We start from the raw sequence: 57,671 nt of genomic DNA on the forward strand, positions 1-57,671 counted from the left end.
AAAATTCACACATTAGGGAGAACCCCCAGATTTATCTGTAGAGTCAAATCTAAAATCTAAAATCTAAAATCTAAAATTGACCAGTGCCGTTGCGATACAAGCCCCAGACAGGATTGGTGGAACTCAAAAAAATTCACACATTAGGGAGAACCCCCAGATTTATCTGTAGAGTCAAATCTAAAATCTAAAATCTAAAATCTAAAATCGACCAGCGCCGTTGCGATACAAGCCCCAGACAGGATTGGTGGAACTCACAAAAATTTAGACATTAGCAACAACCCCCCAGATTCATCTGTAGAGTCAAATCTAAAATCTAAAATCTAAAATCTAAAATCTAAAATTGATCGATCGCACCAGCACTTTCAACAGCAGAGGATAGAATCTTCTGAGGTTAGATAATTTGTGCCAGCACCAGCATAAATATAAGGAGAATAGTTTGAAATACCATTTGGCATTAGGTCGCAAAATAGACCTAGATGGAATTGACCGCGATGCACAACTCGGCAAATGCCCTCGCCACGTCCTGCGGGCCCTCAGAGAGAGCTTAAATGCCACCGTTCACGCCCCGGATGGCGAAGCGATATCGTTGAGTGACAAGCTGCGATCGAAAATTTCTTCTAAACCCGAACATTGGGCCGCCGCGCGCAAATTGTCCGAGCAAGTCAGCAGCGACGACGTGATATTTTGTAACGGCGAGGACATTGGGATTCCAATGGCGGCGGTTTGCGGTCAATTGCCCGATCGCCCGAAAATTGTTGTACATTTCCACAATATCGATCGGCTGCGCGGCCGCGTCGCCCTGAAACTATTTGGTTTGGCTGACAAAATTGACGTGTTCATGGCTTGCGCCAGCCCTCAAACTGACTTCCTCCGCAGTTATTTAGCTTTACCTGAATCCCGGATTTTAGTGCATCTAGACCAGACAGACACCCAGTTTTTCACACCCGGCCCCGTTTCTGGCGAGAAAAAGCGGCAAACGGTTGTTAGTGTCGGATTAGAAAAGCGCGACTACCGACTCTTAGCAGCAGCAACTGCTGACTTAGATGTTGACGTAAAAATTAGCGGTTTTTCTAAAGATGCCAAAGCTTTATCGCAAGCTTTCCCCGATACTATGCCAGAAAATATGTCCCGCAAGTTCTACGAATGGCCGGATTTAGTGCAGCTTTACCGCGATGCAGACGTAATAGCAGTTTGTTTGGTCGACAATAAATATGCTGCTGGAGTGCAGGGTTTGCTGGAAGCAATGGCCTGCAAGCGGCCCGTTGTCATTACTCGGACTCAAGGTATGGTCGATTATTTAGCGGCCCCGGATATTGCCAAAGTTGTAGATGTGGGAGATGCAGCAGGTTTGCGCGAGGCGATCGTCCATTTGCTAAAAAATCCTCAAGAAGCTGAATCTCAAGCGCAGCGGGGCTACGAAATGGTTGTGAACCAGCACAGCAGCGAACCTTATGTCGATGTTTTGGCCCAGAAGCTGCGATCGCTTTAAACTCGTAATATCAGCAACGGGCAGGATGCCCGTTCCACAAAACAGAAACTTGGTTGTGGAACAGGCATCTTGCCTGTTCATTAAAAACTGGTAAAACAGGCCGGAAAGCCTGTTGATTAAAAATCACGACTCGCGTCCACTCGCCCACTTATCCCGCCATTTCACAGTCCCTTCCGATACTAAAACCCAGCGGCGACAAACCAGATTTTCTCGCAGTGGCGACTGTCCTTCCCGTAGCAGCGCATACTTATAAGAAATCAACTTCCCCGCACTTTCATTAAAAGGAATTTCCCCAAACCAAGTATTAGTATTGATATACTCCAACGGGTAACCCTTACTAATATCCCAATTCCCCAATTCAGGACAATCTCCAATCACCACAATTCTTTCCCCAGGCTGAGTTTTAACGCTGTTAAGCTGCGCCCGCACAATAGTTGTCGCCTTAACTCGCTCTCCGACGCGGCTAAAAATCATTACTTCCCGCGCACCCAACTCTAAATTGTACAGCATCCCGTCTTTAACTTCAAACTTGCGGCGCGATAAAACCTCCGTATGCTCTCCATCAGGCAGCTCAGTATCAACCTCTTCAAGTGTAACAGAATTGCCGCGATTCATCGCTACAAACACCACAGAATCGCGATAGCGGCGCACGTAACAATAAACATCAGGAGTTAGATATTTTTGCCACTGACTCCCCATCGAAATAGCTGGATTCAGCCGCCGCAATCCAGACAGCAACCGCACATCTCGGTAAATCGGCGACTCAGTATCCCACTTTTCCATGATCGGGCGGTTGTAAGGGTCATTTCCCCCTTCAGTATCATCGTGCAGATACTGTTCGGTGCCGTAATAAATGCAGGGAATGCCGCGAGTCGTCATAATTAAACCTATCGCCAACCGCAGCATTTCTGGATCGGGATTCAACGACTGAAACCTCGGCATATCGTGGTTGTCAATAAAAGTAATCAACTCCGTCGCCCCGTAGTAGCGGTAATCCAGATCCAGTACATCTTGGACTAAGCTAAATCCCGCTTCAGCACCCTTTCCCAATACTTCTCGAATTGCCACGCACAGACCAAAATCTAAAATAGTCATCCCCGACTCGTTGACAAATTCCACAGAACGATCGTTTCTAGGGTCGCTGTAAATCCATTCGCCAAAAATGAAAACATCAGGTCTGTGTGTTAAAATGTCAGCATTAAATTCCTGCCAAAACCAAATAGGCATATGCTTGACTGTATCAACCCGCAAAGCATCAACACCTCTGTCTAGCCATTGTTTAATTGCTGATTTAATGTAATTGCGGTAGGCAATATTGTTTTCGTTGAAAGTTGCTAAACCGGACAGTTCGCAGTTTTGGACTTGCCATTCATCTTCCCAGTTTCTGACTTCGCCGTAGTGGTGATACCAGTTATCTTTATCGTCGTTAAAGTCAGCTATTTTTACGCCGTCGTCGTAGAGTTCCCCTTTTTTGCCACTAAAATCTGGGTTGCTGTGATTGCAGACAATATCGAGTACGAGTTTCATGTTTCGCTGGTGCAACTCGTATACTAATTTGTCAAATACGGTATCTTTGGTTTCTTGTGTTTGGTTGACAGAAGGATTGTCGCCTTTGGCAATAAAACGAGGATTTAGTCGCTTGAAATCTTTAGTCCAGTAGCCGTGAATCGCAGCTTGTTCGACAAATAATGCTTCTACTTGCTCGAACAGCGGAGTCAGCCAAACTGCGGTAACACCCATATCTTTTAAGTAGTCGAGTTTGTCGATAACTCCCTGCAAGTCGCCGCCCCAATATTTGCCCCAATCTTTGCCTTCTGGATCGTAAAGTTCTGGGTTTGGGCCTTCGTTATTTGTGGGGTCGCCGTCGTAAAAGCGATCGACTACAAGGAAATAAATTGTTTCTTGTCGGAATTCAATGTCTCTGGTGTAGAGGAATTCTAAATCGAGTTCGCTTTCTGGCTTAACTTCTTCTACCAGAGACTCAATTTTTTTGTCTGGTTCGCTAACTTCGTATTGAGAGGAAGTTTGATTGGGACTGACTGGTGTCATGAGATGTATTTTTTTATATTGTAAGATTGGTCAGTTATTCGGAGCTAGAGTCGGAGATTGCTTTCTCCTCTGACTGACTTTTACAGCATCATACGGAATTTACTCGTTTAATGGAATCTTCCTTTAGAGAGAGGGCAGACCCATCCTTAAGCATTAGGTGGATGAGTTAATATTTAGCGTAATTCTCAATCAAAGAGCCAGAGCGTCAAAAACCTGCGCTACCAGGCTCAGCCTGTTAAAGAGAAAAGGTAGAGTAATTTTGCGATCGTACTTTTTACCTTCCTTTAATTCCTCTGGCAAATTTGGGATATCTTCAACTATCAAACCGTTAGTTTGACTGATTGTTTGATTGTCGAGTATATGGAGAAGCTGCCTAGGAATTTCCAGAGCCTTTTCTCTCATTCCCCGTTCCTTTCTTGCTGTATTCATTGCTGTATTCCTTTACCCTTGCTATGCAGTAGTATATAAAATTGGTTTGTAGTGAGGACTTTAGTCTTCATAATCTGAAGGCTAAAGTCCTAACTACAAAGACTGTTTATTACGAGTAATTGAGCGGAATCATATCAGAGGTTGACATGGACATCGTACAGCCTACCGACTACTTATATTCTCTTCTGTCAAATCGACTTGTCGAATCTCTTCTAGCGTCATATCCAAGCATTGCGCGATTTGCTAATCGCTCAATCCTATTGCTTGCAAGCGAGTAATCGCCTCTATTTTAGCCTGCTGCTTTCCCCGCAAAAATTCAGGCGACTCTTGAGGTGACTCACAGATTTCACTGAGCCGAATACCAATGATGCAGATGTGACTTTGGATGGGCGCGTTACCGAACCGGAAAAACTCGTTTACGTTCTCGACAAATGGTCGATCGACTGCCTCAACAAACTTCATCAAATGTTTGACAAGTTTGGTTTAAATTTTGGTGCATTCGATACAGCAGATTGCAGGTAAATAGAGTACACTTAAAATAAGTATAGCAGTAGCAGTAATGAAACCATTACCAATCGAACTTCGAGAAAAAGTAGTCAAAGCCTACGAGCAGGGCAACACATCAATTAGAAAACTAGCTGCTAGATTTGATGTTAGTAAATCTTTTGTCGAGCGACTACTAAAACGCAAACAAATTACAGGAGATATTCAACCCCTCCGTCAAGGTGGAAGTCTCAAAAGTGAGTTGAATAGATACTCAAGCCAACTCTGTGAGCTGGTAGAAAAATATCCAGATAGCACGTTGTCAGAATATTGTGAATATTGGGGTAATATGTACGGGCAATGGGTAAGTCCTAGTACCATGTGCCGAGAATTAAAAAGGCTGGGACTAACTCAAAAAAAAAAGACACTACTCAGTAGTCAAGCGGCAACAGACCGGGTGCAAAAATTAAGAGGAGAATACTGGGAAAACGTGAAGAATATAGCTCCCGAGAACCTGGTTTTTCTTGATGAAATGGGGGTTTTACTCGGTTTGACTAGAAATTATGCTCGCTCACCTCACGGTACGAGAGTATCTGATTTAAAACCATTTTATCGGGGTGCGAAAATCACAGCAATTGGAGCTATTAGTATTAAAAAAGTGTTGGCACTAATGACGATGAATGACTCAATGGATGGCAAAGCATTTGAAGTGTTTATAGAAAAGTTTTTAGTGCCGGAACTTTGGGTAGGAGCGGTAGTAGTAATGGATAATCTGCCAGCAGATAAAATGGCTTCTATTGCACCTATGATTGAAGCAGTTGGTGCAAGTATTATTAACTTATCACCGTATTCTCCCGATTTTAATCCCATTGAATTATGGTGGTCACAACTTAAGTCTTTTCTGCGTAAGTTTTCTCCAGCTACCACAAAAATGATTGATACCTTAATTGCCGTCGCACTAGATTTAATAAATCCTCAACATTTAAAAAACTGGTTTACTAAATGCTGTTACTGTCATCTATAAACCTGCAATCTGCTGTATCATTCGCGACGAGGATGACACCCTCTACTTTATCGAACTCAATCCTAACGGACAGTGGTATTGGAGCGAAATTATCACTAAAATGCCTATGGTTCGCGCAATGGTCGAACTCATCGAAGATTTAGCACTGCAATATCAACAGGATTTAAGTGAGCAACGGCTAAAAAAACAGGATACGCAGAACCCCGACTTCTTTAAGAGCTGCGGGGATCTAAAAGAAGAACATTTTACGTTTAGCTAGAGCGACCTACGTATCCCAAAAAAGATCGATCGCCCCACATCTGCCCAAACCCTAGCTAACTACAGCCACCGCAGACTCTCGCACCTCCGAATGCTCCACCCGGAAAACATTTGCGCTCAGATTAGCAACAATTTGTTTCCCGTGCTGCGTCAGTTCCAAATAGCCGATCGCATCCTTCACGTACCGATAAACCACATTCCAATAAAACTTTGGATAACCATCCCGCAACTCCCCCGGATTCTGATAGCCCAAAACCCGATTCTGCCCAGTCTCTTCAAACTCGTAAAACAGCGCAGCAATCTTTTGCAAATATCGCGGATCGCTCAACTGACCAATTAAATCAGCAGCGCGAACTAAACCCGGATAATTCGCAGTATCTTGATAATCTTCATCCGCAGGAACCGGGAAACGAGTCAGCTCAATATTACGCTTAACCAGCTCAGCATCAATCAGTTTGTGCCCGCCAAAACGCTCGTCAATAAACATTTTTGCCCGATCGACATGATAACGAGTCAAACTCGCATCCGTCGCCCCCGGAGGTAGCTTCACTTGCAAATCCTCTATCCCCGTTGCATACAGTCTCAAATCAGTTCGATCTTGCCGACAAACCCCCTTCACATACCCGATATCGTGACACAGCAAAGCAATGTGGAAATGCAGCCAATGTTCACATAAAACACCACCCTCGCGGATGTGTTTGCCGCGCAGAATCTCCTGTCCTACCAAGGTCACTAAAATAGTGTGTTCCACATTGTGGTAAAGAGCATCGCTATTAGCAATATTTTCCAAAGCCATACTTGCTACCCAAGCAATAATCTCGGCATAGTCATATTTGAACCCGCCGTAGGTATGGCGGTAGCCTTCAATCAGCCGATTTACAAAAGCCTTAATTAGCAGTTCATTTGCGTTAAACATATTCATTTTCCTGTGCCAAAGTAGCTTGTTAAATTATTTTTATAATAATTGTTTTTTCTGTTACCGTTTGATATTATTTTGGGCTGAACCGCGACGATGGATGCCTGCTCCTATTGAGAGGCATCCAGTGCTATTATCAACGATAATGACTTAAATTAGCGATCGCACAACTAGCAGTTTCACGCACCCCGTACACAATTCACATCAATGGCGATCGAGGTATGACACCCCTCAATCAGCAGTACGGCGTTACATCTTCCCCGCATACGTCAGCTAAAAAGGAGAGCGACCGAAAACGCAACCCCACTAATTCTTCATACACAGGATTCAGCTTGCACATAGGCGGTATGTGGAAAAGATGATGTCCCAATAGCTGGATATCTCTCTCAAAAGGACACTGTGCTGGTATAAGTTGGCACAACCACCGAGCTACTTGCGGATCTCCCACTGCAATGCGATCGAGCCACTGTCGCACTGGTTGGACGAGGCGATCGCCAAAACTTAAGTGTTGGCATTGATTTTTAGGAAAAATACTTGTAGTCGAGTTCATAATTAACCTCAGTAATCATTACTAACAAAGAGTTATGAATCACCCTTCTTAATCATCAACCAAACCCGCCGTTGCTCGGGTGACGTGAATTAGTTTTATTCGTGACACTCGTTGACCCAAAATGTGATGCGAAGAATTACCATTTGTGATTTAAAATTTGCAAAAGTGTGAGACAGATCACGCCCCCTGTTCCCTACAGAATGTATATTTAGATAGATGGCAATAAAATATGACAGAATAACTTGTAACCCTCGGTCGCAGCTTCCCCCTTCCATCATCTGCGATATAGTACTCTGTCTACTTACTGATAAAGGTATCAGGCAATGATTCAAGAAAAAAATAGATGTGCCGACCTTGCTCAACGCCGACACACAGATATCATGCTGGAAAAACTTCCTCTAGAAGTTAAAGAGTGGGCCCAAAGCTTGCCTTGGAACCAGCGGCGCTATGTCTTGTCCCTCTGCTACATCTTGTGCGCATCTACTCCCGACTTGCAAGCAGAATTTTTAGATGATTACACAGCAGACGGTTTAGTCTCAAAAATGTTTGAAGATGTAGATACTCTACACCGAGTCAAAGAGTATTTAATCAGATTTAGAGTCAAAAAAGAATTAAACGAATCAGATTTAAGAAGCTACATCAAACAATTTTATATTCACTCAGCTCAACAAGCGTGCCGAAAAACTGACCAATATTTAGAATCTGCACTCCGCTTCGTCTTGAGTACAGAAGAACGCAATAATGTTTTTAACTACATTTTGGGCTTTGAATTTATTAAAATCGTGTTTCAAATGACTTGGTTGCAACACGAAAGATTAGCGAGACTGCAAAAAAATCAGTCGCAGTTTATTGAAACCTATATCAAGCCGATTCAACACGCACACAAAATTAATGCCATAATTGTACCTAAAGATGAGAGAATATTTTTTGCCAGACGCGCCTATTACGTTCAACAGCCTAACATTTCTTACAAAAAACTGATTGAGTTAGTCATGGCCACTTTTACTACAGAAATGGTTACTTACTGCGGATTTTCCATCAGCCTCCACGCTCAATCTCTGCGTTTTGACTGCGATTACATTTACGATCCAGAACCTGAAGAAGAAAGATTTCCTACTGACTTGCAATTTATTCATTGAATTTACGCAGTAAGGTGCCCAGGGATCGGTGCATCCTACGTTGCTTTTTTCTCTTTACTTTTACTTGGGCGTTACGCAAAGGATAGTTTTTTAAGCATTGGGGTTCTAGCCTGCTGGTTAAAACCTGGCTTTTAAGCCGGATTTGATATAAAAAGGATAGCTATATCAATTAAGCTTCCGCTTGCATTTCTTCAATTTCAAACCAGCTAACTATCACTCCCGCTAGCGGAATAGCCAGAAATATGCCTAAAAGTCCTGCCGATCTTGCGCCTACTAACAGTGCAAAAAACACCACTACCGGATTGAGGTTAAGCGAATTTTGCATGAGTCTCGGATGAATAAAGTTGTCTTGAATTTGCTGCAAAACAATGCAAGCTGCCAAGACTTTTAAAGCTAGCCACACATTTTGAGACAATACAATAAAACACACTAAGCTAATTCCCAGCGTGGCTCCGATCCCCGGAACTAAATCAAACAATCCGATAATAAATGCTAAAATTAAAGGAAATCTCACATCTAACAGCAGGAAAATTACAAAGCTTGCTGTTGTCAAAAATAACATTAAGAGAATTTGTGCCTGAAAAAATCCTAAAAAGTTTCGCTCTATTGTTAAACTTAAACGCCTGTGCAGGTGTCGGGGTATAAATTTGAGAACCAACAGCCAGAGCCTCTCTCCATCAAGTAACATGAAAGAAGCCACCACCATAATTAATATTAAATTCAATAAATTGGTTAAAAATACTTGTAAAAAAGCAATACTCGAAACAACTCCAGCCAAAGCTTGATTTCGCAGTTGTTCCTCAATAACTCGCAGATTAACTTGCAGGTTTCTCGCACGTAGGAATGCTTCGATGCGCTCCGACAGAGGCGCCAGAGCATTCACAAATTCAGTCATGCTGTCAATTAATTGCTGCCCTTGAGATAAAAGAGTGACGCCTACGGTGACGGTGAGACCGCCAAAAACTAAAATGGTGAGCAAGACAACGAAGGCGACAGCTAAACTTCGCGGTAAAAATCTCTGGAGAGTTCGCACCGGATAGTTGAGCAAAAAAGCCACGAGTGCAGCAATCGTGAAAACCGCGACAGCAGTTTCAAAGTAAGCTAAAAGTTGCAGTCCAGCCCAACCTGTAGCAAATAAAAGCAAAAACCGGACTAAGACTAAATTGCTTAGCATATTCCAAAAATTGGGAGGAGTTCTTTCTTGCTCTTTCACAGGGATTTTTAGGGGTTAATATTAGCTAAAAAATATTGCAGAGTGATCTTTTAGAATCGCACTAAAGATATATCTGTGGCTATCCCCCTCAAGGCAGAAAAGAGCTGTCGAATCAAGAAGGAAGACGGGAGAAGGAATAGGGAAGAGGAAAGAAGGAAGAGGGGAGAAGGAATAAGCTAGAAGAAAGGCAGTAGACAGTGGGAAGGCAGCAGGCAGAAGCTAGAAAAAAGGCTGTAGGCAGTGCTTTCTCACTTCTGTCAGAGGCAGGGGTGTGTTCTCTTCACCATAAGGGCGATCGCGAATGCCGAATAAAACACGCCCGCGATCGCACAAAAACTCTTTCTGACTCTAAAACCGCCTCGTAAACTCTTTGCGATGGCAGTATTTGTCGCGGCAGACCGATCGCAAGTAACACACAAACGCTCAAATTTGCTGGCGTCGAAAAACTCGGTTTCCGTGTCAGCCGCGAAAAATTTCAACTATGCCTCGTGGAAGATAGTATGAACAGGTCAATTTTTGGGATACTAGAAACTAGCACTCAACTTAGCTGAGGAACAAACGTGCTGCTATCAAAAGGCTTTGAAGTAGAAATGTATACCGGCACTCCCGAAGGTGAGGTGGTCGGTCTCTCCGATCGCATAGTTGCCGATCTAGAGGGATTTGTGCGGGAGCCTGATAGCCGCAATGTGGAGTACACGACCGCCCCGCTGTGCAGCTACGATCGCCTGCTGTGCGCCTTAGTCAAGCCGCGAGTCCGGCTGCGCGAGTATCTCAAACAATTGGGCGACTATACCTTGCTGCCGGGAAGTACCTTGTCTCTCGGGGGGAGCGATCGATTTTACAGATCCGATCCCAACAACCCCTACCACACCTACATCGAGCAAACCTACGGCACCAAAGTCGTCACCGCCAGCATTCACATCAACATCGGCATCTCCCAACCAGAACTGCTGATGCGCGCCATCCGCCTCGCCCGCGTCGAAGCACCGCTTTACCTTGCCATGAGCGCCTCTTCCCCCTTCCTCGACGGCGAAGTCACGGGCTATCATTCCACTCGGTGGGGTTTGTTTCCCAAAACTCCCGCCATCGTCCCCCTGTTTGAAAGTCACAGACATTACATCCAGTGGACTGAAGAACAGCTAGAACTCGGTACCATGCAAAACGTCCGCCATTTGTGGTCTGCAGTGCGCCCAAATGGCGATCGCCGACCCTACTGTCTCAACCGCCTGGAACTGAGAATTTGCGACCTCGAAGTAAATCCTCTGGCTTTGTTGGCGATCACTGCCTTACTAGAAGCTCGCATTTGGCAGATGATGGAAGACCCCAGCTTAGACCCCTTAGAACTCAGCACCTTACCCGCGGCTACCCGCAACCAAGACTTAGTTGCCCTCACAGACGCCAACGAAATTGCTGCATCCCGGCAAAGTTTGGATGCCGAACTCACCCACTGGCAAGACGGCAGAACTATTCTGGCACGAGATTGGATTGAGGAAATTTACCGAGAAGTCTGGCCGATCGCCAAAAAACGAGGCTTTAGCTGCTTTCTCTCGCCTCTCAAAAAGATTCTCCGGGAAGGTAACACCGCCCAGCAGTGGTTGAAGCTGCACGAGGGCGGTTCGGACACCCGCAGTATTATTCTGCAAGGGATTAATGGCATGGCTCACCAAGAATGGGAGCTCGAAGACAACTTGTGCGCCCAGTTAGTTGCGTGAAGTACCCGCCGTTATTATAAGGGGGGCTTTCACTAGCCCCCTGGCTATGCGTACTCAGCCAATAATACAAATAGCCGGAACCTCGCAAAAAAGTTGCAGAGCGACGCCCAAAAAGCAATCAGAATATTTAATCAATGGAGCTCGACAAAGGTTATAAATAAAAGCTATAGGTATATCTACCTTTGGATAGTTCTATAAATTTCCCACTTCCTGTATTTACTGCTTTTAATTAGCTTCATGCCCCAACTTGTCTTGATTCACCCGCAAATCCCCCCGAATACTGGCAATATCGCCCGCACTTGCGCTGCCACAGGCACGGAACTGCATTTAGTTGGCCCCCTGGGGTTTGAAATTAGCGATCGCTACCTGAAACGGGCCGGCTTAGATTACTGGCCTTACGTCAATCTCCACTGTCACGAAGACTTAGCGGCTTTTCTGGCCTGTCGGCAGCAGCGCGGGGGACGATCGATCGGATTCAGCACTGGCGGGCGATACAGTTACGCGCAATTCCAATTTCATGTCAGCGACTGGCTGATGTTTGGCTCGGAAACTGTAGGCATTCCCCAATTCGTCTTAGATGCCTGTGACGCCACAGTTTTTATTCCTATGAGCCAGCCTGGAGTCAGGAGTTTGAACCTCTCCGTCAGCGCCGCTGTAGGTTTATTTGAAGCTAAACGACAGTTGGGCGAGCTGGGATAAATCATTATCAACACATAAATATATAGATATTTAATAGCTGCCGGAGGCTGCCAAATCTCGTTTTTTATATAAGAAATTTGTATCAAAGCAGTGAAAATCTAGATAGCTGAGATTAATATATTTTATTCATTCAAAAACAGATTGTTATCAGCAACACCAAATTACTCGCAAGATCATTCAGCAACAAAAACAGAGGATTTTAGCGATTTAGGGCGTCAGCGAGCACCAGCTTGGGTCTGAACACTATATCTAGTAAATATACGGTTGTAGCCTGTCCGGAAATTAGCATAAAGTCGGATAATAGGTAAGAGTTCAGAGCCTTACCGGAACGAAGATTTTATGTATTCGTTCCAGCTATTGCAGTGTAAGGGTTTTGGGGTTAATTGCAGCAGGTTTGACCGAGAATTTCAAAATTTCTGACGGTTTGAGCTTGTCTAAATTAAAAAAGCAAGGTAATCTGGCCTAAGCATGATAGCTGTCAACAATCAGAATATTTTTGCTTGTTGATTTAAATTCAGCGTCATGCGATCCCCTTGAGTGTTTCCAAGGACAGTTAGCGCTTCTCAGTAGGAGGTCGTTTTTTTGAAACGAACATATCCCCAAATCAAGCCTGTTCAGGCTAGTGAAATCGACAAAGACGGTTCTGCGGAACCGTCCAAACAGACAACGCTCAGCACAGGCAGAGTTCGCTCTCTCGCCACGATCGGGCTGGCAATATCGGTAGGTGCTTCTGGCATTCTGCTACCGAGAAATGGAGACAGCGCTCGCGCGTCTGAACTCGCACCGACATCTGAATCCACCGCTGAAGTACAGCCAGTCTCGGCCAACGGGCCCGCTACCTCCGCACAAGTTGATGGTTCCAGGGCCGAACAGCCCGGACCGCCTTCTGACCCAGTGACGGTTAATGTGCAGCAGGGGCAAAGCCTTTGGGATCTGTCTCGGGATTATGAAGTTGAACCGTTGGCACTAGCAACTGCTAACGACATCAAACCCGATACCCTACTCCAAGTTGGTCAAGAACTGACAATTCCTATGGCTCCGGGAGCCGCGCCACAACAGAACGCCGCCGACTCCGCCGTGGCTTCGCTAGAGCGCGCAGCGGCGGTCAATCCCGAAGAAAAGTTAAATCTGGCTGGCTCCGAGCCGTTGGATAGTTCTGCCCTGACAGCGCAGCCATCAACCGCAGCGACCCCGCTGGTCACGGCGGTACCGGAACAAAGTTCGATCGACATCCCGAACGCAGACGGGGCGATCGACAGTTTGAAAAAACAGGAAAACCGCACCACAGAATCTGGTCGGGCCCTGTTAGGGTATGAAGGGGGAGCAAATTTATCTACACCTGCGGCATCTTTGCCGGAGTCAGCACCGACGCTGGCATCCCCCGGCTCTGCAACTCAGACAACTATTCCCGATCTCGGGACGACACCTGTAATTCCCAATGCCGGGGTCGGTCAAGCAACATCGCCCGATCGAGCATTCGAGTCAATTGAACAGTCTCTGGCAACACCGAGTTTGCCTTCGGCTGTGCTCGTCACCCCTGCAGGAAGTACCGCCGCGCCGGCTGGGGTACTCTACAGCGTGCGTCCGGGAGATACGCTAGATGCGATCGCCAAAGGTCACGGCGTATCACCCAAAGAGCTGATCTCTGCCAACAAGCTCGGCAACCCCAACTTGCTGAACGTCAATCAACGGCTGAAAATTCCCCAAGTTGGGTTAAATAATCCAGCGGTGCAGGCGGCAGCCTCTTATTCTGCCTCCAACTCTACATCTGTATGGTCTGCGGCTTCGGTTCCCGCATCTTTGAACCCCAGCTCGTCTACCCCGGAAATAGCCAGTGCTGGCGTTGGATCGCCCGCGTCCACAGTGCCGGTTGTCTCTCCCCTGGCGAACTTGGAAGGTCTGAACAATATTTCAGCGCCGATGGTTCCCCAAATTAATAGCATTCCGCTAACTCAAGTTTCCCAAACCATTAGCGACCCCGGGAAGCTGGATCTTCAAGGCGAACCAACCTTTACAGGTGCAGTTGATACCAGTGCCCTGCCAATGCCAGCCAGTGCAACTGCTACCGCTATCGCTACGGGAGAATACCCGCAGCCGATCGGCTTCGTGCCAAATACTAGCGCCCAGGCTTCAAATGCCTATGCAACTAGCGCTTTACCAGAGTCGAATTCGGAGGCTCTCCCTACCGCAGAAGCTCTCAACCCTTATTCCGAACGCTTGAGGGCAGAAGTTGTCAGGCTGCGAGAGGAATATCGTGCCTCGCGCAATTCGATCGGCGCCAATGCGGTGTCCCTGACTCCAACGGACGGGCCCTCGGTCAACGCGTCTGAGGATATGCCAAGTGTAAATCCATATCTCTACACCCCCGACTATACTGAGGCGGTGCAGAATGAAATCAGCAGACCGCCATCGAGAGCCTGGTCTGAGCAGGTTCAGAAGCAGCAGCAAGAGCGTTTAGACCCCGCTCGCGCAGCGGAACTGCAACCGATCAACCTGACGCCGACCTCTGCTCAGCAGCGGCCTGTGGTAGCAACTGCTCCTATGGGGGCCGACGGTTACGATCCCCTAAGCAACCCGTCTTTGGGACGCATGGTTTCTCCAGAACTGCCTCCGCTTTCGAGCCCTGAGACTTATCTGCCTAACGGCAAACAGTCGGCTAACGGGTTTATTTGGCCGTCTAAGGGCGTTCTGACTTCTGGCTACGGTTGGCGCTGGGGACGGATGCACAAGGGAATTGATATTGCAGGGCCGATCGGCACGCCAATTGTGGCAGCATCTGACGGGGTGGTTACCTATGCTCAGTGGAATGACGGCGGCTACGGGTATCTGGTGGAAATTACCCATGCAGACGGCACTGAGACTGTCTATGCGCACAACAGCCGGATTTTGGTGCAAAAGGGTCAGAAAGTCGCTCAAGGGGAACAGATTTCCGAAATGGGCAGCACGGGCTTTAGTACCGGGCCGCACTTGCACTTTGAAGTCCATCCCGCCGGACAGGGTGCTATCAATCCAATGGCTTTTCTGCCCGACGATGCGTCCAGCGCTTCTCGGTAACGACTGGTCGGAAGTTATGGGTTTTGAATGATTACCAAAACTCATAACTTTTACTAGAAGTTATTAGAAATAGTGTTGTTTTAAAAGAAGACATAGTTCGCCTTAGCGTGCTACGATAGTAAATCGTGAACTAGATTTGGCTCAGTGGCGCAGTGGTTAGCGCAGGGGACTCATAAGCCCAAGGTCGCAGGTTCAAATCCCGCCTGAGCCATTATTTTATCAAAAAAACCGCGCTCTCAAAATTGAGAGCGTGTTTTTTTGATTTCTCTACAACATACTTGTAGTCGTTATGAGTATGATATATTTGTAACAGTTCGTAAAAAAGGAAACAAAATCTATGACCAGTGAATGCCTCCGGGTTGGTCAAGCTGCACCCGATTTCGCAGCAACAGCCGTAGTGGATCAGGAGTTCAAGACAGTTAAGCTGTCAGACTATAAAGGCAAAAAGTATGTAGTCCTGTTCTTCTACCCCTTGGACTTCACCTTTGTGTGCCCGACTGAGATTACAGCATTTAGCGATCGCTTCGAGGACTTCAAGAAAATCGATACCGAAATCCTCGGCGTCTCCGTTGACAGCGAATTCTCTCACCTGGCTTGGATACAAACAGACCGCAAATCAGGCGGTGTCGGCGACCTCAACTATCCCTTAGTTGCTGACCTCAAAAAAACAATTAGTTCTGACTACAACGTCCTCGACCCAGAAGCAGGGATTGCCCTCAGAGGTCTGTTCATCATCGACAAAGAAGGCATCATCCAACACTCTACTATCAACAATCTTGCCTTCGGCCGCAACGTGGACGAAACTCTCCGCACTCTGCAAGCTATCCAATACGTCCAGTCTCACCCCGATGAAGTTTGTCCCGCCGGCTGGCAGCCCGGTGACAAGACTATGACTCCCGATCCGGTCAAGTCTAAGGTATTCTTTGCTGCGGTTTAAGCACATTCTATTTGTACGGACACGGCGCTGCCGTGTCCGTACCCGCAGAGGCATTCATTGTAACCGGATTTTTAATTACCAATTAGCAATTAGCAATTACGCAATTAGGAAATATGCTGACTTCTACTAATTTTAGCGGCTTGTTAAATCAGCGGTTTTTCCAAAATTTATTGCCTGTTCCGGCGACTAATGTTCTGAAGCTTGGACATAGGACGCCAGATTTTGAATTGCCGGATATTAATAATGGCAAGTTGGTACGGCTGTCGAATTATCGGGGCGATAAGCCAGTAATTCTGGCTTTTACGCGGATTTTTACTGAAAAGCAATATTGCCCTTTCTGTTTTCCTCACATTAAAGCTTTGAATGAAAACTGGGAAAAATTTGCCGATCGCAATATAGAATTATTGATGATTGCCAGTACCGACGATCGCCAAAGCCAAATAGTGGTTAGAGATTTAGGCTTGAAAATGCCTCTGCTGTCCGATCCCGGCTGTCAAGTGTTTCGGGCTTATCAAGTCGGTCAGGCTTTGGGTGCTCCTTTGCCCGCTCAGTTTGTTTTGGATGCAGAGGGAAAACTCCTCTTCAAACATTTGTTTTCTTTCATAGACCACAATGCTAGTGTGGACACTTTGCTGCAATATGTCGATCGGTAAGAAGATCGGTGCCGTGTCCTAATTCGGAGTTTCTAACCGCTGATGCACGCTGGTGTAGGCGCATCAGCGGGATTTTTGCATGGGTTGACACTGGCTGCTACAGCTTTTTAGTTATAAATACTTATTGTGCCAATTGGGATGGCGGAATGTGGTCATGTTCGCTCGACATTAATTTAGGCTATAGCTTGAAGGTACCTAGTACAAGTTTAAGCCGATGTCGTCTCCCAAAGGTCGATCGAGCAAAATTGAATTGAGCGTCTTAGCGTCGCATCCTGAGTTGTTGACAGGTTTAGAAGCGTGGCTGCGGCTGGGTTTGCTTTCGCCCGCCGAGGTTGAGCAGTTGTGCCGGCAATATTTAGTCTGCCCGCTCAGAGATCCCGCTGTAGATATTTCTGAAATTGAGGGCCCGATTACTCCTGTGAACGAGCCAAAAGTACCTGCCTTATCAACGCCTCAAGCATTACCTAGCAGCAGAGAAAGCGTTGCTACGCCTACAGAAACTACTCAAACCCCTAATTTTATCGCTCAAATTTTGCACTCGCTAATGGCAGAAATTAGCGTGGTGTGGCTGTTGTTTTTAGGAGTGTTCATGGTAGTTGTCTCCTCAGGAGTCTTAGCTGCCAGTCAATGGGAAAGATTTCCTGCTGCCGGACAATATGGAGTTTTGTTAGCTTATACTTTAACTTTTTGGGCGATTAGCAGTTGGGCAAACAGACAGCAGAATTTGCACTTGACTGCTCAAACTTTGCAAGAAGTGACGCTGTTGCTAGTGCCGATCAATTTTTGGGCAATGGATACTTTTGGATTGTGGCGGTATCCTTGGGACTGGGCGGTAGCAATCGCAGCGGCACTTATTTTGAGTTGGATAACTGCCCGGATTATAAAAGATCAATATCAAAGCTTTTCAGGAAAAAACATCGCTCGATCTATCGCCCTAAATCACTTGGGATTGAGTTATTTGCACTGGGGGTGGGGAAGTGCTGGCTTTTCCCTGGCTGCGGTTTATTTAGGTACAGTGGGAACTGCTGCTGCTACAGTTTATCAAGTTCAGCAACAACGATTGCAATCTATCCAACGCGCGGGAAATACTGAAACATTCGCCGCTGCTTTCAGTTTGAGCAGAGATTTTCTGACTTACAAAAAAGCGGCTTTAGTAGCTTATTCCTTAGGAATTTTACTGGGTCGGGCGATATTTGTCAAGGATGTAAATATCGCTGAAATGGGTTTAGCTTTGGGAATCTGCGGCGTGCTTTTAGCATGGCTGGATTGGCAGCATCCCCTCGCATCTGGGACTATCAAAAACAATAGATCCGACCAGCCAAATCCCAGCAACTTTTTTAACTGGCAATTAGCGGGAATGGGTTTGGTGGGTTTGGGATACCTGGTTTGTTTTCGCGACATTCCGCTACAGGCGATCGCAGTTAGCGGATTGGCTCTTTGGTTTTTTTATAATCGTTTAGTGCGGTTTTGGCAAGAGTTTGATTTGCTAATGCTTGAGGCGGTGGGGCTTCAGAGTATTTGGCTGTTTTGGCGAGTGCTTCCTTTAGGGATTAAAACACAATTTGTTGCATTTTTAACTCAGCTTACAAACTCTCAGCAAACTCCTTGGGCTTTTTGGGGTGTTCTGCTGTTGCCTTATTTAATTTTAATGGTAAGTGCGGCGCAGTGGCTCTACCGCCAGCGAAAGTTTCAACTTGCCCGTTTTGGGGAAAACCTTGCTCTCGGTTTGGGAAGCGTTTTAACTGTTATTAGTTTAGTCAATCCGTTTTGGCGATCGCTCAATTTATTAGTCTCTACTTTAATTTTAGGTTGGATCACTTGGAAATACGTAATTCCCGATAATTCCCGGCGAGTTTCGAGACCGGCTTCTGCGGCTGAACAACAGGGGAATCCGGCAATTTTGGTTCCCATAACTCACATTACGAGTTTAGGCGCGATCGCTTCGGCAATTGACTTATTTTTCCCAAACCTGACACCAAATATTTGGTCGGCAATATTATTAATATTCATGGCGAGTGAATGGGTATTTTTTGTCGGGATGAAAACGGCAAATTCCCGAGAAAACTCTGCATTTTTCCGCTGGCACACTGCATGGTTCCAAAGTTCCTGGTATTTGGGCTTAGTATTAGCAGGATTCAGCTTTATCTTGTTGGAAAATTATGTGCTTGGGGGTATTGCCACTCACCGCCCTCAGTGGAGTTTGCTCTGGCTGGCGACTCCTTTGGCTTTGACTGCTGTTGCTAAATATACTGAGGTTCCTCACAAACAAGTTGCCAGTACCTTTAGTACGATCGCCTTAATATTCGCACAATTTATAATTTTTATTTTTCCGGGATATCGGTTAATTGGTCTGGGTTTGGCAGCCGGATTAATGTTGGTCAATACTTACTATTTAGTCGAGATACCAGCGGCTGTAATTGGAGTGGGGTTTGGCTTGAGTTTCGTAGCTGCGGCGAGCGATCAATTAGGTTTTGTGTCTGGTTGGGATTGGGGAATTGCCGGGGCGATCGCTATTTTGTGTCTGTGGTTGCTTCGCAGCATGATTGTTCGTTTTTCCAGGAGTTTACCTGAGCCTTTTCCATTAGCTGAAATTTACGAGCGAGCTTTAGATGGGTGGGCAATCTTACTTGCAGGCTTGCTGTTAACAACTATTACTTTTTATTCCTATGAACTATACGCAGGCAGTACCTTGAGTTTTCCGCCCTCTACTGAAGTTTTGGCTGCTATTTTGGTGATAATGGCTGCGATAATTTTCCGAAGTTTACGCCAACTTTCCCCTCTGGCAATTTATGCTGTGGCTTGGAGTTTGGAGTTGTTGACAGCAGTCGGTTTGAGTTTTGTCGATCGCACTACGATTAATTTGGCAGTTGCTAATATTGCTCTCGGATTGTTTACTCAATTGTTGGGGGATTGGTGGCGGCGGCGCCACCCCGATCGAACAAATTTACCTAGCATTCATTTTATACCTTTGGTTTACGGGGTATTGGGTTTAACTTTCCGATCGCACACTTTGACGAATTGGACTGGTTTAACTGTGTTGGGGGCGTCTTTAATTGCGATCGGCATTGGTAGGCGGGAGCCAGAATTCAAACCTTTGGTTTATTTGGGGTTAATTGGTGTGTCCGTTGCTGCTTACGAATCCCTACTCTATCAACTTTTTCAAACACCGGGAGGAGCTTTTGGCGACGGTTTAATTGTCCTGGCAACTCTCGGCACAGCTTTAACATATATCTATCGCATTTTATCTCCTTGGCTCAGCAATTATTTACATTTAACTAATGCAGAGTTAAAAATATTTGCTCACCTGCACTGGGTTTTGAGCAGTTTGCTGCTAATTTGGGCTTCTGCCGACGATATTAAGTCCGGCCTAAATTTAGGATTAGTCACTGGTGCTTTATTAGTTCAATATGCTTTCTTGCAAGGGCGAAATAATCTCGATCGCCAATGGGGAGAAATTTGGATTTACTTGGGCTGGCTAGAAGCCTTTGGCATCCGGCTTTATTGGATCAATACGCCTTTAGTTAAGTATATTTCCGGGCCGCTGGGGCCTTGGAAAGTTGCCCTCGCTTCTCTATTAGCTTATTTCATTTACATTTTGCCTTGGGACAACTGGGGTTGGTCAAAAAAACCTTGGCAGGTAATTGCTTCGCTGATTCCAATAGTTACTATTTTGGAAAGTCCGGCTAAGTTTTATCCGATTAGCTTGCTGATAGCTGCTACCTTCTATTTTTTCCTGGCTTGGGAAAGGGAGGAAGTTCGTTTTACCTATGTGAGCGTGGCGATAATTGACTGGATAATGCTGCGGTGGTTCTGGCAAATAGGATTGACTCAGCCAGAGTTTTATGTTACTCCTTTAGGATTTTCTTTACTTTACATTACTCAGTTCGATCGCACTCTCAAATTACCAGCAGAAAAACCGCTGCGCCACACTCTGCGAATGCTCGCAACTGCGCTGATTTGCGGGATACCTCTTTTGACTCAGCAAAGCCACGGTTTAGTTGCGGGAGCTTTGAGTTTGGTGGCTATTGCAGCGGGTTTGGCGCTGCGAGTTCGGGCATTTTTGTTTGTGGGAACGGCTGTATTTTTAATCAATGTTTTCTATCAGTTGGTGGTTCTAATCTTCGATTATCCGCTGATTAAATGGGCGATTGGTTTGGCTTTTGGGATTGTGTTTATCTGGATTGCTGCTACTTTTGAAACTCGGCGCGATCGCATTTCTGCTTTCGTGCAGCATTGGGTTGAGCAATTGCAATCATGGGATTAGATTCATCGATAAGTTGCTTTTTTTTACAGGTATTATTAAATGAAAAACCCGGTTTCTCGGAGAAACCGGGTTTTTCATCAACAGTATTTATCCGTTGGTAGAGTGCATTAATGGCTCAATGCAAATTCGGGCAATTTCGGCTCAGATGAACCATCGGGCACTACCTTAACCTGACCGTTTTCATCCACATCAACGATCGCCTTTTGGCCTTCTTTCAGCTTCCCAGACAGCATTTCCTCAGCCAGTACATCTTCCAACAACCGCATGATTGCGCGGCGCAAAGGTCGAGCACCATAGCTGGGATTGTAGCCTTCTGTAACTAACATATCCTTGAACCGATCTGTCACCGACAAAGTAATACCCTGTTCGGTTAAGCGGCTGAAGACTTGCTGCAACATAATGTCCGCAATCTGCTTCACTTCTTCCCTGTTCAACTGGCGGAAGACGATAATCTCATCCAAGCGGTTGATAAATTCGGGACGGAAAAACTGTTTCATTTCTTCGTTTACCAAGCTGCGAACGCGGTTGTACTGCGCGTCTGCGGCACTTTCAGTAAACTCGAAACCGAGACCGCCGCCGCCTTTTTCAATCACTCGCGAACCGATGTTTGATGTCATCACCAGCAGCGTATTCTTAAAGTCTACTGTCCGACCTTTCGCATCGGTCAAGCGGCCGTCTTCCAAGATTTGCAGCATCATGTTGAAGACATCCGGGTGAGCTTTTTCGATTTCGTCGAACAAGATGACCGTGTAAGGACGGCGCCGGACTGCTTCTGTTAGTTGGCCGCCTTCATCGTAGCCAACGTAACCCGGAGGCGAACCGATGAGTTTAGAAACCGTGTGGCGTTCCATGAATTCGGACATATCTAACCGAATCATGGCTTCTTCGGAACCGAAGAAATAAGTTGCCAGGGCTTTTGTAAGTTCCGTTTTGCCGACGCCTGTGGGGCCGGAAAAGATGAAACTGGCGATCGGGCGATTGGGATTTTTCAAGCCTACTCGCGCGCGGCGGATAGCCCGAGAAACTGCGGTGACAGCTTCTTCTTGACCGATCAAGCGCTGGTGCAAAGTATCTTCCATGTGCAGCAGCAATTCCGATTCTGATTCTGTCAGCTTGCTGACCGGTACTCCCGTCCAATTAGCCACGATGTGAGCGATGTCTTCTTCGGTGACGATCGGAGAAGTTTTGAGTTGGCTTTTGTTGATCGTAGCTTCGGCGATTTCGGCTTCAATTTCTAATTCGCGATCGCGCAATTTTCCAGCTTTGTCGAAGTCTTGCTCGCGCACTGCTGCATCTTTTTCTTTTGTTACTGCCGGCAGTTGCTTTTTGAGATCTTTAACTTCGGGCGGGGTTTGTGAATTCATCACGCGGACGCGGGAACCTGCTTCGTCAATTAAGTCGATCGCCTTGTCTGGCAAAAACCGATCGTTAATGTACCGGTCTGACAGTGTGGCCGCTGCTTCTAAAGCTGCGTCGGAAATTGTCAGTCTGTGATGCTGTTCGTAAGCCGATCGCAACCCGTACAATATTTCTATTGTTTCAGCCACGCTCGGTTCGCCGACTTTGATCGGTTGGAAGCGGCGTTCTAAGGCAGCGTCGCGCTCGATGTGTTTGCGATATTCGTCCAAGGTAGTTGCGCCGACACACTGCAATTCGCCTCTGGCAAGGGCTGGTTTGAGCATATTGGAGGCATCCATGCTACCTTGGATTGCGCCTGCACCGACTAAGGTGTGAATTTCATCGATTACCAGAATGATGTTGCCGGCAGCACGAATTTCGGCCATGATTTTCGTCAGGCGTTCCTCAAATTCGCCTCGGAACTTGGTACCAGCAATCAGCGAACCCATATCGAGGCTGATTACTTGTTTGTCTTCTAAAATTTCCGGGACGTTTCTATTAACAATCCGCTGGGCTAGGCCTTCGGCGAGGGCTGTTTTGCCGACTCCCGGTTCGCCTACTAACACTGGATTGTTCTTCGTGCGGCGGCCGAGCACTTGGATCACGCGCTCGATTTCATTTTCGCGCCCCACGACAGGATCGAGTTTGCCGGCTGCGGCTAACTTGGTCAGGTTGGTGCCGAATTCTTCTAAAGTCGGGGTTTTGCGATCGCCGCTATCTCCCCTGCCTCCGGGTACCGCCGCCACTTCTCCCACGGCACGAATTACCTGCGTGCGGACTCTCTGGCGATCGATCCCCAAGTTTTGCAGCACCTTCCCCGCCACCCCTTCGTCGTCTTGGATCAGCCCAAGCAGGATGTGCTCGGTGCCGATGTAATTGTGGCCTAACTGCCGCGCTTCGTTAAGCGCAGTCTCAAAAATGCGCTTGACGCGGGGCGTAAAAGGAATTTCCGGCGGGAGGAACCCGGAACCCCTACCGATGATATTTTCGATTTCATTGCGCGCCTCTTTCAAGTTGAGGCCCATATCCAGTAATACTTTTGCAGCGATGCCAGTGCCTTCGCCGACGAGTCCCAGGAGGATTTGCTCGGTGCCTACAAAATTGTGGCCGAGGCGCCGCGCTTCCTCTTGGGCTAGCATGATTGCTTTAATGGCTTGTTCTGTAAAGCGTTCAAACATATTTTTTCTATCCTACTGTCTTGGCGAGGGCTGTATCGCTGCTGGTAAGGAGCGATTTGGAACACTACACAAATTATAGATGTAAATTTTTGTGTATTTCCTTCTCTAACAATGTATCTTGCTAAGGGAGGAGGGACAGTGGGGAGAGCCGAATAGTAGGGGTGTGGTTGCCGTCCGCTGTCGGTGGAATATTAATTGAGAATAATAGTAGCAAAATGGCTTGATTCCATTAATAATATCATTTTATGTATAAATTATATTCTTGTTCGAGTAAATAAAGCTTGATTTTTGTTGGCATAAGTACATGGTTGAATTAAGCATATAACAGTTGCCATGTCAAGACTTTTGACGGTTGCCATGTCAACACTTTTGACGGTTGAGGGTGGTCGTGCCGTCAGCCAACAGCCAACAGTCAACAGCCAACAGCGACTCGAATCAGATATATTTTCAACTCTGAGGAGAACTCAATGCAATTTCTCTCGCAATACCAAATCCACTGCACTCTCCACGAAGGTAGCGAAACGATTATTTATCGAGGGAAAATCCCCACCCACCAGGAGACAACCGTACTCAAAATCCTGAAAGCTGAATATCCCACCCTCGATGCAATTACCCGGATCAAGCACGAGTATCGCATTCGCGAACATTTAGACCATCCGGGCCTAGTTAAAGTCATTAGCCTAGAAACCTTTGACAACCGTCTCGGCTTGCTTTTGGAAGACTTTGAGGGCGAATCTCTCGATCGCCTGATGTCGAGACAAAAGCTCGAAGTCATCACCTGTTTGAGGTTTGGTATCCAACTCATAAAAGCCTTAGAATATCTGCACCTTCAAAAAATTATTCATAAAGATATTAAGCCTAGCAATATCATCATCAACAGCCAAACAGGAATTCTTAAACTGACTGATTTCGGGATTGCTTCGCGATTGTCCAAAGAAAATCCACAAATTAATAATAACTCGATAGTCGGCACTTTTGCTTATATGTCTCCCGAACAAACCGGGAGAATGAACCGCACCCTCGACTACCGCACCGACTTTTATTCCCTCGGAATTACCTTGTATGAAATGCTGACAGGTCAATTGCCATTTCCGAGTAACGACCCCTTAGAAATAGTTTACAGTCACCTAGCCTCTCAAGCAATTGTACCCCATCAAATTAATTCAGAGATTCCACCAGCTATCTCACAAATTGTGATAAAATTGATGGCAAAAAATGCCGAAGATAGATATCAAAGCGCAGGTGGATTGTTGGCAGATTTAGAAATTTGTTTAAATCAGTTAGAAACTACAGGCAAGATAGTCGATTTTACCCCCGGAAACTTAGATATATTGAGTCAGTTGTTGATTCCTCAAAAATTGTACGGTCGGGAAACACAAGTCAGGGAACTATTGGCTGCATTTGAACGTGTAGCTAATCCCTGCGTGGAAATTTCTTCCCCTTCCCAAATTGAACTGATCCTAGTTTCTGGTTATGCAGGTATAGGCAAATCGGCCGTAGTCAGCGAAATTCAAAAACCCATCACCAGACAGCGGGGTTATTTTATTTCTGGTAAATTTGACCAATTCAAGCGGAATATACCTTACGCATCTTTAATTCAAGCTTTTCAATCTTTGATCCAGCAGTTACTTGCCGAAAATAGCAAAAAATTACAAGATTGGCAACATCAACTTTTAGCCGCGCTAGGCGATTCCGGACAAGTAATTATTGACGTGATTCCCGAACTAGAATTGGTAATTGGCAAACAGCCTGCCGTTCCCGAACTTGCCCCAACTGAAGCACAAAACCGCTTTAACAGGCTATTCAAAGAATTTATCCACGTATTCGCGCAGAAAGAGCATCCCTTAGTGATATTTCTCGATGACTTGCAGTGGTCAGATGCAGCGACATTGAAATTAATGGAATTGCTGGCCACTGACCCAGACAGCAAGTATTTACTATTGATTGGAGCCTATCGAGACCATGAAGTTAGCTCTACACATCCTTTAATGCAAACAGTAGAGTACCTTCAACAAACGGGGATTATTCTCAACAATTTAGTGCTGGAACCTCTTTCTTTAGCCCAGGTGAATGAGTTAATTTCTGAGACATTAAATGACTCAGAAAGAATTCACCCCTTAGCGGAGTTAATTTGGAATAAGACTGGTGGCAATCCTTTTTTTGTGACGCAATTGCTCAACACTCTTTATCAAGAAGAACTTTTAAAATTTGACTTTACCAAGGTCCTGTCTCCCGGAATAAAAGGGCAGTGGGAGTGGAACATTGAGGAGATTCAAGCTATTGGTATTACAGATAAGAGTGTAGTTGAACTGGTAGCCAGTCGGATTCAACAACTGCCAGAGATTACACAAGAAGTTTTGAAATTAGCCGCTTGTGTTGGGGACAATTTCACTCTCGATGTTCTCTCTACTGTCAACGCAAAATCTCCATCGGTCACTGCGACGGAACTCTGGGATGCTTTGCAAGCGGGGTTAATACTTCCATTGAATGAGAGTTACCTTATTCCTTTATTTTTAGATCGAGAATCAGCCGTTAATTTAACTTTCAATTCTTCGGGAGTCGGCTATAAATTTTTGCACGATCGCGTCCAGCAAGCTGCATATTCGCTGATTCCTGACGATGAAAAGAAAGCCACTCATCTTAGCATCGGTAAATTGCTACTTGAAAATACGCCATCTGATAAAGTAGAAGAGAAAATTTTTGATATTATCAACCAGTTAAATGTAGGAATTGATTGTCTGAGCCTGCAATCAGAAAAAGATGAATTAGCAGAATTAAATTTAATGGCTGGGCATAAGGCAAAAGCAGCTAACGCTTATGAACCCGCTGTTAAGTATTTGAATGTGGGAATTTCGTTATTAGCACCTGATAGCTGGGATCGCAACTATAGCATGACGCTGCGGTTGTATGTAGAGACGCTGGAAGCGGAATATTTAAATACCAACTTCGAGCAATCAGAAAAATTGGCGGAAGTGGTTTTGCGATCGGCTAAAAACCAGCTTGACAGAGTGAAAGTGTATCAGCTAAAAATCCTATTTTATCAGGCTCAAAGCCAGATGCTAAAAGCTGTTGAAACAGGTCTAGAAGTCCTGGAAATGCTGGGAGTAAACCTATTAGATAACGAAACCATTGCAGTGCCAAAATTGCCTCAGATTGAGGAATTAGAAAACCTGCCAGTTATGACAGATCCTTATCAACTGGCAGCTATGGAAATCATGACAGCCCTCTATCCTCCTGCTTATATTGCCAAACCAGAAATTGTGTCGTCCCTCGTCTTGACTATGGTTAATCTTTGTATCGATCACGGTCATTCAGCATTAGCCGCTTTTCCCTATACTCTTTATGGAATGATCCTGTGCGGGACAGAAGGCGACATCGAAGCTGGCTACTACGCTGGACTAATCGCTTTAAAGCTGCTAGAACAATTTAATGCTAGCCAACAAAAAGCTAAGGTTTATGTAATGTTTAATGGTCATATAAAAATTTGGAAAGAGTCTACTAAAAATACACTTGCTTCCTTTCTAGAAGGAAGGAATTTTGGTGTCGAAACTGGCGATTTAGAATGGGCAATTTATAATTGTAAGCACTATATTACCAACTTGTTTTTGGTGGGAGAACCGCTAGAATATGTCAAAGATAAACAAACCCTTTCGATGGAGTTTTTGCTGAAAAATAAACACGAATTTGCCATAGGTTATGCTCAAATTTGGCAAGGAATTGCTTCAAGCTTAAGAAGCCAAACAGCAGAGCAAGTACGGTTAGTTAGTGGCAGGTTGTCTGAACCTGCTGTGATGTCGCGTTGGCAGAAAGAAAATAATCGAATGTCGCTGTTTGCAGCTTATGTGGGTAAATTGATGCTGCTTTATTTATTGAAAGATTATGCTTCGGCTGTTGCCAGCGGTAAATTAGCGGCAGAATATGCAGATGGGGCGATCGGCTTAATCACTGTTGGGGTACACAATTTCTACTATTCGCTGGCTCTCCTCGCCCACTATCCTGACAGTGACAATCCAGAAGCATACCTAGCTATTGTTAATTATAATCAGCAAATTATGAAAAAGTGGGCCTACCATGCACCCATGAATTATCAGCACAAGTACGAGTTAGTCGAAGCAGAAAAAGCGCGAGTTATCAGCGATAAACTTGCAGCAATGGATTATTATGACTTAGCTATTAAAGGAGCTGCTGCTAACGGTTACACCCACGAAGAAGCATTAGCTTATGAATTAGCGGGAGAGTTTTATCACTTTTGGGATAAAGATCTCAGTGCTCGATCTTATCTGACAAAAGCTTATTATGCTTACATTCGCTGGGGAGCTATAGCAAAAGTTAAATACTTAGAATCCCGTTATCATTATTTAGTCGATCGCCATCAAAAACCAATATCTAAAAATGTTGTCACGACTGCCAAAACTACTATCAACAATAGTTTGGTGCTGGATTTGTCAACAGTTGTCAAAGCATCACAAGCTGTTTCGAGCGAAATTATTCTCAGCCGCTTGCTAGAGAAACTCGTACAGCTTGTGAAGGAAAACGCAGGCGCTCAAAAAGTATTATTTCTTGCCAAGACAGGTAATCAATTATTCATAGAAGCTGGACTTACAGGTCAGTTTAATGATGTAACCGTGTTACAATCTCTCCCGATTGCCGAATCCGAGAGCCTCCCAATTTCATTGATTAACTATGTAGAAAGAACCCAAAAATACTTAGTTTTAGATGATGCTACCCGAGCCGAGCAATTCCAATTAGATCCTTATATTGCGACCAATCAACCCCTATCTATCCTGGTATTGCCAATTATCCATCAAGGCAACCTTACGGGAATTTTTTATTTAGAAAACAATTTAACAAAAGGTGCTTTTACTAGAGATAGGCTAGAAATTTTGGGAATCCTGTCTGCACAAGCAGCTATTTCTCTAGAAAATGCCCGTTTTTATACTATTTTGGAAACGCGAGTAGCCCAAAGAACTGAGAAATTGCAAACTGCACTGGAAGAACTTCGCCGCACTCAATTGCAGCTAATTCAAAGTGAAAAAATGTCTAGTTTAGGAGAAGTGGTAGGGGGGATCGCTCACGAAATTAATAACCCGATTAACTTTATTTATGGAAATTTACATTACACCAATGAATACTCTAAAAATTTACTAGATTTACTACAGTTATACCAAAATAATTACCCAAATCCCGTGCAAGAAATAATAAATAAAAGTGAGCAAATTGATTTAAGTTTTTTGATAAATGATTTCACTCAAATGATTGATTCCATGAGAGTTGGTGCTGCGAGGGTTCGCGATATTGTGCTGTCGCTGCGAAACTTTGCTCGACTAGATGAATCAGATAAAAAATGGGTTAATATCCACGAAGGGATCGACAGCACATTGATGATTTTGGCTCAAAAATTAAGTGATATTCAAGTAATCGAGGAGTACGGCAATTTACCTTTAGTGAACTGTTATCCGGGAGAAATTAATCAGGTATTTATGAATTTACTTACCAATGCAATTGATGCTTTTTCTTGCGAAAGAGTGAGTGAAGCTGACTCGACAAAGACTCCAACAATTCAGATTTGCACTCAAGTCGCGGAAGGAAATCAAGTAGCGATTCGCATTGTTGATAATGGTGTGGGGATGAGTTCGGAGGTGCTGGGTAAAATATTCGACCCGTTTTTTACTACTAAAGACGTAGGTAAGGGGACTGGTTTGGGATTGTCTATCAGTTATCAAATTGTGGTAGAACAACATGGAGGAAAGCTAATTTGCAAGTCGGAACCTGGAGAGGGCAGCGAGTTTACTATACTGCTTCCGTATTGATTAATTAAAGCCATCGTGAAAACAACTGTTCAAATACTTTCACAAAGCCGATCGCAATTTGAATCAACGGCCAACCCACAAAACAAATTAACACCGCCCAGCGAGTTTGAATATCCAAACCTTGGCGAACCGCAACAATTACAGCTAGCAAACTCCACACAGCTAATATGCGCTCTATTCCTTCTCCCAGCAAGGGTATCAGCGTTAAAAAATTCAGCACTTGGGGGGCGTAGGCAAAGCCGATCGGAACCAACAACTCCCTATAAGTTACGTGACCCGGTTTCAGCCACTGCCCGATTTTAAAAATAGTGAAAGTCCAAAAATAATAACCCCCCGCGACTGCCAAACCATCTATCAAAAGTCCTAGAAATAATACGGATGGCTCAGTTCGGTTGATTAACAAGATGACAGCACTGCCCAACACGCGGGACACCGCAGCTAAAATTACAATTGTTAAAGCTATCCGCTTAGTTCTGCCAGTGTATGGAGTTTTTTCGTAAAAATTGCCGTTCAAAGAAAGTGCGTTCCAAAGGGTAGCCCCCAAACCTGCAATTGAATCTTCTCCCTTCACGTTGAACTCCTGCTCCTCAAGATAGTTGACAACTTTTACAAAATAAGCTCTAATACAGCAGAATCACGGAACTATTTCTACGTAATTAGCTAATTAATTGGCATTCTACCAGATTTTATTAAATGCTAAGATTGATTTTAAGGATACTTGCATGGCTGCGCGGGGGAAGTTTAAATTTGCTGATCGTCGCAGGTGTAATTCTGATAATTTGGGGCATTCTTTCCCCGGTGGGAACTGTTATATGGTGGCTGAATCAAAGTGCCGAAACTTTGGGTTTCAAGAAAAATCCGCCGGAGATATTGCCTTCAAACAAGGGCAATCTAGAAGCGCGCAAGTCTTCGCCGCTCAATTGTTATATCATCTTTTTACCGGGAGTTGGCGATTTTTCGGGGGACGAATTAACCCCTGGCGAAGAGTTCTTTCTCAAGCGTTTAGTTAAAAGTCACCCGCAGTGCGTAGCAGTGGGCGATGTTTTTCCTTATTCAGCGTCTAACAAAAGTTTAGGAGGAGAGCGGTGGCTAGCTCCTTTTTGGCGGTTTGCAGAACAGGCAAAAAGCGGGCCGATTGCGGGGGATATATTCATCAAAATTCGCAATCTCTGGAGGTTTGCAATTTCTTTAGATTATCGCTACGGCTTTGCATACAATCAGGGAATGGCTAATGCAATTATCGAGCGCATGAATGCTCAATCTCCCATTTCAGTTAATCCTCAACAACCTTTGAAAGTTATTTTAATTGGCACTAGCGGCGGCGCACAAGTTGCTTTGGGCGCTACTCGCTATCTTAAAGAATGGCTGAAGGCAGAAATTACGGTTGTTTCGGTTGGGGGCGTGTTTTCGGGAGAAAATGGTTTTGCAGAGGCCGATCGCATTTTCCACTTTCGCGGCACTCGCGATTCAATTGAGGATATTGGCGGCATAGTTTTTCCGAGTCGCTGGTACTGGTACGCGACTTCTCCTTTCAACCAAGCTCGTTTGCAAGGCCGCTATGCAGAAGCTTTGAGCGGCCCTCACAAGCACGACGGCGATGAGGGATATTTTGGGGAAAATCAAGCGGCGGACGGTAAAAAGTATGTAGATATAACCCTAGACAAGATTAATCTATTGCCTGTTTGGTCTAAAAGCACCTCCAATTGATGAGTGCTTGCATATTCGATGCCTGTGCAATTATAATTAAGTTAGGAGGAAAAATTTTAGTGTTAATTTATTCATAAAGAGAGGAGTCGCGTTCATCATTAAAAACTAATTTTATTATATTCAATAGACCGGAGATCGTATCAATCGGTAACATAAGCTAGTCTGGATTTAAATTGCATCTAAAATAATAATAAAACTCTTTTGGGCAGTTGCTCTGAGCAAGGTTAGGAATATACAAGTTAAATACACAACCGCTTAGTCATTAGTTATTAAATTTGTCATTGTTCCTTCTGCGTCGCTTGAAGCTTGGTCTTGTTGGCTTCCAGTCTCTACCTCCAATTCGCAATTCCCGATGCCCGATGCCCAATTCCCAATTCCCAATTCCCCATTCCCTATTATCAATGTCTCGACCCACATTATATATTGCCATCACGAATCACGGATTCGGCCACGCTGTCCGAGTCTCCTCCGTAGCTGCAAAAATTCAAGAATTAAATCCAGATATTTTACTAATTATGACAACAACTGCCCCTCGGTGGCTGTTAGAATCTTACATTAGCGGCGACTTTATCCACCGTCCCCGGGCTTTTGATGTTGGTGTCGTGCAAGCTGACAGTTTGCATATGGATAAAGACGCGACGCTGGAAAAATTGCTGGAAATTCGGAAAAAGCAAAATTCGCTAATTGCCAGCGAAGTTAATTTTATCAAGCAAAATCGCGTGGGTTTGATCCTGGCAGATATTCCTCCTTTGGCAACGCGAATGGCGGCATCGGCTGGGGTTCCTTGCTGGATGATGAGCAACTTCGGGTGGGATTTTATCTATCGAGATTGGGGCGGGGAATTCGTAGAAATGGCAGATTGGATTGGTGAGTGTTTCGGAATGTGCGATCGGCTTTTTCGTCTTCCTTTGCACGAACCGATGCCAGCTTTCCCCAATATTCAAGATGTGGGCTTGACTGGCGGCAATCCTCGCTACAGTAACGATAAAGTTCGGGAAGTATTCGGCATCGAAACACCCCTGGAAAAAACTGTATTGTTGACTTTCGGCGGACTGGGTTTAGAGGAAATTCCTTATCAAAATTTACAGCAATTTAGCGACTTGCAATTTATTACTTTTGATGCGGAATCTCCCGATTTGCCAAATTTGATTAATGTCAAAAATCAGGAGTTTGCACAATCTTTCCCGATTTTACCGCGTCCGGTTGATATTATGCCTGTCTGCGGGCGCTTAGTTTCTAAACCGGGATACAGCACTTTTGCCGAAGCTTTGCGCTTGGAAATACCTGTTGTTTCTATAATGAGAGAAGGTTTTGCAGAAGCTGCGGTGTTGCTGGAAGGAATTCAAAATTATGCGGAACATCAAATTGTGACGGCGACGGAGTTTTTTGAGGGGGATTGGGAGTTTTTGCGACAACCGCTACATCCGCCGCGTTTGTCGGGTAAATTGGATAAAAATGGTACGGAGGCGATCGCCCAAGCTGTTGTAGACTATTTTACATAAGGCGATTGAAATCGCTTCTTGTCAAACAAAGTCGGCGCAACGCCAGACTGAAGAGTTTTGCATCAGTCTCATCGAAAGTTTAAAATAGAAGACGGCGATTAGAAATCGATCCTAAACAAACAAAGGAAGCGAAGGCAGACTGAAGAGTTTTGCCTCAGTCTCATCCAAAATCTAAAATCTAAAATCCAAAATCTAAAATCGCATGACTCACTATCAACAGATACTCAAGATTCAAACTACAGGGAAGTCTCTGTGCAATATCAGTCCTAAGATAGAAGATGCGGTGGCTAATTCAGGTATTAAAACGGGACTTTGTAGCTTATTTTTGCGCCACACTTCTGCTAGTTTGGTGATTCAAGAAAATGCTGACCCGGATGTACTTAAGGATTTGGCTAACTTTTTGGCTAAACTGGTACCGGAGGGCGATCGCTACATTCACGATGCCGAAGGCCCAGACGATATGCCGGCGCACATTCGCACTGCGCTGACTCATACTTCTGAACAAATCCCGATCGATCGCGGCAGGTTGCTGTTAGGAACTTGGCAGGGAATTTACCTGTGGGAACACCGCCAGCGGGGTCACATTCGCGAATTAGTTGTTCACGTCAGCGGCACTTAATCGGAATTTGTACCTCGCTGATTTTAGTTGCTTCCGGCGTCATCGGGGAATTGTAAAAAAAGCGGCGCGGCGGCCCGACTATTTCGTATTCGGGATGTTCTTGAAGCCAATCTTTGAGTTTCTGGAGGTTCTTTTCATAGCTTTCCCAAGTGTAGGCCCCGCCCACACCGATGCTGACAACGGTCATCGGCGAAGTATCTGTGACTTCTACAGCGGAATTAACGCTGCTGGGGGCGATATTTGGTGCGGGATAGAGGAACGAAACTTCTGCTTGGGGAACCGCATCGATTTGCCCGGAAGTTGCAGTGTAGCGCGCTTCTACTGGCGTTGTCATCGCAATTTTGTTGTTGCTGATATGTTGAAATAAGGGATTGAAGGCGATTCCAGTTGCTTGTCGCAAATCGCCCGCGTGGGTGTAGGTGACAGCGCGGTACTGAGGATATTGCTTAACTTCTATGACCCCAATCTGTGCGGGTTCAGGGAATCCAGTAGGTAATACCATTTGAGATTTGAAAGTTGAGATTTTACATTGAAGAATGGGAAAAGACTGACTCCGCAAGGCTTTGGAACTTGCTTGCAGTTGCATTATTGTTTACAACTGTTATAAATAGGCTGAGATTGTTTGCAGACCCTCGTTCAGGTGGCACAATTAGTTTAGCATTTATTCAGGGCGATGCTAACTGTCGATCGCCTAGAATTAGTTTAGACATTATTAATTAAACTTGTAATAATACGGACGGCGCTGAGTAAACAGAGAAACATTAATCTAGTTATCTTTGAAAAATTACCGTTTTTCAGGGGAGTCTGCTATTTTGGTCGGAAAAGCTTCGGCTGTTTAGCCGATCGAGCTGTGCGTTCTCAGTTATTGCCAGGCTTATCGCTTTCAGCTAGAGGGTCAATTATATCGCTTTCAGGGAATGACGTATGAAAAAGATTTTAGTGATTGAGGACGAGCAAATAATCCGGGAGAATATTCTCAAACTCCTCAAAGCTGAAGGTTTCGACGTGACGGGTGCAGAAAATGGAGCGCAAGGTTTAAATGCGGCGGTGTCAAATCTTCCCGACGTGATTCTTTGCGATGTGACGATGCCGGAACTTGACGGGTACGGGGTGCTGGTGGCCTTGCGATCTAATCCTGTTACTGCTACACTGCCTTTTGTTTTTCTCACCGGTAAAGCCGATCGCTCTGAAATGCGGCAAGGTATGGAATTGGGAGCAGATGATTATCTGACTAAACCTTTTACTAAAGCTGAACTTGTGGGGGCGATATCGAGCCGCTTGAAAAAACAAGAAGCTGTCGCAGAAAAGTACAATACTTTGCGGCCAAGCAGCGAATTGATCCAAGATGCAGCCGACAAATTAGACCAGATAAAAACAAGTTTGCGCGACGCATTGGAACGAGAAGAATTCCAAGTTTATTATCAGCCGCAGGTCAATGTCGAGACTGGTAAAATTATGAGCGCAGAAGCTTTAGTACGCTGGCTGCATCCAGAAAAAGGGCTGATTTCGCCCGCAGAATTTATTCCGTCTGCGGAAGCAACTGGCTTCATTGTACAGTTAGGCGAGTGGGTTTTGCAAACAGCTTGCAGGCAAATGCAAGTTTGGCAAAATGCAGGTTTTTCGCTGCGGATAGCGGTGAATCTGTCGCCGCGCCAATTTCACCAACCGGAGCTCAGCAGCAGAGTTGCCGAAATTTTAGCAGAAACTGGTTTGGAACCGAGCAGTTTGGAATTAGAGCTGACTGAAAGTTTGATGGTGGAGGATGCCGAAAGTGCGATCGCTACTTTGCAACAATTGAAAAATTTGGGAGTTTGTATATCTATTGACGATTTTGGAACTGGGTATTCTTCTTTAAGCTATCTGGCGCAATACCCATTCGATACTTTAAAAATTGACCGCTGTTTTATCAGCAATATCACCGAAGGTTGCACAAATGCAGCGATTGTCAAAGCTATTATTGAAATGGCGCACAGTCTCTGTCTTGAGGTAATTGCCGAAGGAGTTGAGACGGAAGCCGAAAAAGATTTTCTGTGGCGCTACAATTGCGATACAATGCAAGGATATTTGTTCAGTCCTCCTGTGTCTGCCGCAGATTTTGAACAGTTGCTGGTGGAAGGCAAATAAAATATCGGTTAAGTCAATATTTGTCCTATAATTAAGTGCTATCGTCGGGGTGGAATATGGTGGGAGAATCCAGCATTAACGTTGACTCACTCAAATCAAGCAATAAAAAAAATAAGGAATTTTACAGAGCTGTTATAGTAGCTCTAGTGATAGTCTTTTTAGCTATTATGTCCAGATTTTTTGTCATTGTCAACGCTGGAGAACGGGGCGTGATGATGGAGTTTGGTAAAGTGGAAGAACAGGTACTCGGAGAAGGAATTCACGTAATAGTCCCCATAGTTTATACTGTAAAAAAGTTGAGCGTTAGGGTGCAAAAACAGGAAAGTTCCGCTGAAGCTTCCTCAAAAGATTTGCAAGATGTTTTCACGGATGTAGCGCTGAACTGGCACATTATCCCAGAAGAAGCTAATGCTATTTTTCAACAAATAGGTGACGAAAAAGAAGTAGTTACTCGCATTATCGATCCGGCAGTTGAAGAAGTATTAAAAGCAGTTATGGCAAAATACACGGCTGAAGAAATTATTACTAAACGGGGAGAAGTTAAAGCCGCAGTTGATGATTATTTGACTTTGAGACTGGTTACATATCATATTGCCGTTGACGATATTTCTTTAGTACACGTTCATTTTTCTGAGCGGTTTAGCGATGCGGTGGAGGCGAAACAAATTGCCGAACAGGAGGCAAAAAGAGGGGAGTTTTTAGCGCTGAAGGCAGTAAAAGAGGCTGAGGCTAAGGTGAATTTAGCCAAGGGAGAAGCCGAAGTGCAAAGGTTGCTGCGGGACAATTTGACTCCGGAATTTTTGGAAAGGCAGGCTATAGAAAAATGGAATGGGAAATTGCCGATGATTGTTGGTGATGGAGGTAAAAATTTATTGGACTTGAGGAAATTAGTTGAGAGATAATTATCATCCTGGACGCACTGGTGGCCAGAAACCGGGTTTCTTTACGAAAATACACGGCGTTTAGCTTTTTATGTCGGTAAAAAACCCGCTTTCTTGAGTATTCCTGCGTAAGTCCTGAATTACCAATTATCAGTATCTTGACTTAATATCTGTTCAAAAGCTTTAGTAATTCCAGTTTGAAAACGCTGTTTGTGCTTCAGTTTCAAAACTGGTTTAATTATTTCAAAAGATACATTAGAACTTGGTTGACTATCTATAATTTTAATCGATCGCAGTGTCGATAGCTGCAATTCTTTTTTTACCATCAATTCAGGAATAGCCGCTGCACCTGTGCCGCTTTCCACCACTGCTTTTACCATTTCACTGCTGTTCAAAACTAAAGTTACATTCAATTCATGGGGATTAATGCCCCAACTTTGCAAAGCTTGTTCCAACATTTGCTGAACTCCAGAACCAGCTTCTCGCATCACCCAATCCGTTTGCGCAATTTCCGTTAAACTCACCTCTGCCCGTTCAAACCAAGGGTGAGATTTGCCAACAACAATCAGCAAGCGTTCGCTGCCTATAACTTCTTCCTCCAAAGTGTTTTTAAGCGAAGCTTTGATGTCTCCGGTCACTAAACCCAAATCAAATGTTCCCGTCGCCGTACCCGCACAAATTTCTTCGGCATTTGCCAGAGTACAATTCACGCAAATACCAGGATACTTCTGTTTGAACGTGCTAATTTTATCAGGCAACCAATAATTGCCAATAGTCAGACTGCAACCCAATTTTAAATCGCCTCGCTGCAAGTCGTTCAACTCCCGCAAACCTCTCTCAGTCAAAGCAACTTGGTCGAGAATTTTCTGCGTTTCAACTTGCAGCAACTTCCCGGCTTCAGTGATTTCGATGTGGCGGCCGATGCGGTGAAATAGTTTTACTCCATATTGCGCCTCTAAGCTTTGGATTGCCGCACTGACAGCGGGTTGAGTGATGTAAAGTTCCTCCGCCGCGCGGCTGAAGTGCAGGTGTTCGGCTACAGCTATAAAAACTCGCAGTTGGTCCAGCGTCATTCCGGCCATTCTGAGTGCCCCTTTACTAAATACAGTTATTTTTTGAGATTAAAATCTCTGGCGGCTAAGCTTTGACCTGAACTTTTAGATCGACTATATTGTACAGGTTGGAATTCCCCATAAAGCACGGTTGCAAGCCGCCATTTCAATTTTCCTTTTAACGTCAAGGGTTTGAGCTTGTAGCGACAGATAGGTACCGTTTTCCAACAGTTCTTTTGCCGCGGCACTGCATCACTTGCATTTATGAATTCGATAAAAAACAACATTTGATTTTACGGCTGAAGGGTCTTACAGTTAGACTCAAGCGTCAGAACACTCGGCCCGAGGCTGAAGCAGAACCGACAATTTGAAGCCGATCGCCAAAAGTCGATCGACAAAAATACAGAAGATCAATGACCAAGAAAACGCAAAAAAATCACAGTGCACACGGCTTAAAGCCGGACTGCCTCTCCTTCGGGGAGGTTTTAGCTCAATCCTTTGCCGTCATTGCACCTACAACTATACCAGCATCTAATATAGGTTTAATCGTCGCTCTTTCAGGAAACGGGGCTTGGCTGAGTTTTGCGATCGGCTTGATGGGCCTAGTATTTGTCAGCATCAATATCAACCAATTTGCGAGTCGATCGGCTTCTGCAGGTTCTCTTTATTCTTATATTGTTAAAGGACTAGGCCCTACTGCCGGCGTAATTTGCGGCTGGAGTTTGGTACTCGCTTATCTATTTACTGCGATGTCCGTTTTGTGTGGTTTTGCCAACTTTACGGGTAGTTTCATCGGTCATTTAGGCATCCATCCGTCACCGATTACGCTGTTATCGATCGGGGCGGGCGTTGCTTGGTATGCAGGTTATAAAGATATCCAGCTTTCAGCTATGGCGATGCTGTGGCTAGAGGGGGCATCAGTGGCGGCGATCGCACTTTTAGGAATTATCATCTGGGCGCACAAAGGTTTTGCCCTGGATATGTCCCAATTAACTTTAGAAGGCGTAACTCCCGGCAACATAGCGACGGGACTTGTATTAGTAATGTTTGGTTTCTCGGGTTTTGAAAGTGCTACATCTCTGGGCGACGAAGCCAAAAAACCCTTAAAAAATATCCCCAAGGCTGTCATGGGCAGTGCTGTCATGGCAGGCTTATTCTTCATTTTGATGACCTATATTGAGGTTTTGGGTTTTAGCGGTACTGGAGTTTCTATTACTAATACTGAAGAACCTCTGAGTTTTCTGGCGCAACAAGTGGGCATGGGTTGGCTGGGAGAGTTAGTGGCTTTCGGCGCTTTATTTAGCTTTTTTGCTTGCGTCCTCGGCAGCATCAATCCAGCGGCGAGAGTGTTTTTTATGATGGCGCGCCACGGTTTGTTTCACTCTTCATTAGGTGTAGCGCATTCGTCTAATAAAACTCCCCACGTTGCAGTAACGATGTGTACATTTATGACATTTTTGGTGCCGGCTGTGATGTCTGTGTTTAACATCAAACTGTTCGATTGTATGGGTTATTTGGGGGCAATTTGCAGCTACGGGTTTTTAACGGTATACATCTTGATTTCGATCGCAGCTCCGGTTTACCTGCACAAAATTGGTAAATTGCGCGTGCGAGATGTGCTATTCTCGGTGGCGGCGATCGCATTTATGATGATTCCGATTGCGGGAAGTGTGGGCATTCCCGGCAGCACTATGTTCCCAGTTCCCGAAGCTCCTTACGATGCGTTTCCTTACTTGTTCTTGATGTACTTGGTGGCTACTTGCGGATGGTTTTTCTTGCAGCGGCGGCGCTATCCTGAACTTGTTGGTTCGATGGAGCAGGGTATTGACGCAATTCATGCCAAATTCGAGGTATAAAATGCAATTTACGGCGGTGTTCGATCGAATACAGTATCGATCGACAACAACGGCTTTGATTAGTAATTCTAGGGTGGGCACTGCCCACCAAAACATTTGCAACTTACGCTCTAACAAGCCTTTGATTAGTAATTGTAGGGTGGCACGGCCGACCAAAACATTTGCAACTCACGCTCTTACAGGCCTTGGTGGGCAGTGCCTACCCTACATTGATTTGATTCAAAGATTTGACGCGGTAAAAAAAGCAGGCGTAAAAACCCAGCACAAAAATTAAGGAGATACAGAAATGAATGAATTACTAATAGCAATTTCTACGGGTATGACAGCTTTTACAGCTACGAATCTTGACGATATTCTGATCCTGCTGCTGTTTTTCTCGCAGGTGAATGCAGTATTTCGGCACAGGCATATCGTCTTCGGTCAGTTTCTGGGCTTTACTGCACTGGTTTTGATTAGCATTCCGGGGTTTTTTGGCCGCTTAATCTTTCCGCCAGATTGGATCGGAATGCTGGGTTTGCTGCCAATTGCGATCGGGCTTAGCCGCTTGCTGAATCCAGAAACTGACGATTCGGAAGCTGAGGCAGAATTAGAGCAATCTGAGAAATCTTTTTTTAGCAATTTTCTGTCTCCTCAAACTTACAGCGTAGCAGGGGTGACGGTGGCAAATGGGGGGGACAATATCGGGATATATGTACCGCTTTTTGCTAGCAATACTTTAGAAAGTTTGGCGGTGATTCTCGCTGTATTCTTCGCGATGGTGGGCGTTTGGTGCTACGCTGCTTATCGGTTAATTCAGATGCGGGCGATCGCAGATACTCTGACTCGCTACGGCAATCAGCTTGTGCCTTTTGTTTTGATCGGATTGGGAATGGCGATTCTGGTGGAAAGCGGCACTCTGGCAAGCCCAACTTTAAGTATAATATCTTTAGTTGGTTGCTGTTTCTGTTTGATAACTATGAGCAGAGGTAACGCCAGGGAAACTGAAGTTTAGAAAAATTGCAGGGACAGCACATGAATTGGATTGCAGCAGCGATTATTGCCGGGATTACATCTTTCGCCGCAACCAATATCGACGATATGGTGCTTTCCATGCTGTTCTTCGCCCAGGTAAACGATACTTTCCGCCCCCGGCATATCTTTGTCGGTAAGTACCTCGGATTTGCAGCACTCATCGCTGCTAGTTTGCCGGGTTTTTTTGGCGGTTTAATTGTGCCGACAGCTTGGATTGGCTTGCTGGGTTTGCTTCCGATCGCGATCGGCATCAGTCACTTAGTCAAGAGAGATAATGAGGAAAATGAGGTACAAGCGGTATCGGGCGAATTTAACCGGAAATCTAATTCACTTGTGTCAAAAATAGCAAATCTTTTCAACCCCCAAACTTTGAATGTGGCTGCTGTTACTATAGCCAACGGGGGTGACAACATCGGTATTTATTTGCCGCTGTTTGCTAGCAGCGATTTGCCGAGCTTGCTGGTGATTTTGGCGGTTTTCTCGGTGATGGTAGGTGTTTGGTCTTATCTCGCTTACCGATTAACTCGCCAAAGGGCGATCGCCCGTATTTTGACTCGCTATAGCAAGGTTGTTGTTCCTTTTGTTTTGATTGGTTTGGGAATATTTATTCTCATTGAAAGCGGTACTTATCGCCTGCTCCCGCAATTTTAATCTAACTAATAATTAGCCCTTCGCTATTTGCATCCCTCTATAGGTAGATAAATTGCCAGACCATAAATCCTAACTCATCATTTTCACCTTAACAATTGTTTGCTTAAAAATAGCGCTAAATCGATTGAAATATATCAAGAAATATGCTAAGTTAATGATGAAGTGAGTAATCAAGCTAAAAGCAGCTTCAAAGTAATTTAGCCTCAAGTATTCACGAAAGTTGAAACCATCTTTTGAGCTAGACAATTGCCAGACTTAGGCAACAAGATACCTGTGGTCTCACTAAGTCCTGTAGTGGTGAATCAAACCGAGCTAAAAACTTGAGGATGAATCCCTAAAATATCGCCCGAACACTTCGCCACTATCCCACGCAGCTCGGCTTTGACAATAGGTAGAACGCTAAAAAACCAGATTTTTCGATTCTGCAAAATTTGGTCGATCGGGCAAACAAGTTAAAGAGAGCTGGTTTTTGCCTAAGTCCTAAAATAGCAAGCAAACAGAAAGTTGGAAAAAACCTGACAATCTAGAAAAGGAGAAAAATTGTGAAAATGTTCAAATTTGTTTTAGTGCTCTTGGTAATGGTCGCCAATTTAGTATTCGTTCCTCCCTCCTGGGCCGACGCTCCAAAAACGCCGAGATATGCGAGCAATCCCGACTACATAGAGGTGAGTGAAGCTCTGACTGAAGCTCTGAACACTCTCAAGGCTGCGAAAGACTCACCCGACAGCGCCCAGAATTATACCCCTAAAGAACTCCACAAAAAAATCTCTCAATTGGAGTTTCAAAAATACACTTTAGAAACGGGAAAACCTTGGGGTCAGTGCCGCAACGAGACAGGGAAAACCCTGGCTGTCTACGGCCCGAAAGGCAAAAAAGCAGCGGACTCTTCTTACGATAATGCCCTGTATTTTCTAGCTGACGGCCAAACAACTGAACATAAATGGGATTGCGATGGGATTTTTCTACCCAGCGATGTCAATGCAACCGATTTAAGAACGACCGATCAAGCTTCAGAAGAATTGACTGGCGGTCTAGCTGTTAAGATAGTTGACGGAACTCAATTTGTAGCGAGAGCTAATCCCGATACGGGGGCTGTAGAATTCAACGTTCCTACTGCTAAAGTTTTCCAGCCAGGGGATGCGAATTGGTTTGTTCCTGACGTGACTCAGGCGTACATAGATTCGCAACTTCCCAACGCACCTACTGAGGAAAATGATTAGTTTTGGTGAACTTGTAATGCGATCGGCTGTGTAAAGCCCGTGGCAACGCAAGAACCAGCCGGGGAGCGAACCCCCGGCGGATAATCGTCCCAGCGAAAATATATCGGTTTACCTTCATATTTGGAGTTAATATTAAAAGGTCGATCTATGCTATTAAATTGGAAATCCACGAAAGTAAATACAGAAAAGATTAAGCGACCAAATCCGTCGCGGGTGCGGGATCACTTGGCAAACGAGCGCACTTATTTAGCATGGATGCGGACAGCAATATCGCTGATGGGTTTTGGCGTAGTTATCGTGCGCCTTCGCGCCTTCCATCCCCCTCTGCTGCCAAGTCCCGGCAATGGTTGGAAGTTGGGTTTGCTTTTTTCAATAGTGGGTTTGCTGACAGTGCTCTTATCCACTAAGCACTACTTCGGCGTCCGCCACGATATCGATTACGATACTTATGAACCTACCGATCGCTGGGTAATTCTTTTCAGCCTCGCGATCGCCATCCTAGGGACTGGGGTAATTTATTATATGTTCACCATTCCTTCTAGCTTAGAAGGTTTGATGGCACCCGAATAATGGCGCTGGTTTTATATTAATCTTAAAGAGTTGGAGCGCGTGCAATTATCGTTCAAACCGATGCAAGTAGATGATGAGAAACAAACGCAGCAAAATCTTTCGCGGGCGATCGATCGATCGGCAAACGAACGCACCTTTTTATCGTGGATGCGGGCCGCGGTCGCACTCATGGGTTTTGGCGTCATCATCGTCCGACTTCGCGTCGGGCAACTGCCCGTGCAGTACCGCCAGGTGATGGGGTGGAAGTTAGGTTTAATCTTCTCTCTCATAGGTTTGGCGACAGTGTTAATCTCAACTGGAAAATACTTTATCGTTCGCCGCCAAATTGACGAGCATACCTACGAACCGTCAGATTGGTTGATATTCCTCTTCAGTTCGGCTGTCGGCTTATTGGGGATTGGAGTAATTTATTTGATCTTTGCAGCCGCCGTCAGCCCAAGTAGTTCTGTAATACCCGATTGATTGTCAACAGGAGTTAATCATGAACAGCGATATAGTTGCCACGATCGCTTCCATTATCATCTTAGCTGCTGCTATCTGGGCAGCATTCGCAGTGCTCGAGAGTGTCGCGAAAATATTCCCTAAATTGCTGGGCCTGACAGTCGCGATCGGGCTTTTGCTCGTTTACCTGCAATATTACTGGGGCATCGATACTGCATATCTTTGGCAAACTGTCAAGCATTTGCCTGAAGCTTTCAATTTCTCGATGGGCGCCTAAACTCTCACCAGGCAGCATTTTCAACAACATCTCCCGGATAGATATTTTTGTATCGGAAAGAAAGTAGATTAAGCTGAGCGATAATAAAATACGGTAACTCGATCGACTTACTAGACATACATCTGTTGGGATGTTAAAATACGGTAAGTCGATCGAGTTATGAGCTGTTAACGTGGAAAACGCTAAAAAAGTCATTGAAGAGTACCAGCTTGCAGAACAACTGACCCAACAGTTGCCACAAGCTAAGGGCTTTAAGGAAGTCTGGTTTAGAAAAATCAGAGGCGGGCTACTTCTGGCAATTGGATATTTGCTCTCACCGCTGTGTTGGTGGAACGACATATTTTTCAATCTGCCAATTGCCTACGCCTTTGGGTATATCTGTAGCGGGCTTTCCCCAGATTTACTGTTTCCTTGCACAATTGTCGGCTACTGGCTATCCAATATTGCGGGAATTCTGTTGATGCAATTCGGGGCTGTAGATGTTTTTGCAGACAAACCCAAGGAAAAAAACCTCAAAAAAGAGTTATTGACGGGTTTAGTTTCCTCAACCGCCTTCACTATTGTCGTTGTGACATTGATTCATTTTAATGTTCTCGATACTCCCGATTTGTTTTCCAGCCAGCAGTCGGTTAACCTCAGCTCTGCTTTACCTGTGACGCTCGTCACTTCAAGGTAGAAAGCAGACTCTCAACCATCAATGAATCGAAGATTTTTAATCAGTTACACAGGTAAATTTAAGAAAATCAGGGAGCTTTTACACTACAATTTTTGTAGCTTTGTTTATTTGCATTTACTTACTTTTACCAACAATATTGTAGCTGAAAACGCGGCAACTCTAAAGCGTTAAATAGCCAAGTTTCTGGTAACAAATATTGAAATGCAATTGATATTTAGCCTGTGTAGCTGTGTTTCAGGAGCCGCCCAAGTTATCTATTTGTTGGTTGGCAGCGCTTAAATACACAGTTTTTGGGCATAACCGTGAACTACTTATTACTATCCTTTCTCAGCTTTTTCGTGGGCATTATCGTTGGTTTGACCGGAGTTGGCGGAGCGTCGCTCATCACCCCAATGTTAATTTTTGTCTTCCAGGTTCCAGCATCAATTGCTATTAGTTCGGATGTCGTAGCGGCCACACTTATGAAAGTTGTTGGCGGCTTCAAACACTGGCAGCAAAAGACCCTAGACTTGCAAGTAGTTAAGTGGCTGGCTTTGGGCAGCGTGCCCGGTTCGCTGACTGGCGTGTGGATTTTACACTGCATCAAATCCAGCGGAAGTCAAGACTTAGACAGCATATTGCTGCGCTTTCTCGGAGTAGCGATCGCCCTAATTGTCGCTTTATCGCTGACCCAATTAGTGGTCAAAACATTTTTCCCTAATTTTAAATTGCCTCCGCAACCTAAATGGGACTTAAATACTAATTATGGCCGTATTTGTACTGTGAGTGCGGCAGCAGTTTTAGGCTGCATAGTGGGAATCACTAGCGTGTCTTCCGGTTCGATGTTTGCACTGTTGCTGATTGCTTTTTTCCGCTTGGATACTTCTAAATTGGTGGGTACAGATATTTCCCAGGCGGCAATTTTGTTGATGTTTACATCTCTGGGACACCTCAGCCTCGGAACAGTAAACTGGAGTTTGGTATTGCCAATTTGGTTGGGTTCGGTGCCCGGAGTTTTGGTAGGGGCTAAATTCTGCCAAATTATGCCTCAACGCCCGCTAAAGTTTGTTATTTACGGAATGTTGGCGATGGCTAGTTGGAAGTTGTATCAAGTCTGAAAAGTAGGGTAAGGTCAGGAGTATTGCTGTCAACAAATATGCGCTTTCGCTGCAGTCCGGCAGGGGTTTAAACCCCTGCCTCAAAGCTGAAGTCCTCTGAAGAGGACTATTAACTCATTAGTCCTCTTCAGAGGACTTTCGCTTTGAGCCAGGGAATTAATTCCCTGGCGGTCTTTCGGGTTAAGCTGATAGCAATGTCGCAGTAATGACGATCGCCCCTACTAAAATTTAATAATTGCTGACTAATGCTTCGAGTTCGCTGACTGTCGGCAATTCTAAGTCTTTGAACAAGACTGTACTGAGGTAGCGTTCGCCATAAGAAGGCTGCACAAAAACTATCAATTTCCCAGCATTTTCGGGACGCTTGCCGACTTGAATAGCGGCAAACAAAGCCGCGCCTGCTGAGATTCCTGACAACAATCCTTCTTCTCTGGCTAGTCGGCGACTGTAGGCGATCGCATCTGCGTCGCTAACTGCGATCACCTCATCAATTAACTCTGGTTTCAACACTTCCGGGATGAATCCTGCACCAATCCCTTGAATTTTGTGAGCACCAGATTTACCTCCAGAAAGCACGGCGCTGGTGGCTGGTTCAACTGCGATCGCCTTAAAACTCGGTTTCCGCTGTTTAATTACCTCAGCAACTCCAGTAATCGTACCGCCGGTGCCAACTCCAGCAACTAAAAAATCTACTTTACCCTCTGTATCTTCCCAAATTTCCTCGGCCGTGGTTTCCCGGTGAACTTTTGGATTAGCGGGGTTGCGAAACTGTTGCAGCATGAAAGCATCGGGAGTTTCTTCTACAATTTCTTCCGCACGGGCGATCGCGCTTAACATCCCTTCATGTCCGGGAGTCAATTCCAACTGAGCTCCGTAAGCTTTTAACATTGATCGGCGCTCTAAACTCATCGTATCCGGCATTGTTAAAATCAGACTGTAGCCTTTCGCCGCCGCGATCATTGCCAAAGCAATTCCAGTATTGCCTGAAGTCGGTTCAACTAAAATAGTTTTCCCCGGTTGAATTAACCCCGCATCTTCTGCCGCCTGAATCATGCTGCCCGCAATCCGATCTTTCACCGAAGCAGCCGGATTCATCCCTTCCAATTTGGCCACAATTTGAGCAACTACTCCTTCGGCTTGGGGAATTTTATTGAGCTGAACTAAAGGAGTTCTGCCAATTATTCCTGTAACATCCTTAGCAATTCTCATGGTTTAATTTCTCTCCCCTTAAATGTAGTACATGGGATGTGATTGTTTGCGAACATCCCGCTGTTCGCACAAATCTTGTAATGTGTATTTGCCCAAAACAGCCCAAGATGCCTGTTGAGCTTCCTGCCAGATTTCTAGCACCGCAGTTTTTTCTATTGTTACAGATTCCGAAACTTTTTGAGTCTGGCTGCTGCCGTCGCCTTCGAGTGTCGAAAACACCTCTAGCAAAGTAATCTGCCAAGGCTCTTTTGCCAGCAAATAACCGCCTTTAGCGCCCCGCAAACTCTGGACGATACTTGCACGCCGCAGCACGGCAAGAATTTGGTCGAGATAGCGTTCTGGTATCTCTTGAGAAGCAGTAAGTTCGTTCACTGTTAGGGGCGAATCCTTCGGGTAGTGGCTCGCCAGTTCCAAGAGCGCTAACAGGGCATATTCTACTCTAGAAGATAGTTCCACATTCCCCACTGGCGATCGAGTTTAAATTGTAGATTATATCATAGTACACAATTCCGGTAGATGTACAGGTGTTAGTATTTTTTTATTACAAAAACGGTTGGAGAAATCCCGTGAGCAACGTAAATGTAGGTTTAAGCTGTCGGCACTGTCGATATTACGAGCAGCACGGGCACAGGGGCGGAAACTGCCAGATGCTCGGCGTGGCGGTACAGGGTGGCTGGAAAGCTTGCCCCTTATTGGTTCCGCCCTTTGCACCCTCTTGGGAATACCCAGCAGAAGCGGGTAGAGCCCCAAAGTCTCAAATGTTGCAGGGAGCAACTATTTTACAGGCAATACCCCCGCCTTAAAGTAACTGCTAAGTAGGTAGGCGGATATATGCTGTGTCATCGTTAAGTTTATTCATACTCACCTACTTGGCGGCAGTCAACAGGTGCGAGATATCGCATCTGTTGGCAGTGAGAAGAAAGAAATCAGGAGAAACAGAAAAGCAAGGGCGACGATCGCACTTGCTTGTGAACCTATTGACGAGTCGATGAGAAAATTTAATTAACGCACATTCGATCGAAATTATTTATTGTCTAGAAAACTGTGAATTGGCTCGAATATCGCACTGTCAGCGAAGATTTTTTTGGGCACCGCATTCCTACCATCTAAATCAGCAACCGTAAACCATTAACAGTTAATATCCTTTTTTTATATTTCGTAGTGCCACACCTCGGAAGGTTGCAGAACAATCCGGTGGAGCGGCAGACGGTTAATCAAGCCTTGCTGCTCAAAGTTACCGAGGGTACGAGTGACAGTTACGCGACTTGTACCGAGGATTTCTGCAATGTCCTGATGCGTTAAAATCATATCGATCAGATGTCCTCGCTCTACCTCGGAACCAAACCTCTTAGCCAGCCAAGTTAAGAGTTGATAGAGCATAAAATCAACTCTTTTGTAACCTCGCATTACCATAAAATCTTCAGCCTGCTGAATGTGACTGAGCAAAATGTCTCTATTTAGCCAGCGATCGCCACATAGTAAAATTGCTTCGACTTTAGTGAGGCATTCAATTTGAAAAGGATCGCATTTTGATATCGGTTTGCCGATCGTATCACCAGGCCCCCACAATCCCAAGGTGATAATTGTGCCATCTTCAAGCCACGTTACAGTTCGCACTACTCCAGTTTCAATTCGCCACAGAGCATTGGTTCTGTTGGGCAAGTGCGAACGGCGAGAAAATATATGTCGGCTCGTTTCATCAAAAGTTTTAGTGGAAAGAGAAGCGATAGTCATAGCCAGTTACTGAAAGAATAAAAGTTAGTTTGTCCAATGACAGCAGGATAGTGTGGCTGGCAAAAATCTATATAAATTAAAGCTTTACTAGATTCCTGCACCGTCTAAAAAGTCTGTAATGAATAAATTAGAAGACATAAATAATTTATGTTTTTCGGCTTCTTTTTGCTCTGATTCAGTTGCTTTGAGCGGAGAAAGTTGAGATTTTAAAAAATCAACCTGGTCTTCTAAGTCCTTAATCCTATCGAACAAAGCTCGAATCGCTTGAGCTTCCAAATCCGGTATGTCTTGAGAATTTTGAGCATCTTCCACCTGCTTTTTCCGAGGGATGATGCGACCGGGAATTCCTACAACTGTGCAATCGCTAGGGACATCCCGCAGCACTACCGAACCCGCACCAATCCGAACATTATTGCCAATTTGAATATTGCCTAAAACTTTAGCACCGGCTCCCACGACTACATTTTCTCCTAGCGTTGGATGCCGTTTTCCTATTTCTTTACCCGTGCCGCCAATGGTCGCTCCTTGATAAATTACAGCATAATCTCCAACGATCGCAGTTTCGCCAATTACCACCCCCATGCCGTGGTCGATAAACACGCCCCTACCAATTTTTGCTCCTGGGTGAATCTCAATACCTGTTAAAAAGCGGCTCAGTTGGGAAATCAAGCGGGGTACAAACGGCAGACCCGCCGAATAAAGCCAGTTTGCTATCCGGTGCAAAAAAAGTGCTTGCAGTCCGGGATAGCAAAATAATACTTCCAGCCAGTTGCGCGCCGCGGGGTCGCGTTCGTAAATAATTTGCAAGTCACTGAACATATTTAGTCTCGCCGTGTTTGGGTTATACAGTATCGGCAGTGCCAAGGGTTTAAGCTGCATAAAGCAGTATTGGTTTTGGCATTATTACACATAATACTATAATCCGACCGAATTACAGTAGTTAACAAGAAAAAAATTTTTCTTCCCCAGCCCTTTCTAAGCTGCCTCCGATATTTTCCGCGAAACAAACGGTACAGCTTGTTTGACTTCTTGCCGCAGCGGAATCTCGATCGAGAATTCCGTCCCCAATCCCGGTGTCGAATCGCAGCGCAGCGCACCCTTGTGCTTTTCTACGACAATTTTATAGCTGATTGACAGTCCCAATCCTGTCCCTTTTCCGGCAGGTTTAGTCGTAAAGAACGGGTCAAACAGCAGTTTTTTGACATTTTCTGCAATGCCGGGGCCGTTGTCAGATATCCGCACAATTATTTTATCGGGGATCAAATATTCTGTGGTTATGGCGATCGCGATCGGATTGGCTTTCGCTGCTTTGGGCCCGCGATCGAGGTTGTAACTCTCAAGGGCGTCGATCGCATTAGCCAGAATATTCATAAACACCTGATTTAATTGTCCGGCATAGCACTCTACTAAAGGTAAATTGCTGTAGTTTTTAACAATCTCGATCGCGGGGCGGTGGGGTGTAGCTTTCAGGCGACTTTGCAGAATTAGGAGAGTGCTGTCAATGCCTTCATGGATGTTGACAGGTTTCATTTCGCTTTCATCTAAGCGAGAAAAATTACGCAAAGATTTGACAATTTGAACAATGCGATCTGCTCCTATTTTCATCGATGACAGCAGTTGCGGCAAATCTTTGCTGAGAAACTCAAAGTCAATATTTTCTAAATACTTTGAAATTTCCGATGGAGGGTATGAATAGTGTTTTTGGTAGAGTTTTACCAACTCCAACAAATCCCTACTATATGCGCTGGCGTGTTGAATATTGCCGTAAATAAAACTAATAGGATTGTTGACTTCGTGGGCTACACCAGCAACTAATAAACCCAAACTAGACATTTTTTCCTGCTGAATTAGTTGAGTTTGAGTTTGCTGCAACTCTTGTAACGTTTGCTCTAGCTGTTGAGATTTAGCCGTGCGTTCTGCTGCTACTTGTTCAAGTTTATCTGTATAATTCAACAAGCTCATTAGATAAAGTGTCACAGCCAAGCTTAAGATAATCCCTAATATTAAAACAGTCAAAGAACGCCAAAATCTGAGAGGATTAATGTACTCTGGCGTCAGTCGCAGTTGCAGTAGCCACCTGCGATTTTCAATATTGAGAATGCGGGTGCAACTGCTGCCGTCCGGGCAGTAAGCTCTTTCCCCAATATAGAGTTGATTTTTAATGTTTTCGTCAGTAACTATTCTTTTAGTTTTCGCTTCGTAAAAAGCCAGAAATCTTTCGGCTTCAGGAGCCATAGGATCTTGAAGATACACGTTAACAAAGTTAAGTTGAGTTTCCTGTAAAGCAGATTTAAAAATAGCATCAATGAGCAAAATTCCCATAGTAAAACCTTTCAAATTTTCTGGTTTGCTCGCAGGTAAATTTTGCGGCAAGGCTGCGGTATCGCCAGGAGACGTTTGACTAAAAATTGGCAGAAAGACGAAGAAGCTTGGGGAATTTTGTGAGGGCAATTTTTGGCGATCGGTCGCGATAATTTCTTGTCTTTTTGTGGCGTTTTCTAACGCTAACCGATTGGCAGTTAAATCTAAACTTAAATCTATTTCCTCTGTTAGGAATTGCGGAGAGTCAGAAACACGGGGCAGCCAAGCGATCGCCTTCAGGCTCGGATGGCGGTAGAGGGCAGGACCAACAAATGTCTTCATTTCTGGTTGTTTAACGCCGTCAAATACGCTGTAAAAGGCTCCAGCAGCACGAATTATTTCTAAATTGCCGCTAACATCTCTCTGAATGTCTGTAGCTATTTTATCCAGCCGGTCTTGCAGTTCGGCTTGCATGGATTTGTATTCCCAATTGTACGCAACTGAAGAGGCGATCGCAGACAGTCCCAATCCTGCAAAAAGTGTTAATCCTGCCTGGATGTAACGGCGATAAGTAAGTAAAGTGCTAGTTGCTAAATTGAACAATTTGTTAGCATTCATATTCTTCGCTGACCTTTTTTTATGGTTCCCACTCAAAATTTCAGGAGGAAGCTTTTTCCCCTTCCCAGGCAGAGCCTGGGAAGGAATTTCAGGAGGCTCTGCCTCCGATTTAGAGCCACGAGACAGCATTACCAGGCACGTGCCTGGTAACGATGTGGGAGCAGTGTTTTGTAAAAGCTCCCCGATAGTATTTTGAGTAAGATGCAGCCGCTGATTTAAATTGAATAAGCAGGAAAAGTCATCGCGTGTTTGGGCTTGACGTAAACCTGCTGATCTCGCGTTAACTGTAGAGAATCGAAGCGCTCGCGACTCACGTAAGCTGTTACTACCTGCTCCGATTCTAATAGTAATTCGGTTTGAATTTCCCGCCCTAAATGAATGATGCGGCTGACTGTTGCTAATGCAAAACCAGACTGCGGCTTAGTTTGAATTTCCACATCGTGGGGGCGCAAAAACACTAAATCAGAATGGGCGGCTCCATTATTGTGAGCCGTTGAACCGTTGCTGGCGAACAAACCCGCAGCATTCGGCAGCACATTGACAGGCCCAATAAAACTCATCACAAAAGCTGATGCCGGTTTGTCGTAAATTTCAGCAGGAGTGCCAACTTGTTCGACTTTACCTTTGTTCATCACCACAATTTCATCGGCTACTTCCATAGCTTCTTCTTGGTCGTGAGTCACAAAAACTGTGGTGATATTAACTTCTTTGTGAAGGTTGTGCAGCCACGATCGCAATTCTTTGCGGACTTTAGCATCTAATGCTCCAAAAGGTTCGTCTAGCAGCAGCACTTTCGGTTGAACTGCTAGAGCTCTCGCCAAAGCCACCCGCTGCCGCTGGCCCCCGGAAAGTTGCGAAGGATAGCGATCGCCCAAACCTGTCAACTGCACTAAATTCAAAAGTTCCTCAACCCGCCTGCTAATCGAGCCTTTAGGAACTTTGCGAATTTCCATCGCAAAAGCAATATTTTTCCGAATACTCATGTGTTTGAATAAAGCGTAGTGCTGAAACACAAAACCGATATGCCGTTCCTGCACCGACTGATGAGTCGCATTTTCACCGGTCAGGTAAATCTGACCGCTGTCCGGCGGTTCTAGCCCCGCGATCATCCTCAGCAGAGTCGATTTCCCGGAACCGGAAGGCCCCAACAGCGCCACTAAAGAACCCTTTTTAATTTCCAAATTCACGTTGTCAATGGCGTGAAAGGAGCCAAAGTGTTTCGATACGTTCTGAATTGTAATGCTCATGAGTCTATTTACTTATTTTAGGAGTTAAAAAAGCAAACTCCACTTATCTGACAGATTTACAGTAGTATATCCTGAAAATAAATAATATTCTGCAAGGTCTGTAACTTTTTGTATTTTATTTCGAGTCTCTCCTGATGGGGACTGCGTTTCAAAGTTGAGGCTGGCGGGCCGGAAGAGTGAACCCGCGAGCGTTTCCAGATGTGGCTGTAGCGGTAAATGCGATAAATGCGATCGTCAGTCAATTCGGGAAAAATTAAATGTCCCCGCCCGCAGTATGCAGGTTAAATGCCCAACAGCTTAGCAGCAATGGCTGTTTTGCGGTAGTCTGCTGGCCTGACGATTCCCCGACTACCGACAATTCGCCAGTCCCGGCAATATTGAAGATTTCACGTAGGAATTGCTCCATCTGAGGTGCGATCGCACACAATTTAGATCACAATAGTTTATTCAGAAGCCAGGCAGCTTCAGCTTTGAGAAACTGAGAGAATAGTAAATTCTAACCAGAACACCACTATGGGAAAACCAACAGGCTTTATCGAATTCTTGCGCGAATTGCCCTCCGAACTCTCACCAGTCGAGAGAGTCCACAACTGGGACGAATTTCACCTGCCGATGGATGAGGACAAACTCCGCACCCAAGGCGCGCGCTGCATGGATTGCGGCATTCCGTTTTGCCACACCGGAAACCTGATTAGCGGCATGGCAAGCGGCTGCCCGATTAACAACCTCATCCCCGAATGGAACGACCTAGTATATCGCGGACTGTGGAAAGAAGCCCTAGACAGACTCCACAAAACCAACAACTTCCCTGAATTCACCGGCCGCGTCTGTCCCGCACCCTGCGAAGGCGCTTGCGTGCTCGGCATCAACAACCCGCCAGTCACGATTAAAAACATCGAAGCCTCGATTATCGATAAAGGCTGGGATGAAGGCTGGATTACCGCCGAACCACCCGCCAAACGCACCGGCAAAAAAATCGCCGTCATCGGTTCCGGGCCCGCCGGTTTGTCCGCCGCCGCGCAACTCAACAAAGCCGGTCATTGGGTAACAGTATACGAAAGAGCCGATCGACCAGGCGGCCTGCTAATGTATGGCATCCCCAACATGAAGCTAGACAAAGAACAAGTCGTAATGCGCCGCCTCAAAGTCCTCGAAGACGAAGGCGTGACATTCGTCTGCAACACCGAAGTCGGCAAAGACTTGCCAGCAGAACAACTGCTAAAAGAATACGACTCCGTTGTGCTATGTACCGGCGCCACCAAACCCCGCGACTTGGGCATCGAAGGCCGGGAATTAAAAGGCATCCACTTCGCAATGGACTTTTTGACTGCGAACACCAAAGCAGTTTTAGACAAGAGCACCAACGATAACTTCATCTCCGCCACCGGCAAAGATGTGGTGATTATCGGCGGTGGCGACACAGGCACAGACTGCGTGGGCACCTCCATCCGCCACGGCTGCAACAGCCTGGTACAGCTAGAAATCCTACCCAAACCGCCCTCGGAACGCGCGGCCAACAATCCCTGGCCCGAATGGCCAAAAGTCTACCGTCTCGACTACGGCCAAGAAGAAGCCGCAGCCAAATTCGGCGACGACCCCCGCGGCTATCTCACCACCGCGACAAAGTTCGAGGGCGACGAAAACGGCAATGTCAAAGCCGTGCACACCGTTGAGGTGGAGTGGGCGAAAAACGAGAAAGGGCAGTTTATTCCGAACCACATCCCGGGCACGGAAAAAGTGTTGCCCGCACAGCTTGTCTTGCTAGCGATGGGCTTCCTCGGCCCCGAACAGCCCTTGCTGGATGCCCTGGGATTGGAACGCGACGCCCGCAGCAACGTGAAAGCCGAGCACGAAAAATATACAACCAGCATTCCGGGAGTTTTCGCGGCTGGGGACTGTCGCCGGGGACAAAGTTTGGTGGTTTGGGCGATTAATGAAGGGCGCGGCGTAGCCCGGGAGTGCGACCTTTATCTGATGGGGAGCACGGATTTGCCTTAGTCCTTGGGTAGTAGGGGCGGGTTTATTAGATTGTTGGTTTCTCACCTAAATGGTTGGTGAAACCCGCCCCTACGATGGGCTGTAGGGGCGGGTTTTACCAACAATATTTGATGCTCACAAACCATCTATATAAACCCGCCCCCACCCAACCAATAACCCAGATTAACCTGATGTTCGATCGCATAAAAAAAATGTAGATTCGGATTTACCGTTGGGCGGGGCGGGTTTATTATATTGTTTTTTTTAGGCATAGATGGTTGGTGAAACCCTCCCCTACAAATCGATCGACATAATATTACACGACGATCGACTGCATATAAAATTTGCCATTCCATTCGATCGCCAGCGGACTAGATTCATTAATTTTGACTGAATTATGAGGATACAATTCATCTTTTCCCCACAACACAGGATTATTAACAATATATTCACGAATGGCAACTAATGATTCTTCATTGCGGATGATATGTTCGTAATAACCCCGCTGCCACACCGATATGCCTGTCAAATATCGCATTTGGTTAATTCGCCGCGCCGAAGATGTTTTTAAACCCCGCACAATTTCCGACAAAGGATGGATTGTTGATTTTCTGTGCCCAAATTTATCGGATTCTGTATAATTTATTTCTGGGCGGCCTTTCAAAACAATAATTCCATGAACGTGATTTGGCATCAAAATAAAATCGTCTAATGCTACGTTTTTGTAACGTTTGGGAAGAAGGCTCCAATTGAATAAAACAGTTTTACCTTAGGGACTCAATTGCATTTTATCATTAATAACTTCCCCGAATAGACATTCGCGCTGCCAACTGCAAATAGTGATAAAATACGAGCCGGGAGTCCTATAATCATATCCTGGCAGGCGAATTGAGCGGCGGTGGTGTTTGTTAGGATCGTATTTCATAATTTTGTCCCCATAAAACAGTTGTTCGTTGGGCGGTGGCGGGTTTATTAGATTGTTGATTTCTGACATAAATGGTTGGTGAAACCCGCCCCTACGATGGCCTGTAGGGGCGGGTTTTACCAACAATATTTGATGCTCACAAACAATCTACAAAAACCCGCCCCCACCAACCCATAACCCAGATTAACCTGATGTTCGATCGAATTCAAAAAATGTAGATTCGGATTTGTCGTGTTCGTGAGAGGGCGGGTTTATTATATTGTTGGTTTCCGACATAGATGGTTGGTGAAACCCGCCCCTACAAAGGCTTGTAGCCCCACCAATCAACCAAAATTCAACGGATCGACATCAATAGTTAAACTAACAGAACGCGGCGTGCGATCGCGCAATCCGATCAAATCCGACAAATCCACCGACTCATCCAAAGGCAACTTCAGCAAAATCTGCCACCGATAGCGATTTTCCACCCGCATAATCGCCGCAGGTGCAGGCCCCAACAACTCACAGCCCGGTACAGACAATCGCTGAATATACTCCTGACAAACAGACGCCAATTGTACCGCCGTCACCTCAACTTCCGCCGCATCTACACTGCTCAACCGCAACAACACCAGCCGCCCCGAAGGTGGATAATTCAGCGCCGCTCTTTCTGCTAATTCTGTTTCCACAAAACCCGCATATTCGTATCGCCTAACTGCTTGAATAACCCGGTGTTCGGGAGTGTAAGTTTGAATAATTACCCGCCCCGGATCGTCGCCTCTGCCTGCACGGCCCGCGACTTGAGTTAATGTTTGAAAAGCTCGTTCGCTTGCCCGATAATCCGATAAGTTCAGCAACCCGTCAGCAGACACAACTCCCACCAATGTGACTCCAGCTAAATCTAACCCTTTCGTCAGCATTTGCGTACCCAACAAAATGTCAGCTTCCCCATTGGCAAATTGCGTTAACAATCTGCGGTGGTCGCCTTTATTTCTAGTCGTATCACTGTCAAACCGAATTGCCCGCAATTCTGGAAACAATCTCGTTAATTCCTGTTCGACTCGCTGAGTACCGCTGCCAAAGTTTTTGAAGTAAGGAGAACTGCATTCCGGGCAGTTTTGGGGGTGTCGTTCCGTGTGGTTGCAGTGGTGACAGCGCAATATTTCTGCTGTTCCTTCGCCGGCGTGATGATAACACAGGGAAACATCGCAGTTCGGGCATTCCATCACATAGCCGCAACTTCGACAAGAGACAAAGGTACTGTGTCCTCTTCTGTGAATAAACAGGATACCTTGCTGTTGTCTTGCTTGCAATTGTTCCAGGGCATTTTGCAGGGAAGTGCTGAAAATAGAGCGGTTTCCTTGCCGCAATTCTTGGCGCATATCGACTATTTCCACAGGCGGCATCGGGCGGGAATAAATGCGATCGGGCAATGATAAATAATGGATATTTGGTAACGAGCAATAATCTCGGCGCGTCCCCACAAAAGTCTCTAAAGCTGGCGTTGCGGAACCTAAAATTAAGGGACAATTTTCTAATTCGGCGCGCCATTTGGCAACGGTGCGGGCGTGGTAGCAGGGGGCTGGGTCGTCTTGTTTGAAGCTGCTGTCGTGTTCTTCATCGAGGATAATTAAGCCGAGGTGACGTAAAGGCGCAAAAATGGCCGATCGCGTGCCGATGACAATTTGCGGGGTTCCAGTCAGCATCTGACGCCATGTATCGTAACGTTCGCCCTCGGATAGGGCGCTGTGGTACACCCAAATTTGCTCGCCAAAACGGGCGCGGAATCGATCGGTAAGTTGTGGTGTCAAACCGATTTCGGGAACGAGTACGAGGGCGGATTTGCCGCTGGCTAAGATTGGGGCGATCGCCTGCAAATACACTTCGGTTTTCCCGGAACCTGTAACGCCGTGCAACAGCACTTGACGAAATCCCGAAAAAGAGTTAATAAACGCTAAAGCTTCAGCCTGAAAATGAGTTAAAGTCTTCGGTGAATCGGGAAATTGAGCAATTCCGCGATCGGCCATGAGCTCTTCCCTTTGATCGATAACAACGCTACCTTTTTGCTCCAAAGCTTTGACTACCGAAGAACTCGCGCTGCAATTTTTCAGCAAATCTTTCAGCCACATTTCACCGCCACCGCGCCGCAAAACTTCCAATACTTCTTGTTGCCGCTGGGTTAAATCTGTGAGAAATGCGCTAGCAATTAATGTGACTGCGGGTTTTAGTTTTGGTTTGGGAAGATTGGGATGTTCTAAATAACTTTCTACCCAACCGCGTTTCAATAAATCTTGCAATCCCCGATAACTTCCCTTGACTTGTCGCCGGAGGTATTGCCAACTGTAATCGCCGTTTTTTTGAGCTTGCAGCAATTGCAAAATTTGACTGGCGGCGGGATTGAGAAATGTTTCGGCATTCGGAGAAATAGCGTCCTTAATTAAGCGAATTCGGCGCACGGAACGCCTTAACAAACCGGGCGGCAGCGAGGCTTTAATTACTTGAATTAAAGGTGTGCAATAATAGCTGGCAGTGCGCTCGATCAATTCCGAGTAAGTAGGCGGGAAAAAGCCCGTACAGACAACATCTTCGACATCTTTAACCCGCGCCGGATCTAAGTCGGGTGGCAGTTGAGAAATGAACCGAATCGCGATCGCCCCTAGCTGTTGACTGTCAAAGGGTACACTCAAAATATCTCCTGGTTGCACGCTAAGTTCCGCAGGCAAGCGATAGATAAATAACTTA

The 57,671-nt window shown here is 45.4% G+C and carries 46 protein-coding genes and 1 tRNA gene (1 of these 47 cut by a window edge); 28 read left to right on the top strand and 19 right to left on the bottom strand.

Translation table 11 applies throughout. From position 1 onward, the window contains the following. Positions 1-436 precede the first annotated feature (436 nt). Entirely contained in the window at positions 437-1,489 is a 1,053-nt protein-coding gene (locus tag QUA54_RS15690; protein ID WP_172186310.1) for a glycosyltransferase, read from the top strand. Positions 1,490-1,612: 123 nt separating this feature from the next. Here QUA54_RS15690 and QUA54_RS15695 read toward each other — a convergent pair whose 3' ends face one another. From QUA54_RS15695 to QUA54_RS15705, 3 genes are all read right to left on the bottom strand, one after another. After that, positions 1,613-3,538 (bottom strand): alpha-amylase family glycosyl hydrolase, encoded by a 1,926-nt coding sequence (locus QUA54_RS15695; RefSeq protein ID WP_333415357.1) that lies wholly within the window; start codon positions 3,536-3,538, stop codon positions 1,613-1,615. Positions 3,539-3,727: 189 nt separating this feature from the next. Next, the gene (locus tag QUA54_RS15700; protein ID WP_333415358.1) at positions 3,728-3,967 is read right to left on the bottom strand and encodes a hypothetical protein; all 240 of its coding nucleotides are present in this window, start codon (positions 3,965-3,967) and stop codon (positions 3,728-3,730) included. A gap of 243 nt (positions 3,968-4,210) precedes the next feature. Beyond that, on the bottom strand, positions 4,211-4,429 hold the full coding sequence (locus QUA54_RS15705) for a hypothetical protein (protein WP_333199167.1): 219 nt from the start codon (positions 4,427-4,429) through the stop codon (positions 4,211-4,213). 97 nt (positions 4,430-4,526) lie between these two features. Here QUA54_RS15705 and QUA54_RS15710 point away from each other — a divergent pair, with 97 nt between their 5' ends. Both QUA54_RS15710 and QUA54_RS15715 read left to right on the top strand, forming a co-directional pair. Beyond that, on the top strand, positions 4,527-5,474 hold the full coding sequence (locus QUA54_RS15710; RefSeq protein ID WP_333415359.1) for an IS630 family transposase: 948 nt from the start codon (positions 4,527-4,529) through the stop codon (positions 5,472-5,474). Positions 5,475-5,574: 100 nt separating this feature from the next. Next, on the top strand, positions 5,575-5,733 hold the full coding sequence (locus QUA54_RS15715) for a hypothetical protein (protein ID WP_333415360.1): 159 nt from the start codon (positions 5,575-5,577) through the stop codon (positions 5,731-5,733). Between the two features lie 51 nt (positions 5,734-5,784). Here the strand turns inward: QUA54_RS15715 and QUA54_RS15720 are convergent, their stop codons facing one another. Then, positions 5,785-6,648, bottom strand: coding sequence for an Npun_R2479 family HD domain-containing metalloprotein (locus tag QUA54_RS15720; protein WP_333415361.1), 864 nt, complete (start codon positions 6,646-6,648; stop codon positions 5,785-5,787). A gap of 235 nt (positions 6,649-6,883) precedes the next feature. Continuing rightward, positions 6,884-7,198, bottom strand: a complete 315-nt coding sequence (locus QUA54_RS15725; protein WP_172186305.1) for a Mo-dependent nitrogenase C-terminal domain-containing protein — start codon at positions 7,196-7,198, stop codon at positions 6,884-6,886. Positions 7,199-7,521: 323 nt separating this feature from the next. Between QUA54_RS15725 and QUA54_RS15730 the strand changes: the two genes are divergently transcribed. Continuing rightward, positions 7,522-8,337, top strand: a complete 816-nt coding sequence (locus QUA54_RS15730) for a cobyrinic acid a,c-diamide synthase (RefSeq protein WP_172186304.1) — start codon at positions 7,522-7,524, stop codon at positions 8,335-8,337. Positions 8,338-8,506: 169 nt separating this feature from the next. On the opposite strand, the gene QUA54_RS15735 is transcribed toward QUA54_RS15730, so the two are convergent. After that, the gene (locus tag QUA54_RS15735; protein WP_333415362.1) at positions 8,507-9,550 is read right to left on the bottom strand and encodes an AI-2E family transporter; all 1,044 of its coding nucleotides are present in this window, start codon (positions 9,548-9,550) and stop codon (positions 8,507-8,509) included. A 560-nt stretch (positions 9,551-10,110) separates the two neighbouring features. Between QUA54_RS15735 and gshA the strand changes: the two genes are divergently transcribed. The 7 genes from gshA (at position 10,111) to QUA54_RS15770 (ending at position 20,869) form a co-directional block, all read left to right on the top strand. Continuing rightward, the gene (gene gshA, locus QUA54_RS15740) at positions 10,111-11,262 is read left to right on the top strand and encodes a glutamate--cysteine ligase (RefSeq protein WP_172186302.1); all 1,152 of its coding nucleotides are present in this window, start codon (positions 10,111-10,113) and stop codon (positions 11,260-11,262) included. Between the two features lie 237 nt (positions 11,263-11,499). Beyond that, positions 11,500-11,961, top strand: a complete 462-nt coding sequence (locus QUA54_RS15745) for a tRNA (cytidine(34)-2'-O)-methyltransferase (protein ID WP_333415363.1) — start codon at positions 11,500-11,502, stop codon at positions 11,959-11,961. Between the two features lie 582 nt (positions 11,962-12,543). Beyond that, on the top strand, positions 12,544-15,015 hold the full coding sequence (locus tag QUA54_RS15750) for a peptidoglycan DD-metalloendopeptidase family protein (RefSeq protein ID WP_333415364.1): 2,472 nt from the start codon (positions 12,544-12,546) through the stop codon (positions 15,013-15,015). Positions 15,016-15,153: 138 nt separating this feature from the next. Beyond that, positions 15,154-15,226: transfer RNA gene (locus QUA54_RS15755), tRNA-Met, on the top strand. A gap of 126 nt (positions 15,227-15,352) precedes the next feature. Beyond that, positions 15,353-15,952: a peroxiredoxin gene (locus QUA54_RS15760; protein WP_172186299.1), complete on the top strand. Its 600-nt coding sequence runs from the start codon at positions 15,353-15,355 to the stop codon at positions 15,950-15,952. Positions 15,953-16,065: 113 nt separating this feature from the next. After that, positions 16,066-16,605: a peroxiredoxin family protein gene (locus QUA54_RS15765; protein ID WP_172186298.1), complete on the top strand. Its 540-nt coding sequence runs from the start codon at positions 16,066-16,068 to the stop codon at positions 16,603-16,605. Between the two features lie 214 nt (positions 16,606-16,819). Next, positions 16,820-20,869: a hypothetical protein gene (locus QUA54_RS15770; protein ID WP_333415365.1), complete on the top strand. Its 4,050-nt coding sequence runs from the start codon at positions 16,820-16,822 to the stop codon at positions 20,867-20,869. A 107-nt stretch (positions 20,870-20,976) separates the two neighbouring features. Here the strand turns inward: QUA54_RS15770 and QUA54_RS15775 are convergent, their stop codons facing one another. Further along, on the bottom strand, positions 20,977-23,445 hold the full coding sequence (locus QUA54_RS15775; RefSeq protein ID WP_333415366.1) for an ATP-dependent Clp protease ATP-binding subunit: 2,469 nt from the start codon (positions 23,443-23,445) through the stop codon (positions 20,977-20,979). 467 nt (positions 23,446-23,912) lie between these two features. Between QUA54_RS15775 and QUA54_RS15780 the strand changes: the two genes are divergently transcribed. Next, the gene (locus tag QUA54_RS15780) at positions 23,913-29,255 is read left to right on the top strand and encodes an AAA family ATPase (RefSeq protein ID WP_333415367.1); all 5,343 of its coding nucleotides are present in this window, start codon (positions 23,913-23,915) and stop codon (positions 29,253-29,255) included. A 4-nt stretch (positions 29,256-29,259) separates the two neighbouring features. Here QUA54_RS15780 and QUA54_RS15785 read toward each other — a convergent pair whose 3' ends face one another. Beyond that, positions 29,260-29,826 (bottom strand): hypothetical protein, encoded by a 567-nt coding sequence (locus QUA54_RS15785; RefSeq protein WP_333415368.1) that lies wholly within the window; start codon positions 29,824-29,826, stop codon positions 29,260-29,262. Between the two features lie 122 nt (positions 29,827-29,948). On the opposite strand from QUA54_RS15785, the gene QUA54_RS15790 reads away from it, so the two are divergent. From QUA54_RS15790 to QUA54_RS15800, 3 genes are all read left to right on the top strand, one after another. Beyond that, on the top strand, positions 29,949-30,962 hold the full coding sequence (locus QUA54_RS15790) for a hypothetical protein (RefSeq protein WP_333415369.1): 1,014 nt from the start codon (positions 29,949-29,951) through the stop codon (positions 30,960-30,962). A 401-nt stretch (positions 30,963-31,363) separates the two neighbouring features. Beyond that, positions 31,364-32,464 (top strand): glycosyl transferase, encoded by a 1,101-nt coding sequence (locus QUA54_RS15795; RefSeq protein ID WP_333415370.1) that lies wholly within the window; start codon positions 31,364-31,366, stop codon positions 32,462-32,464. A gap of 202 nt (positions 32,465-32,666) precedes the next feature. Then, positions 32,667-33,083 (top strand): secondary thiamine-phosphate synthase enzyme YjbQ, encoded by a 417-nt coding sequence (locus QUA54_RS15800; RefSeq protein WP_172186291.1) that lies wholly within the window; start codon positions 32,667-32,669, stop codon positions 33,081-33,083. Here QUA54_RS15800 and QUA54_RS15805 read toward each other — a convergent pair. After that, positions 33,070-33,585 (bottom strand): heme-binding protein, encoded by a 516-nt coding sequence (locus QUA54_RS15805; protein ID WP_333199201.1) that lies wholly within the window; start codon positions 33,583-33,585, stop codon positions 33,070-33,072. The two genes, QUA54_RS15800 and QUA54_RS15805, sit on opposite strands and share 14 nt — an antisense overlap. 422 nt (positions 33,586-34,007) lie before the next feature. Here QUA54_RS15805 and QUA54_RS15810 point away from each other — a divergent pair, with 422 nt between their 5' ends. After that, positions 34,008-35,207 carry an EAL domain-containing response regulator gene (locus QUA54_RS15810; RefSeq protein ID WP_333415371.1) on the top strand — a complete coding sequence of 400 codons (1,200 nt, stop codon included), beginning with the start codon at positions 34,008-34,010 and terminating at the stop codon, positions 35,205-35,207. A 56-nt stretch (positions 35,208-35,263) separates the two neighbouring features. Continuing rightward, positions 35,264-36,109: a prohibitin family protein gene (locus tag QUA54_RS15815; RefSeq protein WP_445301559.1), complete on the top strand. Its 846-nt coding sequence runs from the start codon at positions 35,264-35,266 to the stop codon at positions 36,107-36,109. A 119-nt stretch (positions 36,110-36,228) separates the two neighbouring features. Here QUA54_RS15815 and QUA54_RS15820 read toward each other — a convergent pair whose 3' ends face one another. Next, entirely contained in the window at positions 36,229-37,161 is a 933-nt protein-coding gene (locus QUA54_RS15820) for a LysR family transcriptional regulator (RefSeq protein WP_333415373.1), read from the bottom strand. 392 nt (positions 37,162-37,553) lie between these two features. On the opposite strand from QUA54_RS15820, the gene QUA54_RS15825 reads away from it, so the two are divergent. The 9 genes from QUA54_RS15825 (at position 37,554) to QUA54_RS15865 (ending at position 44,939) form a co-directional block, all read left to right on the top strand. Beyond that, on the top strand, positions 37,554-38,996 hold the full coding sequence (locus QUA54_RS15825; protein ID WP_333415374.1) for an APC family permease: 1,443 nt from the start codon (positions 37,554-37,556) through the stop codon (positions 38,994-38,996). A gap of 286 nt (positions 38,997-39,282) precedes the next feature. After that, entirely contained in the window at positions 39,283-39,987 is a 705-nt protein-coding gene (locus tag QUA54_RS15830; protein WP_333415375.1) for a cadmium resistance transporter, read from the top strand. Between the two features lie 20 nt (positions 39,988-40,007). Beyond that, positions 40,008-40,658 carry a cadmium resistance transporter gene (locus QUA54_RS15835; protein ID WP_333415376.1) on the top strand — a complete coding sequence of 217 codons (651 nt, stop codon included), beginning with the start codon at positions 40,008-40,010 and terminating at the stop codon, positions 40,656-40,658. 548 nt (positions 40,659-41,206) lie between these two features. Beyond that, entirely contained in the window at positions 41,207-41,878 is a 672-nt protein-coding gene (locus QUA54_RS15840) for a hypothetical protein (RefSeq protein ID WP_333199246.1), read from the top strand. Positions 41,879-42,025: 147 nt separating this feature from the next. Continuing rightward, complete coding sequence (locus tag QUA54_RS15845) at positions 42,026-42,448, top strand: YidH family protein (protein WP_172186282.1); 423 nt, start codon at positions 42,026-42,028, stop codon at positions 42,446-42,448. Between the two features lie 60 nt (positions 42,449-42,508). Beyond that, complete coding sequence (locus tag QUA54_RS15850; protein ID WP_172186317.1) at positions 42,509-42,910, top strand: YidH family protein; 402 nt, start codon at positions 42,509-42,511, stop codon at positions 42,908-42,910. Between the two features lie 19 nt (positions 42,911-42,929). After that, a complete protein-coding gene (locus tag QUA54_RS15855) occupies positions 42,930-43,166 on the top strand; it encodes a hypothetical protein (RefSeq protein ID WP_333415377.1) in 237 nt (78 codons plus the stop codon). 172 nt (positions 43,167-43,338) lie between these two features. Beyond that, positions 43,339-43,842, top strand: a complete 504-nt coding sequence (locus QUA54_RS15860) for a hypothetical protein (protein WP_333415378.1) — start codon at positions 43,339-43,341, stop codon at positions 43,840-43,842. Between the two features lie 302 nt (positions 43,843-44,144). Further along, entirely contained in the window at positions 44,145-44,939 is a 795-nt protein-coding gene (locus QUA54_RS15865) for a TSUP family transporter (protein ID WP_172186279.1), read from the top strand. Between the two features lie 228 nt (positions 44,940-45,167). On the opposite strand, the gene cysK is transcribed toward QUA54_RS15865, so the two are convergent. Both cysK and QUA54_RS15875 read right to left on the bottom strand, forming a co-directional pair. Then, the gene (gene cysK / locus QUA54_RS15870; RefSeq protein WP_333188864.1) at positions 45,168-46,148 is read right to left on the bottom strand and encodes a cysteine synthase A; all 981 of its coding nucleotides are present in this window, start codon (positions 46,146-46,148) and stop codon (positions 45,168-45,170) included. Between the two features lie 18 nt (positions 46,149-46,166). Then, a complete protein-coding gene (locus QUA54_RS15875; RefSeq protein ID WP_333415379.1) occupies positions 46,167-46,604 on the bottom strand; it encodes an Rrf2 family transcriptional regulator in 438 nt (145 codons plus the stop codon). A gap of 110 nt (positions 46,605-46,714) precedes the next feature. On the opposite strand from QUA54_RS15875, the gene QUA54_RS15880 reads away from it, so the two are divergent. Further along, the gene (locus QUA54_RS15880; protein WP_333415380.1) at positions 46,715-46,951 is read left to right on the top strand and encodes a hypothetical protein; all 237 of its coding nucleotides are present in this window, start codon (positions 46,715-46,717) and stop codon (positions 46,949-46,951) included. Positions 46,952-47,297: 346 nt separating this feature from the next. Here the strand turns inward: QUA54_RS15880 and QUA54_RS15885 are convergent, their stop codons facing one another. The 4 genes from QUA54_RS15885 to QUA54_RS15900 form a co-directional block, all read right to left on the bottom strand. Beyond that, entirely contained in the window at positions 47,298-47,882 is a 585-nt protein-coding gene (locus QUA54_RS15885; RefSeq protein WP_333415381.1) for a Crp/Fnr family transcriptional regulator, read from the bottom strand. Positions 47,883-47,969: 87 nt separating this feature from the next. After that, positions 47,970-48,701 carry a serine O-acetyltransferase gene (cysE, locus tag QUA54_RS15890; protein WP_445301560.1) on the bottom strand — a complete coding sequence of 244 codons (732 nt, stop codon included), beginning with the start codon at positions 48,699-48,701 and terminating at the stop codon, positions 47,970-47,972. A 156-nt stretch (positions 48,702-48,857) separates the two neighbouring features. Next, positions 48,858-50,801, bottom strand: coding sequence for an ATP-binding protein (locus QUA54_RS15895; RefSeq protein WP_333415382.1), 1,944 nt, complete (start codon positions 50,799-50,801; stop codon positions 48,858-48,860). A gap of 215 nt (positions 50,802-51,016) precedes the next feature. Continuing rightward, positions 51,017-52,048, bottom strand: a complete 1,032-nt coding sequence (locus QUA54_RS15900) for a sulfate/molybdate ABC transporter ATP-binding protein (RefSeq protein ID WP_333188874.1) — start codon at positions 52,046-52,048, stop codon at positions 51,017-51,019. A gap of 513 nt (positions 52,049-52,561) precedes the next feature. Between QUA54_RS15900 and gltD the strand changes: the two genes are divergently transcribed. Next, positions 52,562-54,046 (top strand): glutamate synthase small subunit, encoded by a 1,485-nt coding sequence (gene gltD / locus QUA54_RS15905; protein WP_333415383.1) that lies wholly within the window; start codon positions 52,562-52,564, stop codon positions 54,044-54,046. A gap of 295 nt (positions 54,047-54,341) precedes the next feature. On the opposite strand, the gene QUA54_RS15910 is transcribed toward gltD, so the two are convergent. The 3 genes from QUA54_RS15910 to priA all read right to left on the bottom strand — a co-directional run. Then, a complete protein-coding gene (locus QUA54_RS15910) occupies positions 54,342-54,719 on the bottom strand; it encodes a transposase (RefSeq protein WP_445301558.1) in 378 nt (125 codons plus the stop codon). Positions 54,720-54,794: 75 nt separating this feature from the next. Next, positions 54,795-55,019, bottom strand: a complete 225-nt coding sequence (locus QUA54_RS15915) for a hypothetical protein (RefSeq protein ID WP_333415384.1) — start codon at positions 55,017-55,019, stop codon at positions 54,795-54,797. A gap of 254 nt (positions 55,020-55,273) precedes the next feature. After that, positions 55,274-57,671, bottom strand: the 3' portion of a protein-coding gene (gene priA, locus QUA54_RS15920) for a primosomal protein N' (protein WP_333415385.1). The gene runs 164 nt beyond the window's last position; the window shows 2,398 of its 2,562 coding nt (coding positions 165-2,562); its start codon lies beyond the right edge, outside the window; the stop codon is at positions 55,274-55,276.

It is taken from the genome of Microcoleus sp. MOSTC5, from assembly GCF_036701825.1.
Taxonomy (GTDB): Bacteria; Cyanobacteriota; Cyanobacteriia; order Cyanobacteriales; family Microcoleaceae; genus Microcoleus; species Microcoleus asticus.

Bases quoted from the DNA above. Each gene is read 5' to 3' on its own strand.
- QUA54_RS15695 (WP_333415357.1), bottom strand. From the start codon at position 3,538: ATGACACCAGTCAGTCCCAATCAAACTTCCTCTCAATACGAAGTTAGC.
- QUA54_RS15700 (WP_333415358.1), bottom strand. From the start codon at position 3,967: ATGAATACAGCAAGAAAGGAACGGGGAATGAGAGAAAAGGCTCTGGAA.
- QUA54_RS15705 (WP_333199167.1), bottom strand. From the start codon at position 4,429: ATGAAGTTTGTTGAGGCAGTCGATCGACCATTTGTCGAGAACGTAAAC.
- QUA54_RS15710 (WP_333415359.1), top strand. From the start codon at position 4,527: ATGAAACCATTACCAATCGAACTTCGAGAAAAAGTAGTCAAAGCCTAC.
- QUA54_RS15715 (WP_333415360.1), top strand. From the start codon at position 5,575: ATGCCTATGGTTCGCGCAATGGTCGAACTCATCGAAGATTTAGCACTG.
- QUA54_RS15720 (WP_333415361.1), bottom strand. From the start codon at position 6,648: ATGTTTAACGCAAATGAACTGCTAATTAAGGCTTTTGTAAATCGGCTG.
- QUA54_RS15725 (WP_172186305.1), bottom strand. From the start codon at position 7,198: ATGAACTCGACTACAAGTATTTTTCCTAAAAATCAATGCCAACACTTA.
- QUA54_RS15730 (WP_172186304.1), top strand. From the start codon at position 7,522: ATGATTCAAGAAAAAAATAGATGTGCCGACCTTGCTCAACGCCGACAC.
- QUA54_RS15745 (WP_333415363.1), top strand. From the start codon at position 11,500: ATGCCCCAACTTGTCTTGATTCACCCGCAAATCCCCCCGAATACTGGC.
- QUA54_RS15760 (WP_172186299.1), top strand. From the start codon at position 15,353: ATGACCAGTGAATGCCTCCGGGTTGGTCAAGCTGCACCCGATTTCGCA.
- QUA54_RS15765 (WP_172186298.1), top strand. From the start codon at position 16,066: ATGCTGACTTCTACTAATTTTAGCGGCTTGTTAAATCAGCGGTTTTTC.
- QUA54_RS15770 (WP_333415365.1), top strand. From the start codon at position 16,820: ATGTCGTCTCCCAAAGGTCGATCGAGCAAAATTGAATTGAGCGTCTTA.
- QUA54_RS15775 (WP_333415366.1), bottom strand. From the start codon at position 23,445: ATGTTTGAACGCTTTACAGAACAAGCCATTAAAGCAATCATGCTAGCC.
- QUA54_RS15780 (WP_333415367.1), top strand. From the start codon at position 23,913: ATGCAATTTCTCTCGCAATACCAAATCCACTGCACTCTCCACGAAGGT.
- QUA54_RS15790 (WP_333415369.1), top strand. From the start codon at position 29,949: ATGCTAAGATTGATTTTAAGGATACTTGCATGGCTGCGCGGGGGAAGT.
- QUA54_RS15795 (WP_333415370.1), top strand. From the start codon at position 31,364: ATGTCTCGACCCACATTATATATTGCCATCACGAATCACGGATTCGGC.
- QUA54_RS15800 (WP_172186291.1), top strand. From the start codon at position 32,667: ATGACTCACTATCAACAGATACTCAAGATTCAAACTACAGGGAAGTCT.
- QUA54_RS15805 (WP_333199201.1), bottom strand. From the start codon at position 33,585: ATGGTATTACCTACTGGATTCCCTGAACCCGCACAGATTGGGGTCATA.
- QUA54_RS15810 (WP_333415371.1), top strand. From the start codon at position 34,008: ATGAAAAAGATTTTAGTGATTGAGGACGAGCAAATAATCCGGGAGAAT.
- QUA54_RS15815 (WP_445301559.1), top strand. From the start codon at position 35,264: ATGGTGGGAGAATCCAGCATTAACGTTGACTCACTCAAATCAAGCAAT.
- QUA54_RS15820 (WP_333415373.1), bottom strand. From the start codon at position 37,161: ATGACGCTGGACCAACTGCGAGTTTTTATAGCTGTAGCCGAACACCTG.
- QUA54_RS15825 (WP_333415374.1), top strand. From the start codon at position 37,554: ATGACCAAGAAAACGCAAAAAAATCACAGTGCACACGGCTTAAAGCCG.
- QUA54_RS15830 (WP_333415375.1), top strand. From the start codon at position 39,283: ATGAATGAATTACTAATAGCAATTTCTACGGGTATGACAGCTTTTACA.
- QUA54_RS15835 (WP_333415376.1), top strand. From the start codon at position 40,008: ATGAATTGGATTGCAGCAGCGATTATTGCCGGGATTACATCTTTCGCC.
- QUA54_RS15840 (WP_333199246.1), top strand. From the start codon at position 41,207: ATGTTCAAATTTGTTTTAGTGCTCTTGGTAATGGTCGCCAATTTAGTA.
- QUA54_RS15845 (WP_172186282.1), top strand. From the start codon at position 42,026: ATGCTATTAAATTGGAAATCCACGAAAGTAAATACAGAAAAGATTAAG.
- QUA54_RS15850 (WP_172186317.1), top strand. From the start codon at position 42,509: ATGCAAGTAGATGATGAGAAACAAACGCAGCAAAATCTTTCGCGGGCG.
- QUA54_RS15855 (WP_333415377.1), top strand. From the start codon at position 42,930: ATGAACAGCGATATAGTTGCCACGATCGCTTCCATTATCATCTTAGCT.
- cysK (WP_333188864.1), bottom strand. From the start codon at position 46,148: ATGAGAATTGCTAAGGATGTTACAGGAATAATTGGCAGAACTCCTTTA.
- QUA54_RS15885 (WP_333415381.1), bottom strand. From the start codon at position 47,882: ATGACTATCGCTTCTCTTTCCACTAAAACTTTTGATGAAACGAGCCGA.
- cysE (WP_445301560.1), bottom strand. From the start codon at position 48,701: ATGTTCAGTGACTTGCAAATTATTTACGAACGCGACCCCGCGGCGCGC.
- QUA54_RS15895 (WP_333415382.1), bottom strand. From the start codon at position 50,801: ATGAATGCTAACAAATTGTTCAATTTAGCAACTAGCACTTTACTTACT.
- QUA54_RS15900 (WP_333188874.1), bottom strand. From the start codon at position 52,048: ATGAGCATTACAATTCAGAACGTATCGAAACACTTTGGCTCCTTTCAC.
- gltD (WP_333415383.1), top strand. From the start codon at position 52,562: ATGGGAAAACCAACAGGCTTTATCGAATTCTTGCGCGAATTGCCCTCC.
- QUA54_RS15910 (WP_445301558.1), bottom strand. From the start codon at position 54,719: ATGCCAAATCACGTTCATGGAATTATTGTTTTGAAAGGCCGCCCAGAA.
- QUA54_RS15915 (WP_333415384.1), bottom strand. From the start codon at position 55,019: ATGTCAGAAATCAACAATCTAATAAACCCGCCACCGCCCAACGAACAA.